Source organism: Candidatus Hodarchaeum mangrovi (assembly GCF_975850365.1).
Genome location: NZ_CDLCQJ010000021.1, coordinates 1 through 52,550 on the forward strand (window position 1 = coordinate 1; position 52,550 = coordinate 52,550).

At 33.1% G+C, this 52,550-nt stretch carries 47 protein-coding genes and 1 pseudogene; 18 read left to right on the forward strand and 30 right to left on the reverse strand.

Going from position 1 to position 52,550, the window contains the following annotated elements; translation table 11 throughout:
- The 5 genes from ACWVCY_RS02865 to ACWVCY_RS02885 form a co-directional block, all read right to left on the reverse strand.
- On the reverse strand, positions 1-919 hold a 919-nt coding region (locus ACWVCY_RS02865), incomplete at its 3' end, for an ABC transporter permease (RefSeq protein WP_455140180.1).
- Entirely contained in the window at positions 920-2,002 is a 1,083-nt protein-coding gene (locus ACWVCY_RS02870) for an ABC transporter permease (RefSeq protein ID WP_455140181.1), read from the reverse strand.
- Complete coding sequence (locus ACWVCY_RS02875) at positions 1,999-3,564, reverse strand: ABC transporter ATP-binding protein (RefSeq protein ID WP_455140182.1); 1,566 nt, start codon at positions 3,562-3,564, stop codon at positions 1,999-2,001. Before ACWVCY_RS02875 ends, ACWVCY_RS02870 begins: the two co-directional genes overlap by 4 nt.
- A 239-nt stretch (positions 3,565-3,803) precedes the next feature.
- Positions 3,804-4,958 carry a BMP family ABC transporter substrate-binding protein gene (locus tag ACWVCY_RS02880; protein WP_455140183.1) on the reverse strand — a complete coding sequence of 385 codons (1,155 nt, stop codon included), beginning with the start codon at positions 4,956-4,958 and terminating at the stop codon, positions 3,804-3,806.
- 259 nt (positions 4,959-5,217) lie between these two features.
- Positions 5,218-5,544: a hypothetical protein gene (locus ACWVCY_RS02885; RefSeq protein WP_455140184.1), complete on the reverse strand. Its 327-nt coding sequence runs from the start codon at positions 5,542-5,544 to the stop codon at positions 5,218-5,220.
- A 412-nt stretch (positions 5,545-5,956) separates the two neighbouring features.
- Here ACWVCY_RS02885 and ACWVCY_RS02890 point away from each other — a divergent pair, with 412 nt between their 5' ends.
- Entirely contained in the window at positions 5,957-7,288 is a 1,332-nt protein-coding gene (locus ACWVCY_RS02890; protein WP_455140185.1) for a hypothetical protein, read from the forward strand.
- Positions 7,289-7,357: 69 nt separating this feature from the next.
- On the forward strand, positions 7,358-7,765 hold the full coding sequence (locus ACWVCY_RS02895) for a restriction endonuclease (RefSeq protein WP_455140186.1): 408 nt from the start codon (positions 7,358-7,360) through the stop codon (positions 7,763-7,765).
- A 199-nt stretch (positions 7,766-7,964) separates the two neighbouring features.
- Here ACWVCY_RS02895 and ACWVCY_RS02900 read toward each other — a convergent pair whose 3' ends face one another.
- Positions 7,965-8,675 (reverse strand): hypothetical protein, encoded by a 711-nt coding sequence (locus ACWVCY_RS02900; RefSeq protein WP_455140187.1) that lies wholly within the window; start codon positions 8,673-8,675, stop codon positions 7,965-7,967.
- Between the two features lie 429 nt (positions 8,676-9,104).
- Here ACWVCY_RS02900 and ACWVCY_RS02905 point away from each other — a divergent pair, with 429 nt between their 5' ends.
- Complete coding sequence (locus tag ACWVCY_RS02905) at positions 9,105-9,635, forward strand: DUF835 domain-containing protein (RefSeq protein ID WP_455140188.1); 531 nt, start codon at positions 9,105-9,107, stop codon at positions 9,633-9,635.
- Positions 9,636-9,641: 6 nt separating this feature from the next.
- Positions 9,642-10,376 carry an RAD55 family ATPase gene (locus ACWVCY_RS02910; RefSeq protein ID WP_455140189.1) on the forward strand — a complete coding sequence of 245 codons (735 nt, stop codon included), beginning with the start codon at positions 9,642-9,644 and terminating at the stop codon, positions 10,374-10,376.
- Positions 10,377-10,383: 7 nt separating this feature from the next.
- On the opposite strand, the gene ACWVCY_RS02915 is transcribed toward ACWVCY_RS02910, so the two are convergent.
- The gene (locus tag ACWVCY_RS02915; protein WP_455140190.1) at positions 10,384-11,685 is read right to left on the reverse strand and encodes a hypothetical protein; all 1,302 of its coding nucleotides are present in this window, start codon (positions 11,683-11,685) and stop codon (positions 10,384-10,386) included.
- A 170-nt stretch (positions 11,686-11,855) separates the two neighbouring features.
- On the opposite strand from ACWVCY_RS02915, the gene ACWVCY_RS02920 reads away from it, so the two are divergent.
- Positions 11,856-12,635 (forward strand): proteasome assembly chaperone family protein, encoded by a 780-nt coding sequence (locus ACWVCY_RS02920; protein ID WP_455140191.1) that lies wholly within the window; start codon positions 11,856-11,858, stop codon positions 12,633-12,635.
- On the opposite strand, the gene ACWVCY_RS02925 is transcribed toward ACWVCY_RS02920, so the two are convergent.
- From ACWVCY_RS02925 to ACWVCY_RS02935, 3 genes are all read right to left on the reverse strand, one after another.
- Positions 12,632-13,162 (reverse strand): hypothetical protein, encoded by a 531-nt coding sequence (locus ACWVCY_RS02925; RefSeq protein ID WP_455140192.1) that lies wholly within the window; start codon positions 13,160-13,162, stop codon positions 12,632-12,634. The genes ACWVCY_RS02920 and ACWVCY_RS02925 overlap by 4 nt on opposite strands.
- Positions 13,163-13,380: 218 nt before the next feature.
- Positions 13,381-14,361, reverse strand: a complete 981-nt coding sequence (locus tag ACWVCY_RS02930; RefSeq protein ID WP_455140193.1) for a hypothetical protein — start codon at positions 14,359-14,361, stop codon at positions 13,381-13,383.
- Between the two features lie 129 nt (positions 14,362-14,490).
- Positions 14,491-15,435, reverse strand: a complete 945-nt coding sequence (locus ACWVCY_RS02935; RefSeq protein WP_455140194.1) for a sugar phosphate nucleotidyltransferase — start codon at positions 15,433-15,435, stop codon at positions 14,491-14,493.
- A 167-nt stretch (positions 15,436-15,602) separates the two neighbouring features.
- On the opposite strand from ACWVCY_RS02935, the gene ACWVCY_RS02940 reads away from it, so the two are divergent.
- Positions 15,603-16,340 (forward strand): hypothetical protein, encoded by a 738-nt coding sequence (locus ACWVCY_RS02940; RefSeq protein WP_455140195.1) that lies wholly within the window; start codon positions 15,603-15,605, stop codon positions 16,338-16,340.
- A gap of 174 nt (positions 16,341-16,514) precedes the next feature.
- On the opposite strand, the gene ACWVCY_RS02945 is transcribed toward ACWVCY_RS02940, so the two are convergent.
- From ACWVCY_RS02945 to ACWVCY_RS02960, 4 genes are all read right to left on the reverse strand, one after another.
- On the reverse strand, positions 16,515-17,369 hold the full coding sequence (locus ACWVCY_RS02945; RefSeq protein WP_455140196.1) for a hypothetical protein: 855 nt from the start codon (positions 17,367-17,369) through the stop codon (positions 16,515-16,517).
- Between the two features lie 153 nt (positions 17,370-17,522).
- Positions 17,523-18,569, reverse strand: a complete 1,047-nt coding sequence (locus ACWVCY_RS02950; RefSeq protein ID WP_455140197.1) for a hypothetical protein — start codon at positions 18,567-18,569, stop codon at positions 17,523-17,525.
- A gap of 14 nt (positions 18,570-18,583) precedes the next feature.
- Entirely contained in the window at positions 18,584-19,960 is a 1,377-nt protein-coding gene (locus tag ACWVCY_RS02955) for a hypothetical protein (protein ID WP_455140198.1), read from the reverse strand.
- A gap of 81 nt (positions 19,961-20,041) precedes the next feature.
- Entirely contained in the window at positions 20,042-23,557 is a 3,516-nt protein-coding gene (locus ACWVCY_RS02960; protein WP_455140199.1) for a hypothetical protein, read from the reverse strand.
- Positions 23,558-23,821: 264 nt separating this feature from the next.
- Between ACWVCY_RS02960 and ACWVCY_RS02965 the strand changes: the two genes are divergently transcribed.
- On the forward strand, positions 23,822-24,619 hold the full coding sequence (locus ACWVCY_RS02965) for a competence/damage-inducible protein A (RefSeq protein ID WP_455140200.1): 798 nt from the start codon (positions 23,822-23,824) through the stop codon (positions 24,617-24,619).
- Positions 24,620-24,842: 223 nt separating this feature from the next.
- Entirely contained in the window at positions 24,843-27,143 is a 2,301-nt protein-coding gene (locus ACWVCY_RS02970; protein WP_455140201.1) for a CDC48 family AAA ATPase, read from the forward strand.
- Here ACWVCY_RS02970 and ACWVCY_RS02975 read toward each other — a convergent pair whose 3' ends face one another.
- Positions 27,144-28,103, reverse strand: coding sequence for an ADP-ribosylation factor family protein (locus ACWVCY_RS02975; protein ID WP_455140202.1), 960 nt, complete (start codon positions 28,101-28,103; stop codon positions 27,144-27,146).
- Between the two features lie 212 nt (positions 28,104-28,315).
- Between ACWVCY_RS02975 and ACWVCY_RS02980 the strand changes: the two genes are divergently transcribed.
- Positions 28,316-29,269, forward strand: coding sequence for a translation initiation factor eIF-2B (locus tag ACWVCY_RS02980; protein WP_455140203.1), 954 nt, complete (start codon positions 28,316-28,318; stop codon positions 29,267-29,269).
- Between the two features lie 14 nt (positions 29,270-29,283).
- On the opposite strand, the gene ACWVCY_RS02985 is transcribed toward ACWVCY_RS02980, so the two are convergent.
- From ACWVCY_RS02985 to ACWVCY_RS03010, 6 genes are all read right to left on the reverse strand, one after another.
- A complete protein-coding gene (locus tag ACWVCY_RS02985) occupies positions 29,284-29,640 on the reverse strand; it encodes a hypothetical protein (RefSeq protein ID WP_455140204.1) in 357 nt (118 codons plus the stop codon).
- 97 nt (positions 29,641-29,737) lie between these two features.
- A complete protein-coding gene (locus ACWVCY_RS02990) occupies positions 29,738-30,994 on the reverse strand; it encodes a hypothetical protein (protein WP_455140205.1) in 1,257 nt (418 codons plus the stop codon).
- Positions 30,995-31,018: 24 nt separating this feature from the next.
- Entirely contained in the window at positions 31,019-32,395 is a 1,377-nt protein-coding gene (locus tag ACWVCY_RS02995; protein ID WP_455140206.1) for an endonuclease Q family protein, read from the reverse strand.
- A gap of 18 nt (positions 32,396-32,413) precedes the next feature.
- Entirely contained in the window at positions 32,414-33,682 is a 1,269-nt protein-coding gene (locus ACWVCY_RS03000; protein WP_455140207.1) for a hypothetical protein, read from the reverse strand.
- A 10-nt stretch (positions 33,683-33,692) separates the two neighbouring features.
- Positions 33,693-34,055 (reverse strand): hypothetical protein, encoded by a 363-nt coding sequence (locus ACWVCY_RS03005; RefSeq protein WP_455140208.1) that lies wholly within the window; start codon positions 34,053-34,055, stop codon positions 33,693-33,695.
- A gap of 15 nt (positions 34,056-34,070) precedes the next feature.
- Complete coding sequence (locus tag ACWVCY_RS03010; RefSeq protein ID WP_455140209.1) at positions 34,071-34,553, reverse strand: roadblock/LC7 domain-containing protein; 483 nt, start codon at positions 34,551-34,553, stop codon at positions 34,071-34,073.
- A 730-nt stretch (positions 34,554-35,283) separates the two neighbouring features.
- Here ACWVCY_RS03010 and ACWVCY_RS03015 point away from each other — a divergent pair.
- Positions 35,284-35,562 (forward strand): MarR family transcriptional regulator, encoded by a 279-nt coding sequence (locus ACWVCY_RS03015; protein WP_455140210.1) that lies wholly within the window; start codon positions 35,284-35,286, stop codon positions 35,560-35,562.
- Between the two features lie 24 nt (positions 35,563-35,586).
- Here ACWVCY_RS03015 and ACWVCY_RS03020 read toward each other — a convergent pair whose 3' ends face one another.
- Positions 35,587-36,207, reverse strand: a complete 621-nt coding sequence (locus tag ACWVCY_RS03020) for a Maf family protein (protein WP_455140211.1) — start codon at positions 36,205-36,207, stop codon at positions 35,587-35,589.
- A gap of 154 nt (positions 36,208-36,361) precedes the next feature.
- Between ACWVCY_RS03020 and ACWVCY_RS03025 the strand changes: the two genes are divergently transcribed.
- A complete protein-coding gene (locus ACWVCY_RS03025) occupies positions 36,362-37,558 on the forward strand; it encodes a pyridoxal phosphate-dependent aminotransferase (RefSeq protein ID WP_455140212.1) in 1,197 nt (398 codons plus the stop codon).
- A 9-nt stretch (positions 37,559-37,567) separates the two neighbouring features.
- Entirely contained in the window at positions 37,568-38,953 is a 1,386-nt protein-coding gene (locus ACWVCY_RS03030; protein WP_455140213.1) for a tryptophanase, read from the forward strand.
- Positions 38,954-39,036: 83 nt separating this feature from the next.
- Here the strand turns inward: ACWVCY_RS03030 and ACWVCY_RS03035 are convergent, their stop codons facing one another.
- Positions 39,037-39,249, reverse strand: coding sequence for a hypothetical protein (locus ACWVCY_RS03035; RefSeq protein ID WP_455140214.1), 213 nt, complete (start codon positions 39,247-39,249; stop codon positions 39,037-39,039).
- Between the two features lie 1,071 nt (positions 39,250-40,320).
- On the opposite strand from ACWVCY_RS03035, the gene ACWVCY_RS03040 reads away from it, so the two are divergent.
- Positions 40,321-41,493 (forward strand): amidohydrolase family protein, encoded by a 1,173-nt coding sequence (locus ACWVCY_RS03040; protein WP_455140215.1) that lies wholly within the window; start codon positions 40,321-40,323, stop codon positions 41,491-41,493.
- Positions 41,474-42,190: a RibD family protein gene (locus tag ACWVCY_RS03045; protein WP_455140216.1), complete on the forward strand. Its 717-nt coding sequence runs from the start codon at positions 41,474-41,476 to the stop codon at positions 42,188-42,190. The genes ACWVCY_RS03040 and ACWVCY_RS03045 overlap by 20 nt, the downstream gene beginning before the upstream one ends.
- Here the strand turns inward: ACWVCY_RS03045 and ACWVCY_RS03050 are convergent.
- From ACWVCY_RS03050 to ACWVCY_RS03060, 3 genes are all read right to left on the reverse strand, one after another.
- Positions 42,187-43,095, reverse strand: coding sequence for a YIP1 family protein (locus tag ACWVCY_RS03050; protein ID WP_455140217.1), 909 nt, complete (start codon positions 43,093-43,095; stop codon positions 42,187-42,189). The genes ACWVCY_RS03045 and ACWVCY_RS03050 overlap by 4 nt on opposite strands.
- Positions 43,096-43,250: 155 nt before the next feature.
- Complete coding sequence (locus tag ACWVCY_RS03055; protein ID WP_455140218.1) at positions 43,251-43,568, reverse strand: roadblock/LC7 domain-containing protein; 318 nt, start codon at positions 43,566-43,568, stop codon at positions 43,251-43,253.
- 13 nt (positions 43,569-43,581) lie between these two features.
- Positions 43,582-43,929, reverse strand: coding sequence for a roadblock/LC7 domain-containing protein (locus ACWVCY_RS03060; RefSeq protein WP_455140219.1), 348 nt, complete (start codon positions 43,927-43,929; stop codon positions 43,582-43,584).
- 523 nt (positions 43,930-44,452) lie between these two features.
- On the opposite strand from ACWVCY_RS03060, the gene ACWVCY_RS03065 reads away from it, so the two are divergent.
- The gene (locus tag ACWVCY_RS03065) at positions 44,453-44,872 is read left to right on the forward strand and encodes a helix-turn-helix domain-containing protein (protein WP_455140220.1); all 420 of its coding nucleotides are present in this window, start codon (positions 44,453-44,455) and stop codon (positions 44,870-44,872) included.
- A 26-nt stretch (positions 44,873-44,898) separates the two neighbouring features.
- Here the strand turns inward: ACWVCY_RS03065 and ACWVCY_RS03070 are convergent, their stop codons facing one another.
- From ACWVCY_RS03070 to ACWVCY_RS03080, 3 genes are all read right to left on the reverse strand, one after another.
- Entirely contained in the window at positions 44,899-45,444 is a 546-nt protein-coding gene (locus ACWVCY_RS03070; RefSeq protein WP_455140221.1) for a Rab family GTPase, read from the reverse strand.
- A 10-nt stretch (positions 45,445-45,454) separates the two neighbouring features.
- Positions 45,455-46,189 carry a hypothetical protein gene (locus ACWVCY_RS03075; protein WP_455140222.1) on the reverse strand — a complete coding sequence of 245 codons (735 nt, stop codon included), beginning with the start codon at positions 46,187-46,189 and terminating at the stop codon, positions 45,455-45,457.
- Between the two features lie 239 nt (positions 46,190-46,428).
- A complete protein-coding gene (locus ACWVCY_RS03080; RefSeq protein ID WP_455140223.1) occupies positions 46,429-48,117 on the reverse strand; it encodes a hypothetical protein in 1,689 nt (562 codons plus the stop codon).
- A gap of 615 nt (positions 48,118-48,732) precedes the next feature.
- Between ACWVCY_RS03080 and ACWVCY_RS03085 the strand changes: the two genes are divergently transcribed.
- Positions 48,733-49,533: a GTP cyclohydrolase, FolE2/MptA family gene (locus tag ACWVCY_RS03085; RefSeq protein ID WP_455140224.1), complete on the forward strand. Its 801-nt coding sequence runs from the start codon at positions 48,733-48,735 to the stop codon at positions 49,531-49,533.
- Positions 49,534-49,556: 23 nt separating this feature from the next.
- Here the strand turns inward: ACWVCY_RS03085 and ACWVCY_RS03090 are convergent, their stop codons facing one another.
- Positions 49,557-50,915, reverse strand: coding sequence for a hypothetical protein (locus ACWVCY_RS03090; RefSeq protein ID WP_455140225.1), 1,359 nt, complete (start codon positions 50,913-50,915; stop codon positions 49,557-49,559).
- A gap of 143 nt (positions 50,916-51,058) precedes the next feature.
- Between ACWVCY_RS03090 and ACWVCY_RS03095 the strand changes: the two genes are divergently transcribed.
- Positions 51,059-51,358, forward strand: coding sequence for a MazG nucleotide pyrophosphohydrolase domain-containing protein (locus ACWVCY_RS03095; protein WP_455140226.1), 300 nt, complete (start codon positions 51,059-51,061; stop codon positions 51,356-51,358).
- 147 nt (positions 51,359-51,505) lie between these two features.
- Positions 51,506-52,550: pseudogene (locus tag ACWVCY_RS03100) on the forward strand (hypothetical protein); the annotation flags it as partial.

The following is a 52,550-nucleotide window of genomic DNA, read 5'->3' on the forward strand; positions in this document are numbered from 1 at the left end:
AACTTTTTTCAAAAGGAACAGCAAGAGCAGTAGGTGCACCTACAATACTTTTTACTTTCTTTCCTGATAAAATTAGTCCCCATATTGCGAGGAAAAGTATGGTAGAGAGATGAGGAGCCATTTTTAAGACTGGGGTTGGCAGGAGTAGCTGAAAATAATATTGCATTACATCAAAGGCTCCAAATACATAAGACCCGAGAAATGCTCCAAGTGGATTCCACAAAGCAACAACAACTAAGGCAATTACAATCCATCCTCTTCCCTGTGTCATTCCTTCAGACCAAAAGTTAAGATAACCTAGTGATAAATATGCTCCTCCTAGTCCTGACATCATTCCTCCAAAAATTACACATAAATATCTAATAAGATTAACATTAATACCTTGATTGTACGCAGCTTCAGGATTTTCTCCTACAGATCGAATCAAAATACCTATTCTTGTTTTATATAGAATAAACCAACAGATTGGGACAAGAAGATATGATATATAGACTATTATTGGGTGTTCGAAAAATATTTCTCCAATATATGGTATCTCACTTAATATTGGAATGTTAACGTTTTCTAACGTGTCTATTGCTTTTCCAATAACTCCACGACCAAGAATACCGCTTAATCCTGTTCCAAGTATTGTTAATCCAATACCAGAAACAACTTGTGTTCTTGTAAAGGTAATAGATATTACTGCATGAATCGTAGAAAGAACAGCTCCTAATAACATACCAAAGAGTACACCAATCCATACATTTTGAGTAGTATAAGCTACTGCATATGAGAAGGCAGCTGAAGCAATGATCATACCTTCTATTCCGAGATTTAGAATTCCGGATCGCTCTGCATAAATCTCACCAAGCGTAGGTACAAGGAAAAAAGTTGCTGCAGCAACAATCGAATTCAACATTAGAATAGTATTTACCATTTAGATTGACCTCCTTGTTTTTAGCGTAAAGCGAAAGAAGAATTCGCTTAAGAGAACAAAGAAGATTATAATTCCACTAAATAATTGCAAAACAGTAGAAGGAATACCAGTTAGGGCTAAACCTCCTACTTTAAGCGCAGCAAAGAATAATGCGCTTACAATAATGCCTAAAGGATTTAATCCTCCAAGATAAGCTACAGCGATCCCTGTAAAACCATAACCTTGACTTTTTACACCTAATCGTAATGAGTTACCTGCAACTTCACCTGCACCAGCAATAGCTGCCATCCCTCCAGAAAAGATCATTGTGATTAGTATCACCTTGAAAAAACTCATTCCTGCAATTCGACCAGCAAGAGGATTTTTACCTAATACATTTATTTCATACCCTAATTTTGTTTTAGGAATCCCATTTATGGTTCTGAATAAATAATAATATACCAATAATGTAATAGCGAGAACCAAAAAAATTGAAATATAAATAGGTGTACCTGGAATTTTGGGTAATCGCGCATTAATTGGTAATAAAGAACTATAGGTGAAACCTGTTTCTGGATCCCTCCATGGATCGCTAACTAACCATTCCATTAAATATAATGCAGGAAAAACCAATAAGAAACTTACAACTACATCTGCTCCTTGAAATCCTCCTTTTGCACGAAATAGGACAACTGGAATAGCCCAAATTGCTCCCAATATAAATGAATTAATGAACATAATTGGAATGAGAATAATTGCTGGTAAATCAGGAAATAAAAAGGCTGTGCCAGTAGCAGTTAACATTCCAATAACATATTGTCCTTCGGCTCCTATATTATCAACTCTAGCCTTAAATGGGATAGCCAATCCAATTCCAATTGCTAATAGGGGGATAAATCGTGCAATTGTATTTGGAATTAGTAATAAATTAACCTGTATCATATCATAATATGCTTGTACAGGATTTATTCCATTGATTAGAAAAATTAATCCAGCAATAGCTAATCCTAATAATAGAAAGGAGATTCTGATGAATATAGTTTTAATTCCTATTATAGGTTCTATTCTTTTTTGAAAATATACCTCTGTATTAAAAATTTTCATGCTAGCACTTCCTTTGAGCTCGACATCTTCGCGCCCCCCATCATTAATCCAATTTTTTCTCTAGTTGTTTCTTCTCTAGCCACTACACCCATTATCTTACCTTTATAGATTACTGCAATCTCATCACAGAGGCTCATAATTTCTGTTAAATCACTTGATACAAGAAGAATAGCAGCTCCTTCAGTGCGTTTTCTTAAAAGTTCCTCACGAACAAATTGGGTAGTTCCTACATCTAATCCAAAAGTAGGGTTTTCAGCTATCAATATCAAATCCTTCCCTTTTCTAAGAGAAAACTCTCGTGCCACAACAACTTTTTGCCGATTCCCTCCACTTAAACTTCTAACAGATGAGAGTGGACTTGTTGTCTTAATATTATACTCTCTGATCAATGTTTGTGTTTCAGAAATAATTTCTGAATTTTTTATAAAAATTGAGGGTGATCTTTTATAAGAATTTAGCATCAAATTATCTTGTACCGATAAGTCAAAAACTAGGGCTTTTTGTCTATCTTCGGGGATATAAGCTACACCAAGCTTCCTGACTTCATTTATTGACTTTTTTGTAACGTCTTTTCCCCGTATTATTATTTTTCCTGTTTCTAAATTCCGCCATCTAAATAAACCTTCAATTAATTCTCTTTGTCCATTACCTGAAATTCCTGCTAGACCTAGAATACTATTAGCTTTTAATTGAAGATTTATTCCATGTACAACAGTATCACCCATATCGTTATTTACAAAGGCGTCTTTTATTTCAGTAACAATATTTCCTGAATGAATAATTTCTTTATGTAAATCATATAAAACTTCTTTTCCAACCATTAAAGAGGCAAGATATCTTATAGCTTCATTCTGATTCTCTTTTTGACTTCTCAGCTTTACAGTTTCAAGTGTTTCAACAACTTTTCCATGTCGAAGAACAGTAATTCTATCACTGAAACTAATGGCCTCTTCAAGATGGTGTGTAATAATTACAATTGACACCCCTTTCGATTTTAAATCATATAATAAATTAAAAAGATTTTTTATTTCGGGTGGAGTTAACATAGATGTCGGTTCATCTAAAATTAAAATATCTGGATTAGTAATCAATGCCTTAAGAATCTCTACCCGTTGTTTTTCTCCCCCTGATAATTTCCAGACTTTTGCTTTAGGATTAATGTCTCCCAAGTCAAATTTTTGTAATGCTTTCTTAATTTCACGTTCGATTTCTGCTAATGAAAGAAAAAAGCCTTCTGAAAAACTTAAAATATTTTCAGCAACAGTATGGCGTTCAATTAGAGATTTTGAAAGATCTTGACGAGCAATTGATAGTTTATAATTCTTAATTGCGGTTAAAGGATTGTCTAGGTCGACTTGTTTCCCATTAATTAGAATCAAACCAGAATCGGGAGGAAAGAATAAGGCATTTACCAATGTTGATTTACCTGCTCCATTTTCACCCAATAAAGCTTGGATTTCCCCCTTCCTCAGAGTAAAATTCACATGGTCATTAGCCTTTACAACAATGCCATCCCCATAGAAAGTCTTACAAATATCTTTCATTTCTAAAACTAGATCCATATTATTAACTCCAGCCATTAATCACAAACAATATTATCAAAAATCTAAAAGGGATTTAAATCCCGAGGGGGTATGAAAATAAAAAAAATAAAATGAAATAAAAAATCATTCACTGTATAATTTATGGCTTTTAAACCAAATTTTAATTGTGCAGTATTTTAATCTACTAATTTTCTGAACAAATAATTCATTGATTTAATTTTATATGTAAAAAAAAGGGGATTGGTTAATGATTTTTACTAAGGTGAACCAATCACACCATCAACAAACCAGTCCATATAAGTAAATAAGTCAGCTATCGTTGCTTGTACCCCAGATGCAAACATAAGAGTTCCGTTTTGGGCATATATCGGACCAGTAAATGGGAAGAATGTCTCAGCTTCCATTTGATCATGTCTATTCATGATAAAATTATAGGCAGTAGTTGAGTCAACCGTAATACTTTGTAATTCAGGAACAAATATAGGATTAATTGGTACATCAAAATCACCACCTAATTCAACTGCTCCTTCTTTTAAGAACCATAGATAATCAACATTAGCTAAATTAGTAGAATTATAAGTACCATCATGAACTTTAGATAATATTTCGTCATACATGATCTCCCAATGAACTAATTGTCCGGAAATAGTGCTTTGTGGGGCATAATCCTGCATAGGTGAATAATGTGAAAAGGCATAAACCTCGTCATTTGCTTCTGCTGCCTGCATAACTGCTGGGCTATCCTCGGTAAAAGCCAATATGTCAATTCCTTTGCCAATAAGAGCATTAGCGGCACTAGTAGCGGCTGTGGGGTCATACCAAGAATTTATCCAAGTAACCTCGACTGTCGAATCATTATTGGTCGCTTTCATACCTAATGTAAATGCATTGATATGACGAATAACTTCAGGTATTGGAAAAGCACCTACATATCCAGCTTTCGTTGTATTAGATAAATAACCTGCCATCATTCCATTTAGATAGTACATTTGATATAGATCTGCAAAATACGTTCCTACATTAGCAGCTCGCTTATAACCAGAGCAATGGAAGAATAATGTGTCTGGGTGTTCTGCAGCAGCTTCAATAGTTCCATCCATAAATCCAAAAGAAGTGGTGAAAATCACATCACATCCCTTAACTGTTATAAGGGTATCAGCTGCTTCTTTAACTGATGCAATATCCTCACCAATGGTTTCAAGGTATTCTGTCGCTAACCAGTCATATTTATCTTCTACAAAGAGTCTACCAACGTCATGTGCGTTAGTCCAGCCATAATCACCTATTGGTCCTACATAGATGAATCCTGCTTTTAACTTACCTTCAGCTGGGGTTGTACAGCCAGATAAAGCAAGTGTAAGCATTAATATACTAAATATCAATAAAATTCTAGAATAAGTTGATTTTTTCATAGTTCATCAACCAATTCAAGAAAATGATTTCTCAAATATTTAAATATTGTTTATGGTAAAGGATAATATCAATTCTTATAGGATAACAGTAATTTGTAATATTCAAAATTTTATTAATTTTTCATTCTTCACTAAATTGAAGAAGCAAATAAATCATTGAATACTTTTTTATTCTTCCTATATTAACCAAAGGATCAAAAATAAAGAAGACAAATAAAATTTTTAGAAAATAAAACTAGTAATATCGGAAGAAATGACCTTAAGAACTAAGAGAATCAGTATCAGGTAAAGGAGGAATGGTTTCGGACTCCTGAGAGAGCTGAGGTTGCCATTCAACACGAACAAGATCGCCTGGGACTAATAGAAGTGCGTCTACCTGTTTTTTCGGTAGATAGATCACAAAATTATTACTGATTATAGAAGTGATCATAGCGCCTGAAGTAGTATAAATTCGTACTAAATCACCAATTTTAAATGGAATTTTTCGTATTAAGGCTTTAGGTATATAAATAGTCTCCTTTTTTGACAAAACCCATAAGAAACTAAAATCAAATTCATCGGATTGCATTCTGTCTTCATAACTCATTTATAATTTTACTTTAAAAACTCTTTCCGTTTTAACCGGGTAATGCCCGTTCCTGCCGGGGAATTTAGTTCGAAAGCTTTCAAAAGTCCGTAGAAGCTTTATTTCATATGAATAAAGCAATTTCCTTGCATTTCATTTTTATTTAAATACTTTGATTTTAGGAAGGTTTATTAATAACTAGAATGCTTTGAAATTATGTGATTTAGTGATCTTCCCTCTTCCGGGTAGCACCTTCTCTCTCCGAGTTTAATCAATCTAGTCAATTTTTCGAGCTTTTTGCTCTTTCTCCTTCCTTTGCCGATCTTTCCCCATCATGTGCTCTTTCCTGCGTTTTCCCCTTTTGAGGGTCACTTCAATTTCGGTTATCTTCCTATCCAATGTCTTGGCGTCCCTTCTCTGGGGTATTTCATTCATGTCAGAAAAAAAATCGCTTTTCCAAAAGCTTCGCGATGATCTTCGGCGTAGTTCCTCTGGTCAGCTTCATCGTAAGTCCTCCTATGAGCTTTTTGGGTTTGAGCGTGATCCTTTTCTCTCCCCTCGGGATCTCTTTGGCGAGAATCTATTTATCGAAAGGGATATGGTTCTTTCGGATTTAGTTAAGACCTTAGGAGCCTGTTGTTTCAGTCATTTTCAGGCTGATTCATCGTCTCCATTTCGTCATCTCCTTTTACATGGTTTACGTGGTTCGGGTAAGTCTTCTATGGTTCAGTTTCTTACTCGTAATTGGGATCAAATAGATTTACATGGTTTTAAATCCGTTTATGTTGATCTTTTCTCTTGGCAAGCACCGTTTAATTTGGATGGTGAAATTCTTTCTTCGGATGCTAGCCCCATTAATTATGATCGCTTTCTTACGTCTCTTGCTTCTTTTACTACCCCCATCATTCTTTTTGTTGATGGCATTGATTTAACACTGACTGGTTCTTTTGCTATTCCTCGTCTCAGTGAACTTTTTCAGGCTTTAAACTCTCGACTTCCTCATGGATTCATATTTGTTGGTCTGATGAGTTCATTGGGTTTAGCTAGCCTTTCTCCTGACTTACGTCAGTATTTATTCAGTTATTTTTCAGATTTTTTCTTTTATCCTGTTTTTTCTCGGCTTGAATTACGTGACTTGCTTCTTAAGCGTATGGCTGGTGCTCGTTCCCCCTTTGAGCTTTTTTCTTCCAAAACTCTTGATCTTATCATAGAGAACAGTTTTGGCTTACCTCATCTTGCTTTATTTCTTGCCAAGGTCTGTCTTGATCGTTTGATTTTATTAAAGCGTTTTGAGGGTACTGATAAATTGACTGCATCTCTCACTTCCCGTATTCTTGAGGAGTATCATTTTTCAGTTGCTAAACAATTAATTGAATCGATTGACTCTGAAGATGAATCTGATTCGTTTATTGCGATGCTGACTCCAAAACGCAAAGAAATTCTAGCTGCTGTTCTATTCGAACAATATCGCGCACGAAATTTTTTCTCTGATGCACGTGTTGATGGTTTACGTAATTCTGAACTTGCGGATATGTTTCTTGTTAATTTATCAACAATGAATTATCATCTAAAACCATTATTATTATCTAAACTTCTCTCGGAGGGCAAACATCCGCAGGATTATCGCTCTAAATTACTAACGTTTGAATGGGATTCTCCGATTGCATTTGCTGCGGAGATTTTTATTGTTTATCATCATCTTAGGGACAAGGTTTTTGCTCTTGAACCAGCTGCTCTCTTATTATCTCGGAGGACTGAGGAATAATGTCAGTCCTCCTGTTTTCTATTGGTGTGGTGGAGATTATATTTATATTTGATTTATTGAGGGTTTTTTATGAAAAATAATATAGAATTATTAGAATTAGAAGAATTAACCTTAGAGTACTGTCGGCAACGTGGATTGGTTGTCGATCGTAATTTTCATCGTCTTAGTGACAGCCGTCTAAATCTTCTTATACAGAATGGGTCTAATGATGATCCTATTGGGGTGATTATTAAAGATTGGAAACGGGCTGTTGGTGTTGACATTATTATTCGCTCAGAGCAGGTTTTAAAGGATAATCGTTCCTTAGGAAAAGTTTTAATTATTGCTAATGTTTTTTCTGACCCTGCTCGTTATTTAGCAGAGAAAATAGGTATTTTTTTGTTGACACGTAATGATTTATTACGGATTTTAGCTCCTGATCTCTCCTCAAGTGCTGTAAATGATTCAAATAAACAACAGGACATTATGATGTATTAATAGGTAATTCATTTATAGCTCCTTCTGTTGGGGGGATTTAACTTCTTTTCTTCTTTTCAAGTATCTTTTAAGTTCTTTCCATTTTTCTATAGTTTTAGAAATATAAAACAGAAAATAATATTGTTTATGTTCCTCATAAACTGTATATAAATTAAATTTAAAATTTATTAGCCTAAATATTTGAAATGCATTTCTCCTCTCATCGTCGTCGACGGAATTTTACTTCTCCTTTCTCAGGTGCTTCAGGCTTTTCACCAAAGCTTTCGGTCAATTCTCTCAGTTCTTTCAATTGACTTTTTTGCTCACGGATCCCAGTTTCACGAATCACACTACTGCTCCTTTCCTTTGAGAGTACTTTCTGTGTTTGTCGTGAGCTTCGGACTGTGAAGATAGCGAATAACACCCCTGCTATAACTACTCCTCCAATAATTATGATTGGTGCAAAGAGATCATTTACTGGTGAGGTTCGGGTGGTAGTTGATGTTGTCCCTGATGATTCTTCTTCTGACGCATCATAATGGATTTTTAACAATTTAACTTGATAGAATAAATCTCCCCTATCTTCATATGGATGATCTTTTTTAAGGATAACAAAATCTTTTTGTTCATTAACTGCCAATCCAATCAGTGCTTCCTTAAATTTTTGAATATAATTAGCATTAGCTTGGGGAAACATGTCTAGAATATTTTCTGGTACTGTTGAGGAAGCAGAAAGATAGATATAGGTCAGATCTTGATCAATATTACCTGATACAGGTATTGAATGGGCAGCATCTTCCCATAATGAATAATTAACATCTACAACATCCCCCCAATCGGATGTTATTTGTGCTTTTACGATGCTTGTCCAGAAGCTTATTATAATTATGAGAATAAGTATTTTCCGGTTAAACACTGTTTTTTCATCCAATATATCCTTCTATTAAGGTATTTAGGAGTGATTTTTTATAACTTTCATTTCTTATTTTCCTAATAAATACTTAGGTTTTTATCTTCCTTGAGTAAATATATTTTTGATAATCAGATAGTTCTCGGGTCCTATCCCCCCAAACGAGAATCAATAATTTAACTGGGTAAGATAATTTAAGAAAAATGTCTATGCATTTCAACAACTCTCTTGAGACACTTTGGATCATTCAAGAGCATTACATTATGCTTCTTTGAGGAGTGTCTCAATGAGGATTTGATAGTTTAATCCTTTAGCTGATGGAGCACCATTGATGACCGCTTTGGTTTAATCCATCCTGTAATGATATGTTCATCATGTCATCTACATTGGATGACATGATTAAGACCTGCAAAAACTTCCTAATCATAATAGTTATGAGAGGAAACTCATTTGCCTAGACGGAAGACTCCTAAGAAGACTCGCTCTACACCTCCGACTCCCCCCTCTCTTCTTCGGAAAGGTGTTACTTACTTATTTGAGTTTGAGGAGCCATCTAAAGCGTTTTTAGTATTTAAAAAAGTTCTTTCTGAGAAGAAGAAAGGTCTTTGTATTTCCCGCTGTTATCCTCCTCATCTCAAAGAGGATTTTCAACTTGAGCAGATTCCAATTTACTGGCTTACTCGCCAGAAGGATAATATGACTCTTGATCCTGTTCAGTTGAATGGAATTTCGCATATTGTTCAACAATTTATAGCTGCTTCCTCTCCAACAATCGTTCTTCTTGATGGTATTGAATATCTTATTATGCAAAATGATTTCAAACCTGTTCTTCGATTTATTCAGCATATACGTGATGAAGTATTAATCCAAGGTTCAAATTTACTTCTGACATTATCGCCAGAAACATTATCTCTTAGTGAGGTTAGGCTTTTAGAACGAGAGTTAGAAATATTTAAAGACGAAAAGCAAACTGAAAGGTAATTGATTATGTCTAACCGCATTGAACTTATTCAATCAGGCATTGAAGGCTTAGATGCTATTTTAGGAGGAGGATTTCCTCTGGGATGGGTAATAGTCATTGCAGGGGGACCCGGTAGTGGTAAGACTACTCTTGCTACTCAGTTCGTTGTTCAGGGCTGTCTCAAGGGAGAACCCGGTATTTTAGTTACCATGAACGAGCCTCGTTCTCACGTTTTGACTACTATGAGCAATTTTGGATGGGATCTAGAATTCTTTGAACGTGAAGAACTTCTTACTATTCTAGATTATTCAGCAACGAATGTTCTCTACTCAATCCATAAACAGGGTATGAAAGATGGTGGTCCTAGTTTAAATTTTATGATTGATCAGCTGCAGGATACTATTGATAGTACTGGGGCTATTCGATTAATGATTGATCCTCTAAACGCGTTTTCTTTTCTTTTTAAGGATAACTTTTCTATGCGTCGTGAACTGCACAAATTTTTTGGAATGTTAGCAGGTCGAAAAACCGTTTCTTTAGCAACACTTGAATTGGGTTCAAGCGAAGAAGCATTTACTGTTGAAGAGTTCCTTGCTTATGGTGTGGTGCGTATTTACCATAAGAAGATCGGAAGGAATCGTGAACGGTCAATAGAGGTTATCAAAATGCGTGGATTAAATCAAGAACAATCGACTTTTCCTTTTGAGATTGGTCCTCAGGGATGTCGTGTTTATGAGAGTTCTGACACTTTTGATTATTAATTCCCTCTTATAGATTCTTATTGAAGTGAACTTCTAAGATTATTTCATACATTTGTATTCCTATTATTCCGTTCTTAATATTTATCGAGATTTGTTGATCCCTTAACCATACGAAGATCATTTCTCCTGCAACAAAAGGAAAAACCACAATCTTCACCGTAATATTCGTCTCTTCAAAATAATTTATTGTGGTTTTCAAATTTGTACTTCCATTTCCAACATGACCAATTTCCCCATCAAGGAGATAATGGTAGAAATCAAGAACAACTGACCATGTAGAATTTCCAATGGTTGTTAAATTATACCCCCATAATGGATCTCCTAGTAATCCAAGTGTTAAGTCGAAACTAAATATATTTTCACTCAGAGAATATATTGGAGAGCTAATTTCTTTTACATAGAAAATATTGGCAGGTAAACCGATTTTAAAATCTGGTCCTTCCTCCACCATAAGATCCAACGTGTTAATGTTCACTTTAAGGATAAGATTTAATTTTTGAACCTTAGGATTAAAAGGTCTATCATTCAGTATTTGTTCAAACATCCATTTTAGTCCAGATTGATTTATATTTAGAATGAAAGAAATTTGTGTAAGACCTGGTGTTAAATTTATATCAGGAAGGATAGCTGACCCTAAAAACCCATATGATTCTTCAACCAAGTTAAAAGAGCCATTTAAAATATTCAAATCGATGTTATGAGGATTATTCAATTTCATTTCGGTTGCTAAACGATTTCCCGGTGATAGGGGATGAAGATGTATTAAAGTAAAGCTTGGAAAAAAGTCTTCTCCTAATGAACATGACTCATATCTGAACGGTATAGAGAAAAATGACGTGAAATAAACTCTTCCTGTTATTTCTATAGCACTTTTGTTGATTATTGCTTCTAAAAAGGTTTCAAGAGAGTTTAGAGTAAAACTAAAACTAATATTCTCTAAGATGACTGTATTTCTTTTAATAGTGAACGATGATAATGAATTTCCCGTTGTTAATAAGATTGAGTTTTTCCCCACCATATGAGTTAATTTACAAGTTACTTTTTCAATTTTTACTGTCTGTTTAACGACACTAGTAAAATTTAAATTTAATTTCAAATCTAGTGAGTTATCATCAATTCGTGTTATCCGTACCTCTTCAAATAAAAATTGGGGAATTGAGAGGTATGGTGTTAATACGATTATGAATACCATCAAAAGGAGAATTCCAACTAGAACGGTTATAAATCCAAATAACCTTCGTTTTTGTGAAAGAAGGTGTGAAATTTCTTTTACACGTTTTAGAAAGGAATTGAAATCCTTCTGAGGCATTCTTTTTCCCCAAATCTTTATCAATTAGAATATTAAATCATTCTTTTCTTGGAGTCTGATTTATTGATGAAAAATCTTATTAAAAGATATTTGATATATTGATTAAATACTTGGATTATTAGATTTTTTGTCTATATTTTCTTGATTTTCTTCTAAAAAGAGGTTTAAAAATGGAATCAAAAACATCTGAACTAATTTTAAGAAATGATCCCGATAAGACGGTTTGTGAATGTACAACTGATGTTAAACCTGAATATGTCATTGTAGGTTTTCCTGGTCATGGATTGGTTGGAAATATTGCTGCTAAACACATGATAAAGGAGCTTAAGCTTGAATGGATTGGATCTATTAGATCCCCATTAATCCCTCCTGTTTCGGTATTTATTGATGGAGTTTTAGCTTATCCTTATCGAATTTATGGTTCTAAAGATAAAAATTTAGCTATTTTGATTGGAGAATCACCTTGTCCTCCTCAGGCTTACTATTATCTAGCACATGCAATGCTTGAGTGGGCTATTAGTCTCGGAGTTAAACAAGTGATCTGTTTAGATGGATTTATTGTTGAACAACCTATTGAAGAATTTGATGATGTCTTTTTGGTTGGAGAACCCCAGATTTATGAGGAAAATGTAGAATTCGTCAAACATAACTTTAAAAAACCTCATACTGGATTTATTTCTGGACTATCAGGTGCCATTATGAATGAAGCCTTACTAACTCAAATTCAAGGGTTAACCCTACTTGCAGCGATTAATACACCTTATCCTGATCCTGGTGGTGCCGCGAAATTAATTGAAGCAGTTAACAAAGTCAAAGATCTTTCTATTGACACATCAAAGTTAATATCAGACGCTAAACAGATTCAGCAATCCATGCTGGAACTTGCTGAGCGCAATCGCCAAGTTTCAGATCAAGAGATAGTTGGGCCACGACGTGGGCTCTATGTTTAGTCCACTTCTTTTTCTTTTTTTATTGACCAATCAATTAAGATATTCCAATTATTGAAGTGTTCTGCTAAACTATTGACTATTTTTGTTGAAGTGGATTTTTTCTCATGGGTTAGTGATAATAGATCCTTGAAGGGGACTTTTAGGATCCACTTATCATTTTGAGTTTCTAATTTATGTATTTGGGATAGTTTAAGAAAATCTTTGGAATCTAAGATAATATAATGTTTCTCTATTTTTTCTTGTACAGTTGGTAGTCTTGCAGTCAAAATTATGAAACTTTGATTATTTAAAAAAAATGAAATTTCAAGTTCCCAAACAAACTCATTATTACTTTTTTTACCTGTACAAACCTTGATATCTGCATATCTGACTTCCTCCCCATCCTCTGATCGGATGATCATATCAACTTTTCCCTTACTAGCATATGGACTAAAGGATTCTATTCCCATTTGGTAAAGCTTTAGCTGGGTATCAAGTTCATCTAAGCCACTTAGCTCCCTAAATTCTACTGATTCATCAGGATTCAACCTAATTTTTACCCCTTTATTTTTTCAAATGTTGCTCCATGGGATTTCCTACACAAATAATGATAAATAGTTTTTGATCATCAACAATTTTATTAGTTTAACATTCAGATTCTTAATTGAATAGCATACACTGAGATTAATAAATACTTTTTGAAATTAATTTCAAACTAAAATAACTAATAAAATTAACTTATTCATATACTAAAAATCACACTTTATTAATCACTAAGAATTGCCATTCGATTATGACAAATCGGACAATCTCCAAAGACCTTTAACCATTCTAATAAGTGATTTTTATGAAATGAATTTTGGCATACTTGACATTGGACTTTAGCCTCAGAAGAGTGGATAGGATGACGACAAATAACACATTGTTCTCTTCGGGGGTCAGTTCTTGTTGATTCAGGCCAAGAGACGTCCTCATCGATTCTCACCCCTGGAGGAGCTTTAGTTACAGTGAGAATGTATTCTCCATTCCCTCGTGGCTCGAATCCCCCTTCTAATTCACCAGTAGCTAATGCATGTGATAATATTCGAGTAAAGACCTGTTCATCCAATGGGTATCCTTTCATACTTTTTTGAAGTTTAAAAAATAAATAATCTGATTCTATTTCATGTCGTGGTCGTGTTATATGCCTTTTGATAGTAGTAAACATGATTTGTCTGGTTTTTGCTAAGAATAGAATATTTTTTCGTTTTTGGTCTAATTCTTCTAGAGCTTGAGCTGCAGTCTGTAATATTTTTCTAAATTCTGTTTGGATCTCTTCATTCTGGATAGGAGCATTATCTAATGATGCTTCTTCAGATGTTAATTTGGCTAGGTTTTCAATCTCATGCCTTATACTATTTAATTCACTAAGAATAGTATTTATTGAGGTCAAAGGTTGAAGAGGTTCAATTAATTCGGCCTGGACTGACGCCTGTTGAATTGAAAAACGACGTGACTTTAATTCTTCTATGTATCGGTTAATTTCATTAAAAAATGGTTTTCTCATATGCCGATTAACAAAAATGGAAAAGAAAAATCCTACAAGCACTCCTCCTAATATGATCAAAGATTCTAATGTCGATGAGATACCTTTAATATAACCATTAATGAACAGAGCGAAACTTATAACTAAGGAGAATGCAATTATGACATTTCCGGTTGTTTTACTCCTTGAAAGCCTAAGAAGCTTTGCTACTGCAGTAGTCATTCAAACCCCAAATAAGAAGAATTTTAGGTCTTCATTTAAGACAGGTACTTATTACTATTTAAATTTAATAAAAGAATAACTAGATAGTAAGTCGTAGTTTTATTTTTTTACGAATTACATTTGTTTCAATTAAAGGAAAGCAGTATTTTCTAGGAAACTTTGATGATGTTCAAACTGGAGTAACGCATTTGTGTAGCTTTCTTTCACAATTGTATCTGGCAGTACGACACACTTTCGTAGGTTAACACCAGATTGGACTTTACAATTATCACCAATAACTGAACTTTCAATTTTACATGTAACAGCGATATTTACATTCTTCCCAATCCAATTCATTTTTTCACCTTGCTCCTGAAGGAATTTCATATTTAAATACCAGCAATCATAAGGTGTACTTAAATGAAATACTCTTTCTGTTAATACTCCACCTACTCGTTTTCCTTTATTAATGATGGCATTAATTGCTGTAGCTAATTCATATTCGTTCCTTTTTGATCTATTAATGTTTTGAAGGGTATTAAAGATAGATCTTGAGAAAATATATAATGCAGAAGAATTATATTTGCTTAATATTTCTGCTTCGGTTTCCGGTTTTTCTTTTATTTTCCAAACTTGACCTTCGCGGTAATCAACAGTTGATGAATGCCTCATTAGTTTGAAGGACATCTCTTCTAACGAAAGTGTGAGTGTATTTTTTTCTGAAACATGTTTCTCCCTCATTTTTCTTAAAGTGGATTGAAAGAACAAGGAATCACCTGCCTGTACCAGAAAATTATCAGCAGTGAAATAATTTCTAGTTTGAAGCACTGCATGACCTGTTCCTAGCGCTTCTGATTGAATAACATATTTTATGTCTAATGTTGGAAAGTATTGGGATAAAATGGATTGAATTATTTTCTCATTCTTATTAATAACAATTATTATCTCTAAAAAACCAGCTGCTATTAACTGTTCAATTGAATAAACAATTAGGGGTTTATTTAGTATTGGAAATAAGGGTTTAGAATATTTTTGGGAAAAAGGAAACATACGTGTTCCTTTACCTGCAGTAAGTATAATTGCGGGAAAATCCAAAGGTAATTATCATCTCTCAATATAGATTATTATCAATTAATATTCTATTAAGTATAACAAATTTCTTATATATTCAAATAGAATAGTGTTAAAACGATCAATGCATCTACCTTTTGCATTATCGTCTTTGAGTTTTAAGAGATTATGTTAATAGAGGTACGCTCAAAATGGTCCGTTTAAGAGCAGTTTATTTAATCACTGATACGGGTTTAACTATTTACAATCAGTCTTTTGGAGCTACAGAACAAGATCAAGACATGGTTGGGTCTTTGATTATGGCATTGACTAGCTTCGGAAAGGAAGCTTTAGGAGGAGCCCTCTCGGATGTTGGTTTTGGTGAAGGATCTTCTATGATCCTTCAAGAAGGAAAGAAAGGCGTTATTGCAATAGCTATTGTGGTTCTTGATAAAGAACATAAGGAGAAAGAAGAATTTACCATTCGCAATCAGCTTTATCGTTTCGTTCAGAAATTTGAGGAAACGTACTCTGATGAATTAAAAGATCCGATTTTTCAAAAAAGCAGGTTCTCAGGTGTGGGAACAATGGTTTCTTCAGAATTCTTTCGAGATAAAATGTCACGAATCTATCATCAGGAATTTGACTCTATAAATCAATATCTCAAGTTTCCTTCAACACTTTTATTTGAAATAACTCCTCGTGGAGAAAAAATTTATTCTTTTTATCGTGAATTTCCTCAATTTCTTAAAATCCTTGGAGATATCCCTATTGAAGAATTTGACCGATTACTAAATAATATGGAAGATAAAAGGAGTATGGTATCGTTTAGTGATTGTTTAGAATGGTTTGGGGAAGAAAAAGCTTCTCAAATTTTGAAAGTTTTTCAATTTTTAACTTCTAAGGGGATGTTTGATGTCTATAATTTCGAACGTATTCATATCGTTTAAACTGCATCATGATTCTATTGAAAACTGTGTTTTAACTCTAAATGTTTTTAACTTTGTTATATTCTTATACATTTAGAATCTAAAATATCAACCCATTCTACTAGAAATTGTTAGAATAGTGATAATATTAAAAATATAGAAAGATTTTTCCCTATATTAAGCTTTACTCTTGCCTTAATTAATTTTTTTCCCACAATGTGGACATACTTTCTCTTTCTCACGCTGTGATTTAATAATAAAGGCAGTCATCTTCTTCATTTCTTTTTCCATGCTATCTAGTTGAGTATTGATTTTCGTTTGAACCGCAGTGTCAATTTCTTGTTGAATTACTGGCGGTAATGCGGAAAGATTTTGATTCATTCTTTCAATAGAGGTTGTGAGTCTTTGTAAACTTTCATCTTGAAATGCCATTCGTTCGGAAACGGAAGTTTTTAGCTCGTTTACTGAGGCTTCTAGATAAATAACGATTCGATCTCTTAGAGATGATAATTCTACTTGAATGATCGCATTTACTCGGTCTCGGAGCTCTCCAACGGTAGCGAGTTGGTCAGCTTGATTCTCGAGCAACGAATTCAATCCACTTTCAATTTGCTGCAATGCATCATTAATCATTAGAAAATTAGTTATACTAGCTTCATATTGTTCCTTTGTTTTCTCTGTTGAGGTCTTCACCATGTCACTTATTTGTAAAGAAAGATTTCGCATATTTCCAACGACATCTTCCACGTAACTAACTTTAATAAACTTCAGATCGTCTCGTGTCTCTTTAGCTAGAGATTCAAATGCCTTCTGAAATGACGAAATAGATTGTTCTAGGGTTTGAATGATCTGAGGTAATGTCTGAATCGAATTCTGTAAAGTTCCACTTATTCTTGTATTTTGAATTTCTTGAGATAATTGATCAGTTGTTGATTTAAGATCTCCAATCGAAGCAACCATTATTTTTAAAGATGAAGTGATTTCACCAAATCTTCCCATCATTTCTTTTGTTAATTGTTCAATAGTTCTCAGTGTTTCCTCGATTCCCATATTAAAACCTCATCAAGTGTTTTTTATCTTTAAATAATATCTCAGGATCGTTTTTATTATATTTAGTGCTCAAATAATTTGTTTCAATAAGGATTTTTTGGTGTATAAAATATGCTATGACTTGGTCCATCGTATCATATATGAAAGTCCATCCTATTTTAAACGTCTTAAATAACGAACATATCTTTCATTGGCTAAAAGAGAATCATTGATTTTATGGATAAGAATCATTGTTTCTGAATAAAGAAATTGTCTGAATTCATCTTGTGGATACATTTTCATTTCCTGATAACAAGATTTAACAATATTAAACGAAACGTTTGGAATTCGTGTTTCCAAATCACCTGGGCCAAGATTAAAACCCCGTAGTACATTCATTGACACTCTTAGTGAGTCGGAAAGATTTCTTTTGCCCAATAAAAATGCAGAGACATTAAAAAAATATTGTTTAATTATATCTTGGACTTCTTCTTTTTCAAAAGGGAGAATTTCCTTTCCAGTTTCATCAGGAAACAACTTTTTTAAATTCTGTAACAAACGAGCTGATGGAGCTTCTCTTAATAATTTTTCGATCAGTTCCTGTAACTTTTGGGAAGGGATCTGGTATATTTCATGATTAGGAACGTCATTTATTTCCTTTTGAATTCTAAATCGAAAAATCTCTTTACAGCCTTCAAAATAATAATAGGGAAACGCAATATGAGACAGATTGGTATAGTTATCCATAAATGATCTCAATGATTCTATCAATCCCCAAGAATCGGTATAATATGGATCTAAGTCAAAAACACCTATTTGTTCTTTTGCAGCTATAATAGGTTTTGATTGATCATTTACTTCCATTATCAAAGTTTCTTTTGGAATGTCTGTTTCAAGTAACCCATCTAATTTTGATTGAAGAGTTGTTATTTTTTCTATCAACTGTAAATCAGAATCAGGTTGAGCCTGAAGCGCTATAATGAAATCATTAATTAATCGTACTTCTCGCATAATATCTTCTGGCACAGGTAGGGATTCTGATAGTTTTAGAAGGATTTTTATTGTGAGATTTAGTGTAAGGACATTTAATCCTACTAAAGTATTAATTTTTTCTCCCATATTTCCTCGTGATTTCCAAAACTCTGTTTTTAAATCAGAAGGCAGAGATATTGAGGAAGAAGCATTATGAGGGTCAGTAGGAGGTGAATTTTTTTCATCCACTTGTTTCCAGCACCTTATGTTGATTTCTGTTCTGGTGTAATGTAATAACCAAATAATTTCTCAAGATCATTTACCGCGTTAATTAATTCTTCTCGGGTTGTACCTTTTGAACGCTTGAACCAATGTTGTTTTAACTCGGAGTCACCGCTATGTAGTTGGATCAATGATTTGGCCTCTTCTAGAATGTCATGAAGTTCTGGAATCTTTGGAAGACCGAATAAGAGAAGTAAGGAAGCTTTGGTGGCATCATCATCATAAGCACAATAAGTTGGAGAAATACTTGCTCCTTTAGCTAAAAAAGGCGTAAGAGATTTTTTTAGAAAAGGATCAAATTCAACCCGAGCAATATCCCGGGATCCACTCAATACAGAAAATACCGATGAAGCAGCAGGGTTATTACCCATATTGGTAAGACTACAGTTTGAAACTGTATATTCAATTGCTGTATTGAGCTGTGATCCCATTCCTCCGACTTCAGGAAAGACAGTTAAATCATTAAACATAGCAGGAACTACAACACTATCAAGTTTTAATGCAAAATCTCCGATATCAGTAGTTGGAAGTACCTCTTTTCCTATTTCAGGGACTCCAGGCGAAAGCATTTCAGCAATTGATTCCAACGCAAGAGGATTTATTAACTCCACAAATTGTTCTTCGAGTTGAGTTGGAAACTCATTAGAATCTTGTCCTAATATTATTGGAGTTGTTGACTTTAATTTCTCTTTACTTAAATCAGCTAAATCATTTCCAGTTTGTCTGCTTAAAAGATCTACAGATTCTCCTCTTTGCATACTAAGCACCCGTTCAAGCATTGTTCGATTAGAAAGAAGAAGTATTAGATCAGGACCCATGTTTCCCTCTTCTAGCTGCAAACGAAGAAGCTTTGACAAAGCCCAAACACTATTCACAGCTTCACTTGACTGGTTATTGAATGGTAGAACACCAAAAACATAAATGAAAATCTTCCGTTTTTCTTGTTCTGCAAATCTTTTTCTTAACAAACGAATTAACGCAGGAGTTCCTCCACAACCTGTGCCCCCTCCAAAACTAGTGAAAATGCAAAATCCACTGATTCCTTCGTATCCGAGCGCTTGTAATTGATTGAGTATAATATCTTCTGAGCTAATAACTGCATCAAATCCCGCAGAAAATTTCCCACCCACACCAATTTCAGCATCAGAATAAAGTAAAGTTCGTTTCGACGATATTGAATATTTTTGTCTTGCTTTAAGCAAATCACCCCGATCCGTGTTCATTACTAAATATTCACGAATTCGTGGTGGAAGTTCACCTTTTTTAGATCTAGCTAGGTAGCTCCCTACAAGATTGCTACCACATTCCCCTAAACCTATACAGAATACCTGTGAAGTATTTGAATTAACAGTTTCCATTTTTATTACCAATTGATATCTTTCTATTCTTTCTTCAAATTTCTCATCTTTATGTTCGTTTACTATATAAGAATGCTAGATTTACAGTAGTGACACTCCAGTTTTCAATTCAATAAATAATCTCATCGCTAAGGATAGATAGGCGCGAATTACTCTATTATTAGGATATGTTTCCGATATCTTTTTTTCTATTTCCTTGAATTGTCGAATATTTTCTTCTGGGCTGTCTGTTGGAATATATCTAGGACGAAACATCCTTATTGCCCTATGCCACTTATTTAGCTGAATTGCAACCTTCTTCCATTCTTCACGTTGATCATCAATTTGGGGAAGTAGTTCTAAAATGAAACGTAAATCATGTGATGACATTAATTCTTCCCGATCATTTACCAACTTTGACAAAGGGAAAATTTTCTTAGATGCTTCTTTTGTATAATGTTTGTATACTTCTTGTATATTAGAATAATATTCAAATTTCCCTAGTTCAGATTGAACCACAGCATTTTGTTCTTTTTCTATTTGTTTGACAATATTAATTATAATTTGCCGGACTCCAGCTAATTCTAAGATAGCTTTTGTTAATCTACCGACATGGTTAGTAGCTGCGGTCTCCTGAAATTTGTTTAAGTACATTAAATCAATACGTTCATCATGTCTTAGATCTTTTTGATAATTTAAAAAGAGATATTCAATAGTCTCTTGAATTTCAGTTATATATTTCGTTCCCATATCTCTTATAGCCTTACATGCTTTAGAATCGTTTTGTAATTGATCAATTTCTACAAAAACTTCTGTAATCTCTTTGAGTTGAACATCTTCTTGATTTTTCACAATAATTTGGCTAAATCGTTCAATATAATGCCCGACATATTCGATGATATTTATTCCAACTTCTTTCAAATCATTTACATTTTTTAAGACATTTCGTGATTCATTGACTGCTTGTGATAACAAGATAGCAACAATTTCAGTGTCATACAAATAAATTAATTGTCGTAATTTGTGAGCAAGACGTTCATGGGAAACCTCTTCAGGTTCAAAATTTGATATTTTTTCTTCTGCACTAAATATTACTGGATCAAGGGGTGCAATTTCGTTAATTCTTGGTAAGCTTACCCTAATCCAGTTATATAAATTCTGATGAAGCTTAGCAAGGGAATCCTTTGCCATCTGGAGGCTTTCAAGACTATAACTTTCGAAAATGTTAACTAAACGAACAATATCCTTGTGAGTCTTAATTTCTTCCATCCGTTCTTTCATTAAATCAACTGTTTTATCAAAAAACTCTGCATACTGTCGTGGGAGTTTGGAATAGTCTTGAATATGAGAAGAAATTTCTCTTTCCATTTGTTCTGCAAGTGTTGCAGATTTACGTTCAATGTAAGACTTTAATTGCCAATATTCTGTTAATGCTTCAGAATAATCAAGATTTTCAAATTCTCTCTCTGGTGTATAAGAAACTAAGACCTTTTGGGCCTTAAATAATCTATAAAGTCGTTTATCAACACCCTCTAAGCTTTCTAACCGTGTTTTTAACTCAACTAATATCTCATTTTTATTTTCTTCAATTTTTTCCAAGAATGAGATATAATCCCGAATTATTGATTCGATATCACCTGCTTCAGCGTATTTATCAACCAATGAAACTATTTCATTACGTTTTTCACGTAAATCATATTGTGTTTCGATTGGAAGAAGAGGAAAAGGGATTGTTTTCAGATTTTCCCGAACACGGGTGGATATTTTATATTTCCAAACAGGAATTTTTTCGTATTCATCCAATAACTCTTGAATTGAGCCTTCTGAAGCCACATTAATATCTTCACGGAACGCTTTAAGATCATCAAAGACTAAAGGAGGGACATGAGATTTCAATTTGGGAGGAATTGTCTCCAAACTTATTAGCTGATTAAGAATAGGGTGAATTTCACTATCAATAGCATTCCAAAGTTCATTTTTAATGCTTTGATTGAGACGATTTAAACTCTCAATCTCTTTAACAAGTTCTCTTATCTCAATATCATCAGAGCTTTTTTGCGCTTTTATTACTTCGATCTTTTCTTTAAGATCATTCGAGAGAATTTTTTGGATACTTTCGCGAGAATCATAAAGATTTATCAAATTTTGACGTAAACTTTGCTGTGCAGGTTTTGAAAAGAAAGCAACGAGTCGAGTTTCCCATTCCTTAATTTCTCGTGCCTTATTAACTAATTCACTTGTAGTAAGGGAATCAAAATCCTTTATTGTTGGAATTGGAGGCCCATTACTGACATTAATCACTTCTTGGATATGTGGATTTTCTAATAAACGGAAAAAGTAGTTTTGACAACCTTCTGCTAATTGAGATTTTAAATCATAAAATCGTTTGATTAAAAATACCCAATTCTGAAGACCCTGAGTTTTTTCAGCTTCCTTTTCAATTTCATGTATATTTTCAACAAAGTTTTCAGGAGTTGGAATTTTCATAGCCCCAATGGTCTTTGAGGCATTAATTAATTCTGCAGTACCTACTAATTTTTTCGCATTTAATAATTGTTGTTGGTACCAAGACCGAATTTTTTCAATATCTTGAATGATAATAGGAATCGAAGAAGTAGAAACATCAATTTCTGGAGTTGAGGTATTGCTAATATCCATTGGCTGATCTCCTACAATCTGGAGAATCCTACCAATTTGATCTTCTGTCTCGGTTTTAAGTGAAATTTCATAGGTTCGTAATAAATTAATATATTCTTTACTTATATTGTTCAATTGCTTTTCTAAATCAAGTAATTCTTCAACGGAGATCGTTCCTTCAATTTTTGTTCGAATTTCAAGTAGTTCTTGTTTCAAAATAAGAGGTTTATCTCCTAGATTTAATCCAATAGACTCAACTGTGTCTAGATGCTGTTGTAGTTCTGAGATCATTTGGATGATTGCAACTTGAATTTTACCTTCGGTTCCTTTTTGTTTTTGTTTCAAATAGGCATTTTCTGTTTCTAAATCATCATATAATGTTAACAAATCAGGAATAGTCATGACATGTATGCTTGCTTTTGTCATTTTACTAGTTAAACGGATTTTTTCTTCATTAAATTCTATGAATTTGCCATATAAATCAACGATTTCGCGGTTAAAAACAAGAGTTGAAAGGGTTTTCCCTCTTAATACTTCGGAGATCTGATTATAAATTTTCAAAACTGTAGAGCTAAATTTTATAATTTGGTCAGGATTGAAACTCGGAATTTGTAGCTTTCTGATCGCTTCTGTCTCTTGAGGGATAAACTTGGCAATTTCTTTAATATTATTTGCCAAATCAAAGTAAATTTTTCTAAATCCAACAAGCAACGTATTTAAAAGGTCTTCTGTAAGTTTTTTATACTGAACAAGGTTTTGATCAAGAGATTTTTTTAGTCCTCTTTTTTTAAAGAACCCAGCAGTTTTAAGCTCTTTTTCTATTCTTTCAATCTCAATTACTAGTTTCTGGGCCTCATTTACTGTTGATACTTGGACTGTGGGGTCAATTGAACGTAATTCAGTTGTTAAATCACGAATAACCACTATCTGAGCCTTGGAAACTAGATCTTTGTTTACCGATGACATTTTCCTAGCATCCATAATATAATCTCTTGCTTTCTTTCTTTGAGAAAGCTACTTGTCCATACTATATAATTTAATATTATGCTTAAAACATTCTTTCACAAATGTCTTACCTTATTAAAATATAATCTAATTCAATTACTTAAAAAATTCTATTCAAATATGCTGTCTATTAATGACTTAATCTGAGTATGAATCTCTTATCAATTCAAATCAATATACATAAATTCAATAGGATTTATCATTTTATAATCTAAAACTCATCCTTTAATGGTGCTGCTAATGAACCAAGTCTTAATAATAGCAATTGGAAATGAATTGCTTTCAGGAAAAACGGTAAACACAAATTCCACTTTTCTAGCAGAAAAATTAACTAATCTTGGATTAACTGTGAAAAAAATCCTAACTCTTCCAGATGAAAGAGAAATAGTTGTATCAGAATTAACTAATGCCCTAATTAAAAAGAATTATAGAATAATAATAATAACAGGAGGATTAGGCCCTACTTGGGATGATTCCACGGCGAGTTTTCTAGCTGAGACCTTAAATGTTCCCCTTAAAATCCACCCTGAAGGAATTAATATTGTTACTCAGCGTTACCAAGAATTGTATAGAAATGGGTTGGTTGATACAGAGAAAATTACCTCAGCACGAAAGAAGATGGCTTATTTGCCTGTAGGGGCAAAACCCATTTATAATCCTGTTGGAACAGCACCAGGTATATTTTTGGATCATAAACCTTCCAATTGTTGGATTTTTTGCTTACCTGGAGTTCCTAAAGAAATGCAAGAAATGTTTTCTATTATTGAACCTCAATTCCATGATATTCAGAAAAAAGAACATTTAGAATTCTACGAAGAAAATCTAATAGTTCCTTTTACTGATGAATCATTGTTAGCACCTTTTTTAGACCAAGTAAGAGAAAAATTCAATGTTTGGATTAAATCTCTTCCAAAAACATATCAAGAAGGGGAAAATATAATGTTAATCATATCTTTCTCATCTGATAAGAATGGGGAAGCAAAAAATACGGTTTTAAAGGCAAAAGAATATCTTAATTTATTGATTAAATCAAAATGATTTAATTTTTTTTATTTTGAGATTCATTTTAATCTAGTTTATTATAAATGGTTCATTAGGTATTTATTATTATAGGTTGATTGAGGATAGGCAACTAAAGGCTATTTTTTATTCTTCTCGTTTTCTAGTGATGAATATCGGTGTGGTCATATATTCAATTATATAAATAAAGATGTACTTTTTTATTATTAAAGGGATTTTGCATTTGGAAAATTGATGAAAAATGTCTGAAGAGGATATAGGTCTAACATTAAAGGTTGCTGAAGCAAACCAAAGTGATGTTGGACGAGGATTAGTAAGAATTGATTACTCAATTATGCGTGAATTTAACCTAGAAACTGGGGATATTGTTGAAATTTCTAGCGATAGACCAGGGGGAAGGAAGACTGGTGCTTTAGTCATTCCAGGTAGAAGGGAAGACCGAGGAAAACGTATTATACGGATGGATGGTCTTATTAGAGGGAATGTTGGTACAAGTTTGGGAGAAACAGTTCGTGTTAGAGCAATTAAAAAACGAGAAGCAAAACATATTACTATTGCTCCTGCAGAGGAACGAATTCGTTTACTTGTTAAATCTGATATTATTAGAGAACGATTACAGAATCATCCTATTTCAAGAGGAGATCTACTTGTAATTACAGGGCAGATCCGTAAAATTCCACCTTCTGGAGGTACACCTGGTAAAGGGATGGATGAATTCATTTCAAGATTTTTTGGAGCATCCAGTCCAGTAAGTCTTGGGGAAATAAAAGTTGTTGTAGTTAACACCGATCCTGATGGAATTGTCACTGTAGGTGATGGAACAGAAGTCCATATTATTGAGGAAGCTCCTAAAGATCTTCGTATGCTTCCTCGAGTCACATATGAGGATATTGGAGGATTAGCAGAAGAAATTAAAAGAGTCAGGGAAATGATTGAACTTCCTATGAAACATCCGGAGCTTTTTGAACGATTGGGTATAGATCCACCCAAAGGAGTACTTCTTCATGGCCCACCTGGAACTGGAAAAACTCTTCTTGCCAAAGCAGTCGCTAATGAGTCGGGAGTTAATTTTGTATCAATAGCAGGACCAGAAATCATGTCTAAATTTTATGGTGAAAGTGAACAGCGTATAAGAGAAATTTTTCAACAGGCAGAGAAGGATGCTCCTTCTATTATATTTATAGATGAATTAGATTCGATTGCTGCGAAACGAGAAGAAGTTACAGGAGAGGTTGAACGTCGTGTGGTTGCACAACTCCTTGCTCTCATGGATGGTTTGAAAAGTCGTGGAAAAGTAATTGTTATTGGAGCTACTAATCGTCCTAATGCTCTTGACCCTGCTTTAAGACGCCCTGGGCGCTTTGATAGGGAAATTGAAATAGGTGTTCCCTCAAGAATGGGGAGATATGAAGTACTTCTTGTACATACCCGTGGAATGCCCTTAGCAGAGGATGTTGATTTAGAAGAATATGCAGCTAAAACTCATGGATTTGTCGGGGCGGATATTGCAGCTTTAACCAAAGAGTCAGCAATGCATACCCTACGAAAAATCTTGCCAAAAATTGATTTTGATAAACCATTATCTCCGGAGATTCTTTCAAAATTAGTTGTCTCAAAAGAAAACTTTGATGAAGCTTTGAAAATCACTGAACCGTCTGCAATGCGAGAAGTTTTACTAGAAATACCCAATATAATGTGGGAAGATGTTGGAGGCCTAGAAGATGTCAAACAAAAATTAATTGAAGCTGTAGATTGGCCTATTACACATCCAGAAATTTTTAAGCGACATGGTGTCAGACCTCCTCATGGTATATTATTATTTGGCCCACCAGGAACAGGAAAAACTTTATTAGCAAAAGCAGTTGCTACCGAAAGTCAAGCTAACTTTATTGCGGTCAGAGGACCCGAATTATTATCAAAATGGGTCGGAGAAAGTGAAAAAGCTGTACGGGAAGTCTTTCGAAAAGCAAAGCAAGCTTCACCTTCAATTATTTTCTTAGATGAATTAGATTCAATTGCACCACGAAGAGGAGCCTTCACTGGAGGAAGCCATGTAACAGAGAGTGTTGTTAACCAAATCTTGTCTCTTTTAGATGGTTTAGAAAATTTATCAGATGTAGTGGTTTTAGCTGCTAGTAACCGTCCAGATATGATAGATCCAGCACTTTTACGGCCTGGACGATTTGATCGTCTTTTGCTTGTACCACCTCCTGATGAGAATTCACGAATGAAGATTCTTCAGATCCATACTAAAGGTATGAAACTTTCACCCAATGTTGACCTTGCTAACTTTGCACATAAGCTAGAAGGTTATGTCGGATCCGATATTGAAGCCATATGCCGTGAAGCGGTTATGATTGCCCTTAGAGAGGATTTAAAGACTCAAAAAATAGAATCAAGACACTTTGAAGATGCAATGAAATCAGTCCACCCAAGCTCTAATGAGAAAATTATGAGGGAATTTGAAGAAATTGAGAAAAAATTTCTCGGGAGATCAGAAATTGGCCGTAAAGATATTCTTGGTTTGAAGGATTATTTATAGCTAAACTTCTTCATTATTTTCCTCAGAATCTTGTTTAGGTTTATATATATCAAGCGGCCATTGTTTTCTTATTAATTTAGTAAGTACATGGGAATCAAATTGATCAATTTCGATTGAGGAGGAAGCAGTTTTCATCAAACGTTCTGCAATTAGCTTTGACCGGACAACCGAGTCTGAATATCCAATTATCATTCCTACGACAAGGGGATGAGTTTTAACAACCACTAATTGGAGATCAGAAGCTGTAATTACTTCCATTCCTACAGGATTTTTCGTTAATTGACTCATTGTTTCGCTTATTCCACTATTGAACTGATCTAGGATGGTTTTGGAGATATTTACAAACTTAGCAGTCCAAATCGAATGTGACTCTAAATCAATCATGATGACTACACGAAGTTTACAACGAAAAGTTGATTCAGATCCTGATAAAACATCTGCTAACCAATCAAAAGCATCATAGAAATTCTCCCCTGTCTTTGCAGAAATTCGGAATAATCCAACTGGACGAGAAGAACGAACAGCATGGGTTAAATTTAAATCTTTAACAATAGAATCAAATGGTCTAGCACCTGGAAGGTCAATTTTATTAGCAATGAATAGTACAGGTGCCTCGGGATTATGTTTAATGGATTCCCAAAAAGCTTCAGAAGCTTCTTTTAATCTAATATCTGCAGAGTCTAGTACGAAGACAATGGCTGAAATTCGTTTTTCAAGAGCTGGTTTCCATAGTAGATTCCGATATATTTCTTGACCACCCAAATCAACGATATTAAATAATATCTGACGGTATTTAACAGTTCGATAATTAACACCTAAAGTTCTGGTTGTAGGGATAAATTCAGATCGTAGCATACGGTTTACAATCGTTGTTTTTCCTGCATTATCTAACCCAATGATAACAATTTCGTAGTTTATGGTTTCTTTCCCTTTGAAAATTCTACGTAGAATACTTGACATGAAAAAGCACCAAAACTACTGAGTATATCATAAAATCTTATAAAACTACCTAGTAGGGGGTTGAAAGATTGTTTTACTATCTTCACTTAAATAATTATATCCTGATTCAAAAATCTTGACAAATAAGATCATTAGAACAAAATTTAATTAGATTAACTAGAAGAGGATAAAAAAAGGTATTATTTGATGTAGGAGCAAAAAGAGGAATAATTATGTCAAACGACTTTGCAATTACCAAGGAGTATAAGGAACTTAAAGATACAATGAAAGATATCCAAAATCTTACCATCCAAGGTGCTACAGATGTCGCTATTTACGGTGTACGTGCATTTGCCAAGCATACACAAACAGTTCCATTAAAAGGAGAAGAATTAATAAATCATCTTGAATTCGTTGTTGAACAACTAAGTAGTGTTAGAGTGACTGAACCAGCGTTAAGAAATGGATTAAGATTTGTTATGACCGGTGTACGAGGGAAATTAGGGAAGGAGAATGCTATTGAATTAGGAGAATCTTATATTGAGTTAATTAACAAAGCAATGAAAAAGATATTCAAAATAGGGGCAGAAAGAATCCAAAATGGAGCAAGAGTATTTACTCATTGCCACTCTTCCACTACAGTAGGAATCTTTTTAGAAGCTGCAAAACAAGGGAAAGATTTCGAAGTAATTAATACAGAAACTCGACCATTATATCAAGGACGTAAAACCGCAAAAATTCTTTTAAGTAACAATATCAAAGTAACACACATTGTAGATTCAGCAATGAGGTGGGCAATGAATAAATTCAACCCTCATATGATTTTTCTAGGTGCAGATGCCATAACAGTTGAGGGAGTAGCTCTAAATAAAATCGGTTCCAGATTGTGTGCTTTAGCTTCTGAAGAGGAGCATATCCCATTGTATATTTGCACTCCTTTACTTAAGTATGATCAAGCTACTAGTATTGGACGTCTTAGTGAGATTGAAATGAGAGCACCCTTTGAAATATGGAATGAAAATGTTCCCCCAGGTATCAGAATTTTAAATCCCGCTTTTGAAACAATTGATCGTCGAAACATTGCAGCCTATATTACAGAAGCTGGAATTATACCTCCTCAAATTATTAGTTATACCTTTAATGGCTTGTATGGCGAGAAAATTAAGGATTTCCTTCATTTCTGGTAAAGTTTTAGATTTCCTTATCTAATGTCAGGGCCATCCCCTAAATAATACGCATCATCTTCAATGAAACCAATTTTCTCAAATTCTTCTCTCACACTTTTTAAAATTAGCTCTGTTTCAGAATCATCATCTTCATATGGCCAAAATGTGTAACCAAGGATTATCTCAACTAGATGTGTCTCCTCATCAAAATAGTCTAATTCAACCGTGAACGCACGGGCACTCCCTGCGAATTCCTGTTCTAAATTGCGTGCTACATCATGAAGTTCAGAATCAACATCAACAAATGTGATAGATTCCTCACCTTCCCTAAATACTCCATTAAATACATAATATCTCGTAATAGCAGCAGTTAATGAATCATAATAAACCATTGAATAGTACTCACATCTCCTTAGAACATAAATCTATTCTCATATAATTTCAAAAGAATAACACATCTTCTCTATTTCATTTTTTAGTAATTAATACTTAATAAGACTGTTGTTTGAGACTCATAAAAAAATCATCTAATGTCTTTCGATTTAAGATTGGACTTCTACGATAATAGTAATTTAGAGGAACTGTTAATTGTTTTTCAATATATTTTAAAGCGTCAATTAATGAAGTAAATTTAGCATGTGGTTGAATTAATGACTTTCTCATGTTTTCACGAACTTGCCATACTCCAAGAGGAATAGCATAACCTTTACCAACCTCACGGATTGTAACAACTGAAGAGACCCTCTTTAATTGCTCTAGCTTTTCAAGAATGGCTAACCTTGCAGCGTAATAGCCTCCAACAGTATTTGTAGCATAGTATTTTCTACCATTAGGCCCTTCATTATCAGTTAAAATTTCTGGAGAAGGATCACTGGGATTCCAAGAACTTCCTTGCTTCCAAGATTCATGATAGTTAAATTGCCAGAAATCTTTAGGGATAAAGAGTGTCCAGAAATCATTGTCCAAATAGGAATTATGGAATACTAAAAATTCTTCTAAAGGTTTAAATGTGCTAATTCTTTCTCGTATTGAATTCCCTATAATGTCATCTGTCGCGGTTATACTCCATCTTGTTGGGACAATTTTTCGCTTATTTTTTTCACCTAGAAGTCCAGCTGATAAAACTCGTGAAATCTGAGTCACAGAATATTTGGACTGGTAAAGATTATCTACTGCAATTAAAGCATTAAGATCAGTATCATTAACAACTTTTTCTAGTGTAGTATTAATTTTAGGATTAGATACCAGTTTTAATGAGTCAATTTTAAATCTGACTCCCAGTGGTTGGGTGTAATTATTAAAACTGAGGTCAATCTTCGGTTTTCTACTAAATTTTATTTCTAAATCAATAGGATTATCAGCTTGTATTTGCTCTTGAGTTACTTCCAAGATTTTACTTGATGAAGATATATCAGAAACATTAATAGGTTCTCCCATAAATCGAAAAAGCTTTGCTCGTATGCCTATAACATTTTCAAGAGTGAGATCTGTCTTCCATTTATCAGGTTCATCCATAATTTCAATATTATCCCAATTCATCGCGCCCATTGGGCCAATATAGACTTTTGGATACCCAAATCGGCCTACAAATATACTAGGAGGGCTAGGCCCATAATATTCATTTTTTAATGATGGAAGGATCCTACGTATAGGAGCTAATGCCTTATTTTTAACAATAATAGGACAATAAGAAATACCACATAGAAATTTCCCCCCCTTACATCTTAAACATAATTCTTTTTTCATTCCACAAATACCACATATTTTGGCTCATAATTGGGTCTGAATTGGAGTGTTAGATCGAACTACTTTGATATCCTGATAGTTACCCTTTTGTCCTATTTTCAATGAGCCATATGTACCATCATACCCATAAGGATGAAAAGTAAAGACACCATTCTTTACTTGAATGATTGCATTTATTAAAATCTCATCTATTTGTCCTTCTAAAGAATCCTTAAGTTTGGAGACTGGAAGTTGCCAAAGAGTACTTTCAGGGCCGATAATTTCAACTATCTTCTGATACATCGAAATAAGACGTTTTGCTGTTTTTGTCTTAATCTTATAAATGTCACTGAGAATATCTATCAATGGAACCATTCTAATAAATTTATTATGAACTTGAAATTCACCTAAACGCCTATCAGCATTTTGGGCTTTACTTATCTCACAACATCGTTGATATACACCAATGGTTAGTGTTTTGTTGCATATAGGACAAATATCATTTGTTGGAACATGTTGAGGAGAAAAATAACAGTATTCTTTCAAACCGTGTTTTCCTGGACTCTTTCTTCCAGGACGATGACCAGTCAAAAAGAATCTTCCCTCTTCGGGTGGAAATTCAGCTGTAAGTTCAATTTTTTTGTTTCGTAAAGCAGTTATCATATTAGGATAGGTTACTTTTGCCAAATTAATAATGGTAAATTCCCTGCCCATTCGATGTAGAGCTCCAGAGTGAGCATCAGAACAGGAAATTAATACACGATTATCCAGTTCAGGGATAAGTGATAAAAATTCAGGATCTGCAGAAAGACCGGTTTCAAAAATAGTCATTCGGGATGTAACATCACCAAAAAACTCTTTAAGTGTATTAACTCTGATATCTGATCCATAAATCCCCTGTGGAGTCATTATATGTGCAGGTATCGCTTCAATTAAATCATCTATATCTAAGATGGAATTCAATTTGGTGGATACTTCGCTTGAACCTCGGCATTTAATGAAAGGTCTAGCCATTTTCTCATGCTTTACATCCCATGAATCTAAATATTCACGAAAGCGATCAACCGAATTAAAACTAGGAAAAAGGAGAAGGAGATGAACAATTTTAGATCGTACTCCTATAGGAGCTGTAAAAATTACTTCACTCTGCAAGACGAATTTAGTATTAATCTCATCAGGAATAATAAATATACCATTTTCTTCTTCTAGAAGTATGTTTTTGAGTATTTTTGTCCAAGGTAAAAATTGGCAATCTCCTGTCCCTATTATATCGATTCCTTTCAATGGCATTGTTTGGTTTGTTATTTCTAAGTGTTTTAGTGCTTTTTTTCTATTTTCATTCATAAGTTCAGAGGAAAGTTTTAAGGCTTGAGTTCCTCCTGCAAAAACAGAGTGGGCATGAAGATCAACTGTAATTTTCATAATCATACCAATTTTATTTCATTTCTTATTTTGGTATTCTAGAGCTTGCTCGCTTACCAGTTTTAATAGTCCTACTCCTTTTGTTGAGTCACCAACCATGAATAATGAAATATCATTTGTACTATTCTTTGCCCATTCTAAAGCAATTGTATTAGAACCATGTTGAGACATAACAATTTGTACCAATGATGTTCGAAAAAGACGAGTACATAAATGATTGGTTTCTTTATATATTTGACAAATAAAAGCATGTTTTTTTATTATTTGTTCATTACTTGATCTTAAAGCTGTTACTTTGTTATTAGAACATTTTAACAAGGAAACGTCTGTAACTATAGGAGAATATCCCTTTAGAAATTCAAAACTAGCATTTATATAATCATTATCTGGAAAAAGATCTATCGCATTCTCAATAGTTGTTTTATATCTTGATATGTGAACCTTTGGTTTAAATGCATTCCGTACATTCATTTCCCATAAAATTTCTCTGAAAATTCGGAATAGACTTCCCAATCTCCCTTTTCCAGAACTAAATGCGATAACGAAATTATTTTCTATGGCGATAAGATAAAATTGTTGATTATTATATGTTTTCCCATGAATTTCTATTGGGAGAGCATCAAAGAAAGTTCCTGATATTTTCAATTCTCCTTCGTAATCTATTATCAAAGAATGGATTTGATTTACTAGTGAGATAATCTCAGGAGATAAAATAAGATTATGAACAGCTCTTATTGTACCATCAGATATGACAACAGTTTCCTTTTCCGTACACATTTCACTAACAATAGTTTGGATAGAACTATCAATCTCCGTCAGTAAAACTTTTTTGATGTTATTGAATATTTTTTCTAAAATATATTCGGGATAAAACTGCTCATTATGAACTTTAATATCCTGAATCGCTTCCTGAAGTATATTTGATACTGTTAATGAGTGTTGCAATAGTTTATCTTGATGAGATCGAGGAATAAATAACATAAAACTTTCTATTCGATTTTTGCCTCTAGCACGAGAGTCCTCTATCACAAACGAATGAATTAAAACTCTACCTTGTATACCTGTCACATTAATTGGGATTATTGCTGTATCAGGTTCACCAGTAGGCTCACCAACTCCTATTGCCATTGTAAATAATGTAGTTGTCACCCCTTGTAAAATAATTTTAGGGATATTTAGTTCATGTGCGAAATAGGATTTTAAAACAGGCCCGTGTTCCTCATCAAAAATAATATGAGCTAGAAAGAATTTGGTAGGAATACTCTTACTTGAATCTAATGGATTCATTTCTGAACTTTCACACTCTTTTAGCTTTCTTCAACTTATTTTTCTTATTTTTCAATGAATAATTAACTTTTTTATTTTTCTCTTCTATTAATCGCTTAATTTCATCCCATTGTTGTTCTGCATCAGATAATTTGGTTTGGTTTAATTTATCTTTCACACCTAGGATATCAAGAGCCCATTGTCTTTCTTTTACTCTTCTATTTTTCTTCTTTTGTTGCCTATAGACTCCAGAACTTATCCAAGTTTCTAAAGCTGGTTCTTGTATCCCACATAAAGTACAAACATAGATTTTTTCTTCTGAATTCCAGAATAATGTACTTTTCTTACAATTCGGACAAGGAATGCGCGAATCGCGGATTGGAGGACGTCCCATATATTGTCACTTGTTTCACTTCAAAATTTCATCTAATTCAGCTTGAGAAATAGATAAAGAAGAAGGTAGTTCTGGTAGATTGCGCTTAATCGGTCCTTGTTGTAAAATCTCGAGAATAGCATCAATTGCAGGACCAATTATAAGGTTGAGTAATTCTAAATCAACATTTGGATCTGCTAGGATTCCTAAAAAGGCTATTCGACCCATATCCCGAAGTAATAGCTTGAACTTATCACTTTCTGAGGTAAATGATACCCAAGGAGAACTTCCTATTTCCTTTCCTATCGTTTCTAAACTTGCGTGTATACCTGCAACTAATGAACATAATATTAAAGAACTTTCTTTCCCCATGGTTCCTTCCAAATTAACTTCTTCAATAAGAAGACCATCAGTATCAACACAGAATCCGGAATAAACCCCATCATAGGAGTTAACAATATCAGTTAGCACCTGATGAAGTGTTTTTGATTCTCTTGCTCTATTATCTGAAAGAGACATTAGTTTTCATCATCGAATTTACTTATGAGTCTGGTGATTTTGAGTTTTTAGCGGGTATTTATACATTCTTACGTTTCAGTTAACCTCTTATCATTTCTCCTAGGCAATGCTTTTTTTAAGTTGGAATGGAGGGTGAAGATCGGAACAGTAGACCGGCTGGTTTAGCGGCCCAGCTATACGTAATCGCTATATGACGGGTTTAAATCCAGAACTGAGAGACTGAAACCCTGAGCTGAGGTTCTCTGACCCTGTAGTAATGAAAGGTCCTCCTCCATGGTGACTTCACGCTGAGATTCTTCTGGAGAGAAGAATAAGAATGTAAGGTCAAATCGGATGAGACATGGGAATGAGCAGTCCTAAGATCATGAGGTTATGCTTGAGAGGGTCTGGGCCTTGAGCTCAGTCAGATAAACTCCCCAGGTGTGGATGTACCAAAGCTCTGGTCTGTTCCACTATTTTTAACTTTTTTTTAAGCTATTTTTTCCAGAAAAACGTTTATTTTTGCCTTTTTTCCCTATTTCATTATACTTTTTAGACCTAAATTTTTTTCCAAGAAGAATTCTACATTCAAAATAGATTTTATTACGCGATGCATCAATAGCTACATTTATAAACATCAACAACACCAACACAAACAGATACTAGATGAATTCAAAACGAAATAAGGGAAGTAAATAGGGTATGGGGGTCTTTAATATTCATAAAAGTGTTGCTCTTGGAGAAATGATAAATGTTAAAAATTGATCAACCTAAAAGTGAATTAGATGAGTCATACTCTACAAATATTGGAATATTTACACTTCCACGAAGCGCCCAAATTGTTTTCACAATTTTAAGTCAAGAGGGCCCCTTAACATCTGGGGATTTAGAAAGAAAGTGTTCTTATTCAGATCGGACTATTCGAAATGCACTAAAACGATTGATAAAATTCGGATTAGTAAAAAAAGTGGCAAACTTTAGTGATATGAGAACATCTCTATTCAAAGTGCATTCAAATAATGCAGCTTAATCTCATTCTCAATCCCCTTATTACCTAAGATCTCACTAATGAAAATATACTCTCCCCATAATGCGAGTACATTGTCTCCCAAACCCAATGAATTGGTAAACCAACTACATTATAATAATCACCTCGAATTTCTTCGATTAAAATCGCCCCTAAATCTTGTATAGCATAACCACCTGCTCTTAAATTCCATTTTTCGTTATTTAGATAAAAATTAATTTCATTTTGAGATAAATCTCGGAATTTTACTTCTGTTACAATTACCTTTTGATATTCTGTTCTTTCAGGTAGGATTAACAATGTGCACCCCGTAATTACGTCATGGACTTTATTAGAAAATCCCTCTAACATATTTTTGGCTTCTGTAAATGTAAGAGGTTTTCCTATGATTTTTCCAGAACCATTTAAAGTAATTGTATCACAGGCAATAATCACTGCTGAAATGTCATCTTGCTGTTTCAAGATCTCGTTACCAACAGCAAATGCCTTTTGAGAGGAAATTTTTGTAACTAATTCCTTTGGATTAATAGATGATATTGTTTCTTTAATATTACTTGGTTTTATTTCAAAAGAAAATCCTATCTGCTTAAGGATGTTAGCACGAGCGGGTGAATTTGAAGCCAAAATAATTTTAGGTAATTTGAGCATTATATATCCAACTTTTTACATAATTAAAAAAGGTCTTAAAGCCTCCTTTAAGTAATTTCTCTTTGTCGAAATACAGAAAGTTAATTTCGAATTACACAGTTTTTCTGCACAATCCACAACAATATAATCTCAACAGCAGGGATTTGCTTTTATCATGAAAAAAAAGGCCAATTCTTTAAAAACAGTCCAATATGCCAATAGAATTCACGATATACGACCTTCAGGATTAAGAAAATTGTTTGATTTAGAGTACGAATTATCAAAATCATCTGATCTCAAAATTTTATCTTTTGGGTTAGGTAATTTAAACATTCCAGTTATGCCAGAAATTATTGAACAACTCAAGAAGGAATTGAATGACCCAAAAAGTCATAGCTATACCTCAAATGCTGGTCTTCTTGAATTAAGAATGGCAATTGTTGAAAAATATCGTTCTCAATATCAAATCGATTATAATCCTGAACAAGTTTTAGTCACCTCAGGATGTCTAGAAGCTCTTTTTGACACGTTTCTTGCCCTTGTAAATCCCAATGATGAGATTTTGATTCCAGATCCTGCTTTTGGATATTATCGTAATCAAGTTCAAGCCTGTGGTGGAAAAGTTATTTCTCTCCCTCTAAATGAGCATTTTGAGCTTGATTGTGAAACATTAAATGAAGCTATTACGAGTAAAACAAAGATTTTACTACTTAATTTTCCATGCAATCCTACAGGAAGTGTAATGTCGAGACAGAAGATGAAGAATGTTATAGAAACTGCAAATGATGCAGGAGTTTTAATAATCGCTGATGATGCCTATGAAGGACTTACTTATGAAAATCATAGACATGTGTGTGCAGCAGAATTTGATCAAGAAAATGTTTTAATTCTTTCTTCATTTTCCAAAACTTATTGCATGACTGGTTTTCGTATTGGTTATGCTATTGGTTCTTTAAATTATATCAAACCTATTAGTCTAATCCATCAGTTAAATACAGCTTGTGCAAGCACACCAAGTCAAATTGCTGCAAAAATTGCTCTTCAATCCCCTCCTTCAATTAGAAATGCCATGCTTAAGGAACTCGCAAATAGAAGAATTGAAGTAATAAAAGCTTTCACCTCAATTGATGGTATTACTCTAAACTATAATCCTCTCGGGGCATTTTACATATATCCAGAAATTTCAGGAACTGGAATGACTGGGAATCAATTTTCTGAATATATTTTAAATCAAGCCAAAATTATTGTTGTACCTGGCAATGAATTCGGAGATATCACAACGAATAATATTAGAGTCTCTTTTGGGTACCTATCAGTTCCTGAGATTATAGAAGCAGGGTTTCGTCTTAAAAACTGTTTAGAAAACGTTTGAGGTTATTCTATGACTGATTTCTGTAAACGGTTACCACCCCCACCATTCAAAATTAAAGTAATTGAACCTATTAAAATGATAACAAGACAAGAACGAAAAATGATCCTAGAGAACGCTTCTTACAATATTTTTAATATTCCAGCTGAAAAGGTCTTTATTGATTTGTTAACAGATTCTGGGACCTCTGCAATGTCCGATTATCAATGGGCTGGCATTATGTTAGGAGATGAAGCATATGCTCAATGTAAAAATTTTTTCAACCTAGAAAAGATTGTCCAAGAGATTACAGGTTATAAATATGTTATACCCACACATCAAGGAAGAGCTGCAGAAAATCTAATTTGTTATGCCTTGGATTTAAATGAAACAAAAATGGTGATCTCAAACCAATTTTTTGATACAACACTTGCTAATATTGAAACATCAGGTGCTAAAACTCGCGAATTAGTAATTTCAGAAGCTTTTAACACATCTATTAATTTAGATTTTAAAGGAAATATGAATATTCAGCTTTTGGAGAATGTAATTCGAAAAAACAATAATGTTGCTATGATTTTATTGACTATAACAAACAATACTGGGGGAGGACAACCTGTTTCGATGCACAATATATCTGAAGTCTCAAAAATCGCTAAAAAACATAAAATTCCTTTTTTCTTTGATGCTGCCCGTTTTGCTGAAAATTCATATTTTATTAAATTACGTGAAAAGAACTACGAAAATTTTAAACCACGAGAAATTGCCAAAAAAATGTTTTCCTACGCAGACGGCTGTTTAATGAGTGCGAAAAAAGATGGTTTGGTTAATATTGGAGGATTTATCGGATTAAATAATGAGGAATTAGCTCGTAAAATCAAGGAACGTATGGTAGTTGTAGAAGGCTTTCCAACCTATGGAGGACTAGCGGGGCGAGATTTAGAAGCTCTAGCGAGAGGATTATTAGAAGTTCTAGAGGAAGATTATCTAAGCTACCGCTATCAGCAACTTCAATACTTAGGAAAAGGATTGGAACATAAAAATGTCCCCATATTAATACCAATTGGAGGTCATTCAGTTAATATCGATGTCCGTAAGTTTCTCCCTCATATCCCACAATCTGAATTTCCTGGATGGTCTCTAACCCTTGTACTTTATGAATTGTATGGTATTAGAGCTGTTGAAATAGGTTCAGTAATGTTTGCTCACAAACAAGAGGATGGAACATGGAGATTTCCTCCCCTAGATTTAGTTCGTCTAGCACTTCCACGTCGGGTCTATTCTCAGGAACACCTTAATTATATTATTGAGTCAATTGGAGAACTTTATGAAAATAGGGATAAGATAAAAGGAATTAAAATGATTTATGACCCTGGAATCCTCAGACATTTCACAGCAAAGTTTCAACCGACTATATAAGAAGAAAGGGAAAAAAGATTAATTTTCCCAAAGTATGTATTTTTCCACTTCCCCAAAAGATTAAGACAAGTATTTTTGGGTAGCTATGCAATCAATCTTCGGGAAATAAAATCAGATAATCTTTTATCTCGGGGTATTCTGGTGACAAAAGCGTCCATACCACATTCATTACACTTCATACGAAGAGTTCCATGATTAACAATTGTGGAGATTGTATGAGTATGACAGAATGGACACGAAAGTTCCATATCAGCCCGATGATGAAGATCAACATTCTCTTCAATTTCAATGGTCACTTTATTTAACCTCCTATATTTTTTTATATCTCGAAAACTTCCCAAAAAGGGCTTGTTTTCTGATACAGATTTTCTGTATCACACCGATTCTAAATCGGGGAATAATATGACAAGATACTAAAAATTAGTATCTCCTCATGCTGGATTTGTATCTTTCATCTATCTCTATAAAAATGTTGCGTTATGTAATGTAACAAATTAATTTATTACAATAAAATAAATCCCTTGAATTTCCTTATTAAAAATTTAAAAGTTTTAAAAAAGATAATATGATCTAATTCTGAATGAAAAGCCAAATAGATAAATTTACGGAATTCAAATATAGAATAATGTTATTATAAGGAATTAAAGCTAAGTTAATCCTTATTTAAATTGTTAAAATATAATAAAGCATATAAAATTATTTTTATCGACGATTTTATAAGAAAGAGATTATAAATTGGTTATTTCTGGTTAATTCCTCCCCAAGTTTTACCTAATTTATAATACTCATTATAAACAGTAATTTAAGGGAGTTTAATTCCATATTTATAGAATTTGTAACTGATCAATATATTAATTTTAATTTAAACCATAAAAATTCAATTTAAAAGAAAACTGTCTCCTTTTTTAACATACACTTTTGTAAGAATCAATTTAATTTGTTTTTAGTTAAAGCATACTTTAGTAAATTATTACACATTTTATAATCTAGATGTAATCATAAATTCTTTTCTATCCATCTTGAATACCAAAAGGCATCGTAACACTTTTTTCTGTAAAATATATTGATTAAGGTAAATTAAAATTTACTTATTCAGAAAATTTTAAGCTATTTTAAATATAATAATATAATATTGAATGAAATTTTAATTACTCCTTGAATTTGTTAAATTTTGCTAGCTATCCGTATTAATTCTCTTAATTAATCCCTTAAACTCTAGATTTAATTACAAGTTTAATTGAATTTTATACTAAGAATTAATTTGTAAAAAGAAATGCATTTGAAAAGTTAAAAAAAATTAATAATTTAAGAAAATATAAAGGGAAAATCAAGAAAATATTTATATAAGATTCGGAAGTATTTCTATTTTGGTATTCCTTCGAAAATTATTTTTTAAATACGGATTAATTGGACCAGATTTAGATTTAGAAGAAAATGTCCTTATATCAATCGATCAAGAAGGAAAAATTAAAGAAATTAATACTAAGGTTCATTTAGCTATCACAGATAATATCCCTTATTACAATTCTCATTTATTAGTTCCAAAATTTATTAATACTCATACTCATGTAGGAGATGCTATTTTAAAGGATTTAGCATATAATAAAACTCTTGATGAAGCAGTAGGGGAGAATGGATTAAAATTTGACATATTAAACATTCCTAAATTAGATCGTGTAAGAGCTATGAGATTCGCATTACTCGAGATGATCGATTGTGGAATTTCTACTTGTTTTGATTTCAGAGAAAATGGATTACAAGGAATACTTGAATTATTAGAAGCTTCAAGGGATCTACCTATTAATGTTCACATTTTAGGTCGTCCTCAAAATTCTAACAAGCTTGAAGAATTAGTTCCTTATATCAAGGGATTAGGATTATCCACTCCTATTTATTATAACAAAGAAGAAATTCAATCATTTAAATTATTTGTTGACAATAAGAATCTATGGCTTGGAACTCATATAGCAGAGAACAACGATGTAGTACTGAATGCAATTAATAAATTCGGAATCTCGGATCTTCAGCTAGCGTTAAAATATCTTAAACCGAATTTTCTTGTTCATCTTACTTCTTTAAATCATGAGGAATTGCATTCCATCCCTCCTGATATTTTTCTTATATTCTGTCCCCGTTCGAATGCCTATTTCAGCCTTGGTTTTCCCCCTGTTGGCTATTTTCTCTCGAATTCAGAATATAAAATAGGATTAGGAACTGATAATGTAATGGTAACACCTCCAAATATATTAGAAGAGTTACGGTGGACACTTTATAGGTTAAAGGAAGATAATATTCATCCTTCTCCATCTCAGGCATTAAAAATGATAACTACTAATCCCTCTAGTTTTTTCTCATTGAATACAGGAATAATTCAGGTAGGAGCTTGGGCAGATTTATTAGCGGTAAATCTTCAAAATCCAAGAACAGAATATGCTAGGGATCCTAGTTATTCTCTCCTTTTTCACAGTAATATACCTCAAGATATTGACTTAGATCTATTCCATGGAGAAGTTATTGTACATGAAAAACTCAAAATGTAGAATTAATCGACCATATGTTATTCTCTCGGCAGCAATGAGTTTGAACGGTTATATTAGCTCGCTAGATGGAGATTCAGAGCTATCAAATAACCAAGATTGGCAACGAGTTCATAATTTACGTATGAATTCAGATGCAATCATGGTAGGGAGTGAAACAATAAAAAAAGATGATTCAAAGCTTACCGTTAAAGAGGAATATGTAAAAAAATCAGTTTTACGTCATCCAATCAGAATTGTGGTTAGTTCAAGAGGAGATATTCCTCTTAATTCACGCATAATTACTTTTCGACCTGAAATAAAGACAATTATTGGCACAACATCATTATGTTTAAAACAGAAACAACAAGAATTAGAAAATTTAGGATGTACGGTCATTTTTTGTGGAGATGGCCCTTTGGTTGATCTTGAAATGTTGTTAAAAGTATTAAAAAAGGATTTTAAGATTAATGTGTTGATGCTTGAGGGAGGTGGAACCTTGAACGTCCAAATGCTCAAATTACAGTTTATAGATGAGATTCAGCTTGCAATAGCACCAGTAATTTGTGGATCAGGAACGAATCTATTCAATGATAAGGATCTATTTCGTAATTTTAAAGATTCTCCTCTTTTCTGTTTTAAGGAAGTTAACAGCTTAGGAGATATGATTTTTACTCGTATCGTTCTTCAATATTCTCCAAGAATCTATTCCAATGTTTAGATAAAGAAACCACTAAGTAATATAGGTACCATAAAGGAAATTATAGTATAAATGATTATGATTACCATTGAATTTGATCCCAGAGAATCTAATTGCCTTATACTAAGGTAAATTAAGAGGATTCCATATAAAAAGATAATCAAATTCAAAATAGAAAGAAATAATTGAAATATTTCGGAAGAGGGAGTAGCTAATAAATTTTGTAATTCAGATTGACTCGCGATAGTAGCAGTTTTCGGAGATATAAAAATTAAGTTGTGTAATATATTGATTAGTTCTTCAAAGATTCCAGGAAGAGAAGCCCATCCAATAACTGTTAAATTGACACGATAACTCCTCAATTCGGGTGAAACTTGTGTTGCAAAAAGCGAGTGTAATATCCAAAGTATTAAAGCGTTTATTACCCAATTTACGATTAATCCTAATGGAACAAATAAAGCAGATATATATATTGAAATTTGAATGATCGAAGTCAATTCAGCGTCACTAATTTGGCCTCTAGGTAATCCTAAACTGTTAATATAATCCTCAGTAAAAGTTAAGGAAAGTTTGGAGAAAAAAATTAGTAGTCCAATTCCCGATAATATTCCCACAATTAAAATCATTATCAATGGTTGTTTTACATTAGGTCGTTGGATGATACGTGCCATTTCTTCTTTAGGCGAAAAAAGTACTCCACGAAAGTGAGTAAAAAAAGGTAACGGTGGTTCAAACCTCTGGGATTGAATCCGATATCCTGGTTGGTATTGCAAAGGAGGACTTGGTTTTTGCATAATAAAAGGTTTGGTTAGATTACTAGTAACAGCTTGTCCGCAATTCCCACAAAAAGTGGCATTTTCTATTAATTTTGATCCACAATTCCCACAAAATTGTGGTTTTTCTGGATCAGTTATTCCTGAATTCATTAAGATCAACTTAAGAGTAATTTAATTTTAGTTTTCTGCAATATAAAGAATTATGATTAGCTATAAAAGAATTATTTCCTAAATTAGAATCAGAAAAAAAACTCAAATGGATGGCAATCAAAAGAATAATTCATTGATCTGATTTTAATAATTGATTAAGCTAATCTTTCTTTTAAAACAACTATTGTAAACCCAGCTGTTTCATCAGGAGTGATAATAATCTCTGATCGTGGCATTTCTACATAAACACTTTGTAATTTTCCATGATCCAAGGCATCTGAAACACTTCGAACCTTTTTTATTAGTGCAGCGACATGTGCACTAACCCTTTCAGCATCTGACTGTGGTAGATTACTTTGGAGTGGTAAACCATCTTCATCGCAGACTAAAATTCCTTTTACTCCCCTTCTTGCTGCTAGTCTTTTAATTGTATTTTGTAGAACTGAGGGAATAACATACTCATCTTCAACCAAGTAAAATCACCAACTACCTATCTGAAGAGAGAGTCATAGTACTGCTCTCTCGCTTAACTAATGCAACAATAATAATTTCGGAATCATAATCAGGTATAATCTCAACATCTCCAACTTCTAATTCAAGTCTTATTGATCTAGCGATTTCACGTGAGATTTCTTGTGATATTGCTCTAACTTTTCCTACTAATGAAGCTACATGAGCTGCTACACGCTCAGTATCTTCAGAAGGAAGACTTGATTGAAGAGGTAAACCGTCAGTATCTGTTAGCACTGCTCCATAAACACCTTTATGCTTTCCTACCGATTCTATAACCTTTTCTAACGCTTGATGGGATAGATATCCTGCTCCTTGGGACATTGTATTTTCGACTCTTTTTCCTGAATTTTTGTTTGTTTTAATACTTTAAAATATCGTTTAAACTATATTCAATTATTAATGGGGCTCTAAACGCAACCTACTTAAGTTATCTTGGGTTTTCGTCTATAAATGACTTTCTAATACGATTTTTTAAAAGATTCCTATCTTTTAATATATATAAGTCTTTTCAATCTTATTTAATAAATGAAACTTTGAAATAATAGCTTATTTTAATAAATAAATGAGTTTTTATAAGAATTCTTTAAGCGAATAACAAGTATAAAGACCTAGTTACTAATCAATAGCCTTTATAGGAGATATTAAAGGTTGATATCTTTTAGTGGAAACAATAGAACTTGAATTCATGACAAAATATCAATATTGCTAAGACTGTATTAATAAATGCTTTTCTTCAACAAAGTTTTATTAGATTATCGAAAATCTTCTCTAGTTCCACATTGAGAAACCTTATATTCATTATCCTATTAGGTCTGGTTAGTAGTGTAAAAAGGAGCCATTGGAAGTGGGCTCAGAAAAAGAAAGAAACCAACTTTCATCAACTGATAAAATTGATTTGATTTTAGAAACAGTCATTTCTCTTAAAAAAGATGTAGATATGCTTGATAGTCGGATCTCAAGAATTGAAAACAATTTTAATCTTCCTAAACTGGATAGTAATGAAGAAGAATCCAAAAGATCTGCTAATGTAATATTTCGTAGCTTTGAGGAGTTGGACGATCATCTTAAGAGAACATATCAAGTTATTGCTGATGAAAATAAACCTATGACCGCCTCAGAAGTAGCAGAAAGAATGGGGCGTAGTCGAAGTACAACTAGCTATCATCTGAACCAATTAGAAAAGCTTAACTTTTTGGAGAAAGTACCAGCACCTGAAGGAAAAGCACGTCACGTTTTTTTCCAAGCAAAATTTGAAGATATATAATGTAAAAGAAAAAATTGGGAAGGGCTTTATTTTTTAGTATACTCCAAAATTTGCTTTCCAAGTTCGTTGAATGCTTCTTCAACGCCAGTTCCAGACTTTGCACTTGTTTCTAGGAATTTTATTCCTAGTTTAGTTGCAAGAGATTTACCTTCTTCAGTAGAGACAGCTTCTGCTCCTTCCTCACGAAGGTCAATTTTATTAGCAAGCAAAACCACTGGTACCTTTTGATCACGTCCCGAATGGGACCACATGTCATTTAACCATTTTTCAACATTTTGAAAGGTAAGTCTGCGAGTGACATCATAAACTAACACTCCACCAAATATTTTAGTGTAGTAAGCTTTAACAACATCTTTGAAGACGGGTTGACCAGCTAAATCCCATATTTGCCAACGAATGTGGGTATTTTTAATTTCAGTATCATAAAGCGCAAAGTCAGCACCCATAGTACTCATATAATCTGTACTGAATCCTTCACCTAAGTACCTTTTACGGAGGGAAGTTTTACCAACTGCACCATCTCCAATTAAAACAATTTTCCATAATCGTCGATCTTCACTCATTTTCTTCACCAATTTAAATTTATTTAGGTAATTTTAGAGAAATTAATGTGTCTTTTACCCAATTTGTAAAAGTAACAGTTTTATTTAGGATTTTATCCACTTGAATCTTATAATCATTTGCTGCAGCTTCAGTTGGAATAATTAAGAAAGCATCTTTGTTTTCAATCGGTTGCAATCGAACCATTGGTTTTTCTAATTTTGAAGCGTCATCTGCGGCTGCTAATTCTAATTCTAAAAGAAATAGGAATTCCTGTGCTTTAATGTCATTAAAACCATATTTAACCATATTGTCATTCGGTTTTAGGTCAAGGAGAATTCGACTCCATTCAGATATCCAATATTCATCTGTGAACCAATGTTCTAAATACTCTCCTGTACGAGCTCTAATTTCACTTAGTACGACCATATATCGAATCATACCCTCACGAACCCGTTTCATGAGCTTTAACCCAGGAACATCATATAATTCATTGAATTTTGCTCTTTCTTCGCTCAAAATGACCATTATTTTTACAATTTCCTCAAGTTCTTTATCAGTGGCTATGGGAACATATTTTGAGACTTTTTCAAGCCATTTAATAGTGGAATTCACCTCTTCTGAAGATGCCTCTTTACCCCTGATAAGGGCTAGTGTCCGTTGAACTAACCCTTTATTCCTTATTAATTCCATTCTATCTTTCTTAGGATCCATTCTACGACGTTGTAACATTTCTTCAACTTTTATTGTTGCATACATATCATGTTGGCGTTCCAAATTAATTCACTCCAGTAAATACAAGTTATAAAACATAATCCGAGAATTTTCTGATAATTTTATCTAAATCAGTATATTTAAATTACTTATTCATTTTAAAACAAATAAACATATATATTATTTGATATCGACGTAATGTGTTCTACAAATTTCGGTTCTTATGTTTTTTGTGCAAAAAAAGAGAATTCTTCTAATCATGAATATAAAATTGAAATTCTGAACTAACCACAATTCTCATATCACTCGGGAGAAATTAATCTTACATATCCTAATTTTCTTAATTCTTCTAAGCATTGGAGTTCAATTATCTCATCTCTCTTGGTTATTTTAGCAGCAGTTTCAGGAGAAAGTACATTAGATGTAAAAAGAGCTCTTGCTGTCGGTTTTAATTTTTCAGGGAGAGATAGAATTGCCAAAGCGTCATATGCCTGTATTTGAACGTACTCAGGTGGTCTAGTGCAGGAACAAAGTAGATTTCCAGTTTTTGCTTCTATTTGATTTTTAAATTTATGTGGATTTAGACCTAATTCAAGAAGAAAATTGTGGCGTGCATTATGTGTAGAAGTAAATTCTAGCATTAATAAGAACCTTATATCTTCATTCTCCAAAGAATTTTTTGCAAATTCTTTGAAAAGCTCTTCAGGATCGCCATGAAGGAGATCTTTTTGAGTTCCATAGCTTAATATTTTAGTCCGAAGGTTTTCAGAAACAGTATGGATATCAAAAATATAAAACTCAAATATCTGTTCAACAAGTTCGCGTGCTTTTGAAAATCCTCCTATTCTCCCTGTTTTTGAAAAATCAATTATAGAATCCTTAAATTCTTTTTCAAACTTCTGAATACAATCAGAAAGGAGTGTCACCAACTGGTCATTTTCAATCGGAGTATAAAGGATTCCTAATACCATTTTACCTTTCCTTAAATAGATTTTTACATTTCCATTATCAATGAAATGGAGATCTCCTCGTCTTCCTGCTGTTTCAGATACCATTTGGGCGATACTCATCATAGCAGCTGTGATTAAGGCTGGATTCTTCATTTCATCTTCAGCCTTTCCAAAAAAGTAATAATACATTGTAGCTCCTGAAACAGTATCAGTGAAGAATAATGCAATTGGGCTTTCCTCACCGTCTCGTTTTATGTCTGGTTGTACTCTACTTGAGGCTGTAAATTCTTGAAATAAATCATTTATTTCTTTAAATATCTCATTCACTGTTGAATCAGGATTTTCAATCTGAAAAATACCTTCATTACTAAAATTATTCAATTCTTCTAACCAAGGTATTAAATACCAAATTGGTTGCCTAATTTTTTTCTCTAAGTCTTCTCTAAACCGATCAAGTTTTGTTAGTAGTAGAGGGGGTTTTATTTTATTAAATAAAAGTAGAGTTGGTTTAGTGAGAAAATTAAAGAAATTTTGGATTGCAGAACGGGTTAAGCTAACCTCAGGATACTTTTCAGTAGTCATAATCCAGATCATGTCGCTTTCGAGGATGGCATTCATACTGATTGAATTTTCCTCAATACTTACAGGTAATAGAAAGATTAAAAGATCTATTGTATTTCGGAAAAAAAGAGCATTTTTTCGATACTCTAATCTTTTCTTTTGATCTGGTAAAGTAATAAGGCATCCAGAAGATGGAAGAATCCTCAAAAATGATCCCTGATCTTGATCTTCAAATATCGATAGGGCTTCATTAACTAAAATATCATCAGAAATCTCACTTAAAAAATCTGTGCTTGTAAAGGAAGATTTGCCATATTTATTTAATGAATATCTGAGCGTTTCGGGATCTAGGAAATCTACTATAAGAACCCTCATTCCTGGATTTATTTTGACATATGATAGGAAAACATTCAATGCAATAGTTTTTTTTCCGCAGCTAGAAGTACGAGAATAGATACTGATGACCTTTGGTAATGACAAAGCTTTTCACCCAATTATTTTTTATTGTACAATTTAATGAGGATTAGATGTACACTCAATTTATAGTTTTATACTAAATCATTGTAATATTTATAAAAATCTTCTCCTGTTTTACGTCCCAATTTTCCTATTTATACCATTTTCCCTAATAAGAGAGATTTGTGAAATTTAAGTCTAAATTCATTTGTTACATATTCGAAAATATTTAATGCTGTATCTAAGCTATTTAAATCTCCTAATGGTAGACAAGTAATCATCCTTAAGGCGAATCAGTCGATTTTTGATCTATTTGAGTTTTTTTGGAAATTAAAGGATTGTTAAAATAGAAATTGATAATTTTTACCTAGTATTTCATGTTCTTCTGAATATCATCATTCCCCTCTGAAAAATGATATTAACAAAGAAATTTGATATGGAATATATAAAATCTATTAATCTGGCAAAAAACTTCCTGATTAAGTAAATAAAACTGTATTGATAGTAAAAATTAAAAAAATTCTATAAAGTCTGTTCTAAACATTATAAACGGAGTATAGAGAATTTATATCCATTATATTTAGTGCATTAAAATCCTTATTCTTCATTTGTTTAATATGCAGGATGATGTGTGGTAATATGTCCCAAGAGCTGCAAAATCAAACTCCAAATATTAAAATTTCATTAGATGAAGTTGGTGTGACTGATTTTAAAACCCAAATCTCAATTACCCGGGGTTCAAGAATTTATCGGTATACCGTTACAGTAAGCGTGGTTATTAACCTACCTTCAAATCAAAAAGGTGCTCATTTATCACGCTTTGTTGAGACAATATCTGAAGTCTTAAGTAGTGAGATAGAAACGCACTATTCTCTTGAAGAAATGTCTATTCATGTTTTAAAAACACTTAATGATCGACATGAGTTTATTAAAGCCTCGATAAGTCTAGATTTTCTGTTTTTCACATCAAGAGTAACTCCAGTTACTAAAAAGCCGTCAAAAGAATATTATAAAGGAAAATTAATAACTTGGTGGGATAATAAAGAGATTGAACATGAATTATCTCTCGGAACCTTTGGTAATACCGTTTGTCCTCATGCTCTCTCCCGAAATTCATCTCAAAGGACTCACATACAACGAGCGTATGCTGAAATTACTTTGAGAGGAAAAACTAAAGATATTCCTGATATGGAGGATTTAAGTAAGATCATTGATCAAAGTTTTTCTTCACCAACCTTTTCATTATTAAAATCTGAAGATGAACAATGGGTAGTAGAAAGAATGCACAAAAATCCATTATTTGTTGAGGATGTGACTCGTAATCTATTAGAACTAGCCTCAAAACATTATTTAGAGAAAAATCTGAAGATAAAAGCACAAACCATTTCTCAAGAATCTATCCACAAACATAATGTAGTATCACGTGGATCGATTCCTTAAAGTTTTTAGGTATTAATATTTCTTTAATTTTCATCTTTACCTCTTTCTCGGCCAACAAGATCACGAAATTTCTTAGCTGCTGCAAAAATTCCTATTCCACCAACAGAGAAGGCCTTTTTTCCCACAGTAAGTGCTAAATCCTTTTTCCCAACCTCTCCTCTTTTAATTTTATCTATATAATCTATAAGGTCTTCGTATGGAGGTAAAAAGTCAAATCTAATAATATCTGTTTCCCAATAACCCTTTCCTCTTTGCATCGTGTAAAAAAGCATTACAATGAGAAGGATTAATACCATAAAAGCCATTGTAATATCATGATACACTTCTGAAAGAGGTAGAGCTCCAAAAAGTAGTTCATACGCAGAAGCTAATCCACTTAAAACTTGAAGTTGGATGAGATGAAAGCCTAAATAAAGCCCTAAATATATTAAAACAATCCCCTCTCCTCCGACAAAACCAATAAATCTTCCTATACGAAAAGGATCCTCTTTTATTTTCCTTTTAGTGCCGGTTGTTTGGACGATTCCTTTTAATTTAACCCGACGAGAAATATTTTGTGCAGTATAAAGAAGAGAAAAAAGAACAAAAATATAATCAAAACTAGAAACTACACTTTCTGTTCCACTCACTGAAGAAAGGAATATCAGTAATTGATTTGGGAGACTAATTATAAAGAATAAACCTAAGATAGTATTAAAAACATCATCAGAATAGATATATCCATTGACCACAATAATTATGAGTATTGCAACTCCGGCTCCTATAAACCCTAAAACTAAATAACTGAATCTTAATTCAGTAAATCCAATGTAAATCATTATCAAATTCCAAAACAAAGATAATATTGCAATTAATGACATCAATCCCGAAAAAATTGATTTTCTTTCAGAGATAGGTTTTCCTAGAAATAAGATACTACCTGTAAGTTTATTTGACATCATCCCCTTCGTAAAGGCAAAGGTAGCTAATGGTGCTAAAAACGCCCAACTAAGGAAAGCGAACAAAGGAAATGCTTGGGTTAATAATTCAGATACGAATTGAAAAGTATTATTATCTTGTGAAAGATAATATAAGATTTGAACAATTAAAACGGTTATCAAAAGAATTAAAAATCTTAGTATTAGATTTAGCTTTTTAGAAAGCAATCCTGATATAATGAAGCCAATTGCAATACTAATTTGCAATAAAAACACAAAATCAACTGTAAGTAAACTGATAAATGGTATATCTTGTCCTTCGAAAACAACCACTCCAGTTGTAATGATTGAAGTTATAAACAAAATTAAAGAAAAGAGAATAAATCTTCTAGAAATAAGAATCCTTACCCCTGAAAATAAAGTTGATTTTAAATAGTCCCAAAATGCTTTTTCAATATAACTCAACTCAAAAACCTCTTAAGAATTTGATCAATACAGCATTATGGTACAACCTAATAATTTAGTTTAAAATCTCTTCGATCTCATCAGAAGCTATCGATTTTAGTTAAATTAACACAGTATAAAATGAATTAACAAAGGTGATTTTGATGGAATTACAGAGTCTAGCAAAGCAAGTTGACGATTATATTATTTCACATGGTGGATATTGGGATCTTCCTTGGCTTCTTGCAGCCATTACTGAAGAACTAGGTGAACTTGCAAGAGCTCTACAGGAGTATTTGAATGTCCGTAAGATTGATAAAAAGCGGCAGCTAGAATTCCCTTTACAACTTGTTAAAAATGAATGTGGGGATCTCTTGTTTTCATTATTTTGTTTGACCAATTTCCTCGAAATTGATTTGGGAAAAGCACTATTAGAAACATTAGACAAGTACTCCTCACGTTAAAAGACACTTTATATCCAATTATCCTAAATAAAGATTAAATCAAGGAGTTTGAAGATTTAGCATATTTTTACGATGCCTCGAGGCCTACTTATATAATAGTCTAAGCTTCCATTTAATTCCAGATAAATAAAAATCTAGATGGTTAAAATGGTAAGTGCAGTTAAATTAATTGCTGGAATTTTTATTTTTTTGATAGGATTTCCAATATTCATCGGAGGTTCGGCAATCCTGCTAGTTGTTCCGGTATTTACCGATAATCAAGGGTATTTTATGACTAGAAACATGCGGATTAGCGAAACTGGAGTTCAGGCAATAAGACTAGATATTCCTTTAGATACGGTGAATATTGGAGTACGAATTGACCCCTCAAAATTCGTTACACTGAAGATGAATGCTTTCGATTCACTAGGAGATTCTGTTTTTGTGGGACTTTGTACTATGTCTAATGCAGAACAATTCCTTTCTACCAGTATCTCTTATTTGTATATCACAAATTTTGAATATTTTGACAATTGGGATCTTGGTGGTGAACCGTCCTATACTATTGAATATAGCAAAAGACCAAATGGTACAAATTGGCAGTTACCAAATGTGAGTTTTATATCGTGGCTTACAGGTGGAACTCTAGGAACTGAATTTATATGGAAACCTACTTATGAGGATGTAACCAGCGGATCTATATCCCTAATTGCCATGAACGCGGATTTTGGTGCCTCTAACTCCATTGATATTACTTTCAGTGTAGGTGCTAGAGTCCCAATTATCAATGCAATTGGATGGATACTTGTTGTATTTGGTGGTTTATTCGGTTTACTCGGTATTATATTAATTTGGAGTGGTATTAGAACAAAAAGAAGACATGAAAGGATACGATATTATCAAGGTGCCCCTACAAATATCGTTGAAGCTAAACCACGAGCTCAAACGGAATTTATGTTGCAATGTACAAACTGTGGTTCATTAAATGAACGAGATAGTGCTTTTTGTTCTCAATGTGGAGAGATATTACTCTCAGAGGATCAAAAAACAGTTAAAGAAGCGGTAAAGGACAAAGAAGCCATTACAGTCTACAAAGAACCTGTTGGTAATCGTCTCATCATTGCTGATTTTGGATCACGTTTTTGGGCTTTTTTAATTGACTGGGTAATTATCAGTTTAATAACTTCCACCTTAAGTTCGATACTATTCTTTG

Coding starts and splice junctions, on each gene's coding strand:
- ACWVCY_RS02975 (WP_455140202.1), bottom strand. CDS start 28,103: ATGTCAAGTATTCTACGTAGAATTTTCAAAGGGAAAGAAACCATAAAC.
- ACWVCY_RS02995 (WP_455140206.1), bottom strand. CDS start 32,395: ATGAAAATTACAGTTGATCTTCATGCCCACTCTGTTTTTGCAGGAGGA.
- ACWVCY_RS02970 (WP_455140201.1), top strand. CDS start 24,843: ATGTCTGAAGAGGATATAGGTCTAACATTAAAGGTTGCTGAAGCAAAC.
- ACWVCY_RS02985 (WP_455140204.1), bottom strand. CDS start 29,640: ATGGTTTATTATGATTCATTAACTGCTGCTATTACGAGATATTATGTA.
- ACWVCY_RS02940 (WP_455140195.1), top strand. CDS start 15,603: ATGGTCCGTTTAAGAGCAGTTTATTTAATCACTGATACGGGTTTAACT.
- ACWVCY_RS02980 (WP_455140203.1), top strand. CDS start 28,316: ATGTCAAACGACTTTGCAATTACCAAGGAGTATAAGGAACTTAAAGAT.
- ACWVCY_RS03000 (WP_455140207.1), bottom strand. CDS start 33,682: ATGAATCCATTAGATTCAAGTAAGAGTATTCCTACCAAATTCTTTCTA.
- ACWVCY_RS02910 (WP_455140189.1), top strand. CDS start 9,642: ATGTCTAACCGCATTGAACTTATTCAATCAGGCATTGAAGGCTTAGAT.
- ACWVCY_RS02870 (WP_455140181.1), bottom strand. CDS start 2,002: ATGAAAATTTTTAATACAGAGGTATATTTTCAAAAAAGAATAGAACCT.
- ACWVCY_RS03015 (WP_455140210.1), top strand. CDS start 35,284: ATGTTAAAAATTGATCAACCTAAAAGTGAATTAGATGAGTCATACTCT.
- ACWVCY_RS03050 (WP_455140217.1), bottom strand. CDS start 43,095: ATGAATTCAGGAATAACTGATCCAGAAAAACCACAATTTTGTGGGAAT.
- ACWVCY_RS03020 (WP_455140211.1), bottom strand. CDS start 36,207: ATGCTCAAATTACCTAAAATTATTTTGGCTTCAAATTCACCCGCTCGT.
- ACWVCY_RS02880 (WP_455140183.1), bottom strand. CDS start 4,958: ATGAAAAAATCAACTTATTCTAGAATTTTATTGATATTTAGTATATTA.
- ACWVCY_RS02960 (WP_455140199.1), bottom strand. CDS start 23,557: ATGGATGCTAGGAAAATGTCATCGGTAAACAAAGATCTAGTTTCCAAG.
- ACWVCY_RS03005 (WP_455140208.1), bottom strand. CDS start 34,055: ATGGGACGTCCTCCAATCCGCGATTCGCGCATTCCTTGTCCGAATTGT.
- ACWVCY_RS02945 (WP_455140196.1), bottom strand. CDS start 17,369: ATGGGAATCGAGGAAACACTGAGAACTATTGAACAATTAACAAAAGAA.
- ACWVCY_RS03085 (WP_455140224.1), top strand. CDS start 48,733: ATGTCCCAAGAGCTGCAAAATCAAACTCCAAATATTAAAATTTCATTA.
- ACWVCY_RS03010 (WP_455140209.1), bottom strand. CDS start 34,553: ATGTCTCTTTCAGATAATAGAGCAAGAGAATCAAAAACACTTCATCAG.
- ACWVCY_RS03060 (WP_455140219.1), bottom strand. CDS start 43,929: ATGTCCCAAGGAGCAGGATATCTATCCCATCAAGCGTTAGAAAAGGTT.
- ACWVCY_RS03025 (WP_455140212.1), top strand. CDS start 36,362: ATGAAAAAAAAGGCCAATTCTTTAAAAACAGTCCAATATGCCAATAGA.
- ACWVCY_RS02885 (WP_455140184.1), bottom strand. CDS start 5,544: ATGAGTTATGAAGACAGAATGCAATCCGATGAATTTGATTTTAGTTTC.
- ACWVCY_RS02915 (WP_455140190.1), bottom strand. CDS start 11,685: ATGCCTCAGAAGGATTTCAATTCCTTTCTAAAACGTGTAAAAGAAATT.
- ACWVCY_RS02895 (WP_455140186.1), top strand. CDS start 7,358: ATGAAAAATAATATAGAATTATTAGAATTAGAAGAATTAACCTTAGAG.
- ACWVCY_RS02955 (WP_455140198.1), bottom strand. CDS start 19,960: ATGGAAACTGTTAATTCAAATACTTCACAGGTATTCTGTATAGGTTTA.
- ACWVCY_RS02965 (WP_455140200.1), top strand. CDS start 23,822: ATGAACCAAGTCTTAATAATAGCAATTGGAAATGAATTGCTTTCAGGA.
- ACWVCY_RS02890 (WP_455140185.1), top strand. CDS start 5,957: ATGTCAGAAAAAAAATCGCTTTTCCAAAAGCTTCGCGATGATCTTCGG.
- ACWVCY_RS02930 (WP_455140193.1), bottom strand. CDS start 14,361: ATGACTACTGCAGTAGCAAAGCTTCTTAGGCTTTCAAGGAGTAAAACA.
- ACWVCY_RS03095 (WP_455140226.1), top strand. CDS start 51,059: ATGGAATTACAGAGTCTAGCAAAGCAAGTTGACGATTATATTATTTCA.
- ACWVCY_RS02875 (WP_455140182.1), bottom strand. CDS start 3,564: ATGGATCTAGTTTTAGAAATGAAAGATATTTGTAAGACTTTCTATGGG.
- ACWVCY_RS02920 (WP_455140191.1), top strand. CDS start 11,856: ATGGAATCAAAAACATCTGAACTAATTTTAAGAAATGATCCCGATAAG.
- ACWVCY_RS03045 (WP_455140216.1), top strand. CDS start 41,474: ATGAAAAACTCAAAATGTAGAATTAATCGACCATATGTTATTCTCTCG.
- ACWVCY_RS03030 (WP_455140213.1), top strand. CDS start 37,568: ATGACTGATTTCTGTAAACGGTTACCACCCCCACCATTCAAAATTAAA.
- ACWVCY_RS02990 (WP_455140205.1), bottom strand. CDS start 30,994: ATGAAAAAAGAATTATGTTTAAGATGTAAGGGGGGGAAATTTCTATGT.